Raw genomic sequence first — 55158 nt, 5'->3', positions numbered from 1 at the left:
GCAGAGTTGCCGGCGCACGGTAAGGATCGTCCACTTCCATATGCGGATCACCTGCAATGCATCTACCGGCGAGGTGCCGGCGCCCCCTGTATCCCGGGAACCCGGGACGGCGCGACTATCGCAGAGCGCCGGGGGTTTTTCCAGATCCCCCCGCGGCCCTGAGAACGGGGGCGGGCGGGGGCAAGGGCGCGCGTCGTGCGCGCCCGGTGCGGTCAGCGGACCTCGGAGATCTCCACCCCGTCCAACCCCTGCGACAGCGTGCGCGCATCGCCGCCCTGCGACAGCTTGATGCGCAGGCGCACTTCGTTCTGCGAATCGGCGTAGCGCAGTGCGTCTTCGTAGCTGATCTCACCGGCCTGGTACAGCTCGAACAGGCTCTGGTCGAAGGTGCGCATACCCAGCTGCACCGACTCCTTCATCACTTCCTTGAGCTTGTGGATCTCGCCATCGCGGATGTAGTCCTGCACCAGCGGCGTGCCCAGCATGATCTCCATCGCCACCTTGCGCGACTTGCCATCCGGCGAGGGAATCAGCTGCTGCGCCACCACGCCCTTGAGGTTCAGCGACAGGTCCATCAGCAACTGGTTGCGCCGGTCTTCGGGGAAGAAGTTGATGATGCGGTCCATCGCCTGGTTGGCGTTGTTGGCGTGCAGCGTGCACAGCACCAGGTGACCGGTTTCGGCGAAGGCGATGGCGTGGTCCATGCCCTCGCGGGTACGCACCTCGCCGATCATGATCACGTCCGGTGCCTGGCGCAGGGTGTTCTTCAGCGCCGCTTCCCAGCTGTCGGTATCGATGCCCACTTCGCGCTGGGTGATGATGCAGCCCTCGTGCTTGTGCACGAATTCGATCGGGTCTTCGATGGTGATGATGTGCCCGGTCGAGTTGTGGTTGCGGTAGCCGATCATCGCCGCCAGCGAGGTCGACTTACCGGTACCGGTAGCGCCCACGAACAGGATGATGCCGCGCTTGGTCATCGCCAGCGTCTTGATGATCGGCGGCAGGCTCAGCTCTTCCACGGTGGGAATGCGCGTCTCGATGCGACGCAGCACCATGCCCACCTGGTTGCGCTGGTAGAAGCAGCTCACGCGGAACCGGCCCACGCCGGACAGGCCGATGGCGAAGTTGCACTCGTGGGTCTTTTCGAACTCTTCGCGCTGCGCCGGCGTCATCACGTTGAGCACCAGGTCGCGGCTCTGCTGTGGCGTGAGCGGGGTCTGGGTGATCGGCGAGATCTTGCCGTTGACCTTGATCGCCGGCGGCATGCCCGCGGTGATGAACAGGTCCGACGCCTTCTGGTGCGCCATCAGCTTGAGGAACGAGGTGAAGTCGATGGTCGTGGTGGTGGGGTTCATTGCGGTGTGCTCCGAAGATTGCCGGGAGCCGGCCAGCGGCCGGCGATGCAGGACGCCGGGCAGCGCCCGGCTCTACCATCATTCGAAGATCCGCTTGTCCTTGGCGTACTCGCGCGCCTGGTTGCGGGTGATCAGGCTGCGCTTGACCAGGTCCTGCAGGTGCTGGTCCAGGGTCATCATGCCCATCTGCTGGCCGGTCTGGATGGCCGAGTACATCTGCGCCACCTTGTCCTCGCGGATCAGGTTGCGGATGGCCGGGGTGCCCACCATGATTTCCCATGCAGCGGTACGCCCGCCACCGACCTTCTTCAACAGGGCCTGGGAGATCACCGCACGCAGCGACTCGGACAGCATCGAGCGCACCATCGGCTTCTCGCCGGCGGGGAACACGTCGATGATGCGGTCGATGGTCTTGGCCGCCGAACTGGTATGCAGCGTGCCGAACACCAGGTGGCCGGTTTCCGCGGCGGTCAGCGCCAGGCGGATGGTTTCCAGGTCGCGCAATTCGCCGACCAGGATGATGTCCGGGTCTTCACGCAGGGCCGAGCGCAGCGCTTCGTTGAAGCCGTGCGTATCACGGTGCACTTCGCGCTGGTTGATCAGGCACTTCTGCGAGGTGTGCACGAATTCGATCGGATCCTCGACGGTGAGGATGTGGCCGTATTCGTTCTTGTTGATGTGGTCGATCATCGCCGCCAGCGTGGTCGACTTGCCCGAACCGGTCGGGCCGGTGACCAGGATCAGGCCCTGCGGCTGGTCGATCAGCTCGCGGAAGATCGGCGGCACGGCCAGGTCTTCCAGCGTCAACACTTCCGAAGGAATGGTACGGAACACCGCACCGGCGCCACGGTTCTGGTTGAACGCATTGACGCGGAAGCGCGCCAGCGACGGAATCTCGAACGAAAAGTCGACCTCGAGGAATTCCTCGTAATCGCGGCGCTGCTTGTCCGACATGATGTCGTACACAAGCGCATGCACCTGCTTGTGGTCCAAGGCCGGAATGTTGATGCGACGGACATCGCCGTCCACGCGGATCATCGGCGGCAAGCCGGCCGACAGATGAAGATCCGACGCTTTGTTCTTTACGGAAAACGCCAACAGTTCGGCGATATCCATGCGCTGCTACTCCCCATGACTGCTGCGACTGGAAGGTTCTTTCCCCGGGCGGCAGTATAGCGTTCCTGATCTACCGGAAAACGCCCGTGTCCGCGCTGCCCCTGTCCACGATATTGCTGAACCTGCACAACGCGGCTGCCGCCGCCGGGCGGCCAGACCCGGTGCTGTTGGCGGTCTCCAAGACCCAGCCGGCCGAGGCGGTGGCGGCACTGGCCGCCCAGGGCCAACGTGCGTTCGGCGAAAACTACGTGCAGGAGGCCGTGGCCAAGATCGACGCACTGGCGGCGCTGGGACTGGAATGGCACCTGATCGGCCACCTGCAGTCCAACAAGGCCGAGCTGGCCGCACAGCACTTCGACTGGGTGCAGAGCGTGGACCGGCCCAAGCTGGTGGCGGCATTGGCCGCGCACCGGCCGGCGGCACTGGCCCCGTTGAACGTGCTCATCCAGGTCAACATCGACGACGAGGACAGCAAGCATGGCTGCGCCCCTGACGACGTGCCTGCGCTGGCCGCTGCCATCGAGGCCGCGCCACGCCTGCAGCTGCGCGGGCTGATGGCCATTCCCGCCCCGTGGCCCCAGGCCGAGCGCCGCCAGCAGGCGTTCGCGCGCATGCGCGCCCTGTTGGACACACTGGCCGCGATGCATCCGCAGGTGGACACACTGTCGATGGGCATGAGCAGCGACTACGCCGAGGCCATCGCCCAGGGCGCCACCCTGGTGCGGATCGGCACCGCCCTGTTCGGCGCGCGCCCGCGCCCGGCCTGACTCCCTTTCATACGCACTACCCGGAGATTGCATGAGCGCCATCACACTTACCTTCATCGGCGGCGGCAACATGGCCCGCAGCCTGATCGCCGGGCTGGTCCGCCAGGGCGTTGCGCCCGCGCATATCCACGTGGCCGAGCCGGTCACCGCGCTGCGCGAACAGCTGACCGCCGACTTCGGCGTGAAGACCTACGCCAGCGCCACCGAAGCGGCCGCCCAGGGCGAGGTGTGGGTGCTGGCGGTGAAACCGCAGGTGCTGCGCGATGTATGCGCGTCGCTCGTGCCGCTGGCCGCTGCCAGGCAGCCGCTGGTGGTGTCCATCGCCGCCGGCATCACCAGCGCGCAGCTGGAACGCTGGCTGGGCGGCAGCGCGGCGGTGGTGCGGGCGATGCCCAACACCCCTGCCCTGCTCGGCGCGGGGGTGACCGGGCTGTATGCCACCGCCACGGTGAGCGATGCCCAGCGGACCCAGGCCGATACCGTGCTGGCCAGCGCCGGGCGCACCGTGTGGATCGACGACGAAGCCCGCATGGATGCGGTGACCGCGGTGTCCGGCAGTGGCCCGGCGTATGTATTCCTGCTGGCCGAAGCGATGGAAGCCGCCGCGGTGGCCCAGGGCCTGCCGGCCGCGGCGGCACGCACGCTGGTGGTGCAGACCCTGCTGGGCGCCAGCCGCATGCTCGACGAATCCGGCGACGCCCCGGCCGAACTGCGCCGCCGGGTGACCTCGCCCAACGGCACCACCCAGGCGGCGATCGAATCCTTCCAGGCCGACGGTTTCGAGACCATCGTCGCGCGCGCGATCGACGCAGCGACCCGGCGCGGCCAGGCGCTGTCGGCCGCGAACGACTGAGACACCGACGGCCGACTGATCACGATGCCCCGCCCCTCTCCGGGACGGTAGAGCCACCCCATGGGTGGCTGACGGAAACCCCGGTCGCACGGTAGAGCCACCCCACGGGTGGCTGAAGAAAACCCCGATCGCAAGGTAGAGCCACCCCATGGGTGGCTGAAGAAAACCCCGATCGCAAGGTAGAGCCACCCCATGGGTGGCTGACGGAAACCGTGATCGCACGACAGCCACCCATGGGGTGGCTCTACCGGTCCAGCTCGACAGCCACCCCGTGGGTGGCTCTACCGGGTCATCCGGTCCAGCAGGAAATCCACGAAGCTGGACAACTTCGGCCGCGGGCGGCGATCCGGCAGGTACACCAGGTGCAGCGGGCGCGGTTCGGGCAGGTAGTCGGCCAGCACCGGTTGCAGGTGTCCGCTGGCGATGTCGTCGGCCAGCAGCACCGCCGGCTGCAGGATCAGCCCGGCCCCGGCCAAGGAGGCACGGCGCAGGCCATCACCGTCGTTGCACAGCAGCCGCGAATGCTCCGACCAGTCCTGCTCGGGATGCCCGCGCAGGCGCCAGCCATGGCCCCCGCGCCAGGCCACGTGGGTCAGGCAGTCGTGATCGCGCAGCTCGCCGGGATGCTGCGGAATGCCCTTGCGTTGCAGGTAGGCCGGCGCGGCGCAGATCTGCATCGCGTACGGCGGCAGCGGCCGCGCCACCCATTCGGCCGAGCCGATCCGCCCCATCCGCACCACCGCGTCGAACTGCTCCTCGATCAGGTCCACCCGGCGGTTGCTCAGGTCCAGCTCCACCGTTACCTGCGGGTAGGCGGCCAGGTACTGCGCCACCAGCGGGGCCAGCACGCAGCTGCCCCAGGTGACCGGCGCGCTGATCCGCAGCAGCCCTTGGGGCTGGGCCTGCAGGCCGGCCACGCTGGCGTTCGCCTGCTGCACCTGTTCCAGCACACTGCGGCAGCCAGCCAGGTAGTTGCGCCCGGCATCGGTGAGGCTCTGCCGGCGCGTGTTCCGCTGCAGCAGGCGCACGCCCAGGTGCGTTTCCAGCTGCTGGATGTACTTGCCCACCATCACCGACGACACCGCCATGTGCTCGGCGGCGGCATTGAAGCTGCCGTGTTCGACCACGGCCACGAAGGCCTGCATGCAGCGCAAGGTATCCATTGGTAACCACTGGTTTGCAATCTGCAAAGCATACGCCGGTTACCGAACTGCCGCCGCGGGCGCAGACTGGCTGCACGTCCTTTCTGGAGCCCCCCGCATGAAGATTCTTCTCGTCGGTGCCAGCGGCACCCTTGGCCAGGCCGTCGCCGCGACCCTGGGCACCCATCACCAGCTGATCCGCGCCGGCCGCCACGGCGGTGACGTGCAGGTGGACCTCACCGACGATGCCAGCGTGCAGGCCCTGTTCGCCCAGGTCGGCACGGTGGACGCGGTGGTGGCCACCACCGGCAAGCTGCATTTCGGCCCGCTGGGATCCATGACCCCGGCGCAGTTCAACGTGGGTTTGCAGGACAAGCTGCTGGGCCAGGTACGGCTGGCGCTGGCGGCCCAGCACCACCTCACGGCTGGCGGCTCGATCACCCTCACCAGCGGCATCGTCAGCGCCCAGCCGATCCGCGACGGTGCCAATGCCACGGCGGTGAACGCCGCGCTGGAGGGCTTCGCGCGCGGCGCCGCCTGCGAACTGCTACCGCGCGGGCTGCGCATCAACGTGGTCAGCCCGAACGTGCTGGTCGAATCCCTGGCCGACTACGGCGCCTACTTCCCCGGCTTTGAAGCGGTCACCGCCCAGCGCGCGTCGCTGGCCTACCAGCGCAGCGTGGAAGGCGTGCAGAGCGGGCAGGTGTTCAACGTATGGTGAGGTGTGGCCGTGGGCGGATGAAGCGTATCGACCAACGGTCGATACCTACCGGCGTCAACGACCGAACGTTGATGAAACGGCAACGACCGAACGAAACGGTAGCTACCGACCGTTGGTCGGCAGAACGGTAGTGCCGGCCGCTGGCCGGCTCCCCGCGGTGCCAGCCGGTTGGCGTATCGACCAACGGTAGATACGCCAACCGGTTCGTGGTGACGTCACCCGACCACCAGACACCCCGCACGCCCTGTAAGCCCCCTCACCCCCACCGCTGCGGTCCATCGCCCTGGTCGCCCAGCGCATCGCCCGGGTTGGCCAGCCTGCAGCGCTTCAACGACAGGCAGCCGCAGCCGATGCAGTCGGTCAGCTGGTTGCGCAGCAACAACAACTGCTCGATGCGCTGGTCCAGCTCGCTGCGCCACAACGCCGACATCCGCGCCCACTCGGCCTTGGTCGGCGTCTTGTTCTCCGGCAACGCCGCAAAGGCGGTCGCCACCGCTTCCAGCGGCATGCCCACGCGCTGGGCCACGCGGATCACCGCGAGCCGGCGCAGCACATCGCGCGCGAACCGGCGCTGGTTGCCGGCGGTGCGCAGACTGCGGATCAGCCCCTTGCGTTCATAGAAGTGCAGCGCCGACACCGCCACCCCGCTGCGTTTGGCCACTTCACCCACACTCAGTTCCTGCGCGATCACTGCTTGACCTCAACCATGGTTCAGGTGGCATCCTGCGTGACGCGGGGATGCACTGCAAGCACACCCTGCCCGTCCGCTGCCTGGTATCCCGCATGTCTTCCGATGTAACCGCCGCCGCCGCGGCCCCTGCCGACGTGCCAACGCCGTCGATCCTGTCGCCCCGCTACCGCGCCACCACCATCGGCATGGTCGCGCTGGTCTCGTTGTATGGCTTCGAAGCGCTGGCCGTGGCCGCCGCCATGCCCACGGTGGCCCACGAACTGGACGGCCTGCGCCTGTACGCGCTGGCCTTCGGCGGGACCCTGGCCACCAGCGTGATCGGCATGACCCTGGCGGGGCGCTGGAGCGATCGGCTGGGGCCGGCGCGGCCGCTGTGGCTGGGCCTGGGCTGCTTCATCGCCGGGCTGCTGCTGGCCGGTTTCGCCCACACCATGCCGCAGCTGGTGCTGGGCCGGCTGCTGCAGGGGCTGGGGGCCGGTGCGGTCTCGGTGTCGCTGTATGTGATGGTCGGGCGCACCTTTCCCGAGGCGATGCGGCCGCGGGTTTTTGCCGCGTTCTCGGCCGGCTGGGTGGTGCCGTCGCTGATCGGGCCTGGCATCAGCGGGCTGATCGTGCAGCACCTGGGCTGGCGCTGGGTGTTCCTGATCGTGCCACTACTGGCGGTGCCGGCGGCCCTGCTGCTGCGCCCCGCCCTGCGCGACGTGGGCGCGCCGCCGCCGTCGGCACGCAACGATGACCGCGTCATCCGCTGGGCGATCGGGGCCGCCGCCGGGGCGTTGCTGTTGTACATCGGCGGCCAGCAACAGGGCTGGACCGCGCTGGCGCTGCTGGTACCGGCACTGGCGCTGTTGGCGCTGTGCAGCTGGAAGCTGCTGCCCACCGGCACGCTGCGGTTGCGCCGGGGGCTGCCCAGCGTGATTGCGCTGCGTGGCATCGCTGCGTCGGCCTTCTTCGGCTGCGAAGCCTTCCTGCCGCTGCTGCTGCAGCGCGAACGCGGGCTGAGCCCGCTGCTGGCCGGGGTGGCGCTGAGCCTGGGCGCGCTGGGCTGGTTCAGCGGCTCGTGGCTGCAGGGCCACCAGCAGCGCGGCTGGACGCGCCAGCAGTTGCTGGTCATCGGCGCGCTGCTGATGTGCGTGGGCATCGTGGCCACGTCGCTGGCGATCCAACCGGCCACGCCGTTGTGGTTCGCGTTGGCCGGTTGGACGCTGACCGGCTTTGGCATGGGCCTGATCTACCCGGCGCTGTCGGTGCTGACCCTGTCGCTGTCGCCGCCCGCGCAGCAGGGCGCCAACACCTCGGCGCTGCAGCTGAGCGAAGCGCTGGGCGTGGCCACCACGCTGGCGATCTCCGGTTCGTTGTTCGCGCTGTTCCTGCAGGGCAACGTGATGCTGGGCTACCTGCTCACCTACGCCATCATGCTGGTGCTGGCCGTGGCCAGCGTGGTCGTCGCCCGGCGGATCTGAAAACGGCATGCGCGTAGCGCCGGGCTCTGCCCGGCTGCCTTTTCCCTGATCGTAGCGCCGGGCTCAGCCCGGCTGTCTATCCCCGCGAAGGGCAGCGGGGCAGAGCCCCGCTCTACGAGCGACCGCACATTGCCGGTCGGCCCGGTTCGACGATGAATGCACATTGCCGATCGATCCGTTCACCGGTGGAAGCACATCCACGCCCGCGCCCGTTTCCCGCCGGGCGCGTTTCAGCAGGCCGGTCCCCGCTTCACGGGTGCGTGTCGCCCACTTCCTTCAGGTCTTCGCGCAGGATGCGGCGGATTTCCAGCACGGCCTGCGGGGTTTCCTGCACGCTGTGCCCGGAGATGATCACCTTCTCCGACACCGCCCCGTCCAGGTGCGCGCTCCAGTACGGCACCAGGCCATCGTCGGACTGCTGCAGCGGCACGTCGGGTTTGCGCTGGGCAATGATCGAGTGGTACTTCAGCCCCGGCATGATCGGCAACGCGCCGGCCGCCTTCACGAACGGATCGCTGGCCTTGAGGTTGTCGATGCTGTTGGGAATCTGCAGTTTGGTTGGCTGCGCTGACTGGCTTTCCGACTGCTGCAGGGTCTGGAACACGTCATCGAACTTGCCCAGGATCGTGATCGGCAGGCGCACCAGGCGCCCGATCAGCCGCCCCAGCCGGTTGCCGGCGATGTCGGTGCCCTTGTGCGGGGCGGCGATGAAGATCGCGCGTTCCACATTCGCCTCGGCGTTGAAATGCAGCAGCGGTCCCAGCTTGGCCTGCACCCGTTTCAGGCGCTCGCCCTTGAGGTCGTAGTTGGCCAGCAGGTCGTTCCACAGCACGTCACCGGAGGACGTCACCAGCAGCCGGGCCAGCACGCCGCCCATGCTGTGGCCGATGAACACCATGTCCTTCGACGCCGGGCTGCTGCCGGTCGGGTCGAAGTGCTTGAGCGTGTTGTCGAACGCCGCGTCGATCTCGAACCGGTTCAACGCAATCGGCGCGTTGGTCGGGTAATACACCTGCCACACCTGGAAGTGCCTGCGCAGCTCGGGGTCGCCCATGATCTCGTTGGCCACGTTCACCCACGCCTCCGGGCTGCTGCCCAGGCCGTGCAGCATGAAGATGATGCGGCGGTTGGGGTCCCACGGCTGCATCAGGTACATGTGCGGTTCGCCGATGCCCTCGCTCAGCCCGAACAGCGTGCGCAGCGACTGCGTGGCAAACCCCGACTGCGCCAGCCACATGCCGTAGGCGGCGGTGAAGTTGCCGGCCAGCGGCACCTTCTCGCCGTGCAGGTCCACGCTTTCGGTGGACTCGGGCGAATACACATCGAACAGCACCTGGGTGGTGTCGAGCACCTGCTGCAGGCTGTCGCCCTTGAAGCGCAGCAGCGCGGTGGCGTTGATCGCCGACATCTCGCTGTACTGCGGAATCTCCGCCTTGGTGCCGTCGGCGGCGGCAATCAGCTTGGGCGGGTCCATCACCACCACCAGTTCGGCGCCGAAGCCATCACGCCGGTAGGTGCTGCGCAGGCCGGCAAAGCTCACCGACGAAGCCGACACCATGCGGGTGGGAATGCTGGGCATGCGCAGTTCATCGAAGTCCGACGTCAGCGTCCAGCGCTCGCCCGCCACCGGTGCGTTGTAGTCCTCACCCTCCAGCGCACTCTCGCGGGCGCGTTTGAACACCACCGCCGCAGTCTGCTCTGCGGCGTAGTTGTAGTAGTCGCGCACCTGGGTCTGGCGGTCTTCGAAGGCACGGTCCGACGGCGTGCGCCCGCTGAAGAACAGGTAGGCATAGGCGTAACGCGCCGCTTCCAGCCATGCATCCAGCGCCGCATCGCTCATCGGATGCTTGTCGCGATCCTTCGGCTTGGGGCTCAGCCCCAGCGCGGTTTTCACCCACAGCTCCGACAGCGCCGACAGACGCTGTTCTTCCGGCAGTACCGCGGTGTCTACCAGGGTCTTCTGGCAGGTGACCACGTCCTTGGCGCACAGGTCCTCGTCCAGCCCGACCACGCTCAGGGTTTCCTGCGACGCCGCGCTGAGCTTGCCCGAGGTGAGCACGTCGCCGCGCTTGTTGGCCAGGTAGTCGGTGGGTGCGACCTGCTTCATGGTGACCATGGCGCAGCCGCTGGACAGCAACAGCGACAGCACCACCGCCAGCAGCGGCAGCAGGCGGCGGGAGAACGCGTGGGGCGAGGTCATGGTGCGGTTCCTTGGTGCATGCCCGGCACGCCCTGGCGGATCAACTGCGAGAACGCCGGGTCGTTGCCGGCGGCGCGGGCGCGGTCGGTGATGCGGCCCCGCGCCTTCAGCGTGGCAAAGTCCACGCCGGGGGTGAGCACGCCCAGGTCGCGGGCGTATTCGGCGAAATAGCCCGACACCAGCAGCCGGTAGTCCAGCGGCAGGCCGGGGGCGATCTGCTTGGCCAGCTCGTAGACAATGGTGGTGCAGTTGCTGGTCAGGGTGTTGTAGAACGCCGGGGCCGCGTCCAGCTTGCGCGCCTCGCCCAGGTAGGACACGAACAGGCCCTTGAGCTGCTCACGGGTCATGCCCTGCAGGCGGTACAGGTACACGTCTTCGCCCCGCACGTTGCTGCGCACGCGGATGATGTCGGTCTCTTCGGCCGCCACCAGGGTCATTTCGAATTTGCGGAAGAACCCGCCCAGCGCCGAGAACGACTCGCCGCGCTCCTTGCGGATCTCCAGCGAGAACACCAGTTGGCGACCGTCGGCGAAGCCGAAGGAGATCAGCGTGTGGGCGATCATCGGCCCCATCCAGTACGACATCACCAGGTCGGCCGAGCGCAGCTGGTCCAGGTCATAGCTGCGGCGCACCCAGTGCACGTCGTGGTCGTCCTCGCTGCGCCAGGTGAAGGCGCGTACGTTGTCGAGCACCACGTGGGTGCCGTCAAATTCGACCACCTTCAGCCGTTGCGCCACGTCGTCGGCCCACACCCGGTCCTGGCGCGGGGTAAGCAGCAGCCACCAGACGCCGCACAGCACCAGCGCGCCCACGTACACCGCACCCGGCCAGCGCCCTGCCCGCGCACGCGCCACGCCCACCGCCGTGGTCAGCGCAAAGCCCGCCCACGCCGCGATGGCAACCCAGCGCAGCCAGCCCGGTCCGGGCAGCTGGTAGGCCAACAGGCCGGTCACCCACAGCGCTGCGACCAGCATCAACAGCGCCAGCCCCCATCGTCCTGCCTTCTTCACGCGTCGGTCCATCGTTGGTTCGGGGGCGCTAGTTAGCCACAACCGCGGTGTGGGTTACATGTCCGCGTGTTCAGCTTGGGCCGGCGGCATACTGGCGGCGTCCCCATTGCGCACAGGAGGCGCTTGCGATGCCCGGTATTCATTCCATCGGCGGGGTGCCGATCCAGCGCCACCACCTGGCCCGTTGCCACTGCGGCGCGGTGGTCCTGCGCCTGCACCTGCCCGACGGCGTGCTGTCGCCGCGGCGGTGCGACTGCTCGCTGTGCCGGCGCAAGGGCGCCATCGTCGGGTCGGTGAAGCTGGCCGACCTGGAGGTCATCGAAGGCGAGCACGCGCTGCGGCTGTACCAGTTCAACACGCACGTGGCCAAGCACTGGTTCTGCGGCACCTGCGGCATCTATACCCATCACCAGCGGCGCTCATCGCCGGACGAGTACGGCTACAACCTGGGCTGCCTGGACGGGATCAATCCGTATGCGCTGGGCGAGGTGCCGGTGAGCGACGGGGTCAACCACCCCGCCGACCGGCCGCCGGCTCAGTGACTGCGTCGCCGCGCCGGGGTGCCCACTTTCTGCCAGGGCGCCATGCTCGTGCGGCCAACGCGTGCAGGCCGCTTCAGCAGCAGTCTGCGCTGGGCGGCATCGGGCAACGGAGGGGGCGTAGCGGCTTCGGGAGCCGGGCGTGCGGGCCAGAGTCGGTCAAGCAACCACATGGCGTTTCTCCGTGGGGGACGGGGACGTGTCACGTTACCGGCGCCCCGGCATAGGCCAGGTGAGGCCGGTACGACAGCCATGTGACGGCCGTGCCGGTCACGCCGTCGGCGCGTGTTCGCACAGGTCACCGACTGGACCATGGCGCTGAACATCACCAACCTCACCGACAAGAAATACTTCGCGCCGTGCCGCAACTTCGGTGACTGCTTCACCGGCAACCCGCGCACGGTCACCGGCACGATCAGCTACCGGTTCTGATCGCCGCCGGTGCAGGCGATCGCCCCAGCAGCGCATGCACCAGCAGCGCGCTGCCGGCGGTGAGCACGGCCAGCCCGCGCAGCAGCGCCACCAGCGCCTCGCTGCTGGCCTGCTGCAGCGCCTGCGGCGGCAGGCCCGGCAGCAGTGCGGTGGCCTGCGCCAGCGACCCGGTGGCCAGGTAGGCGCCGGCCCGCGCCAGCGTGGCGGCCGGCAATCCGCTGTCCACCGCCAACCGCTGCGCCACCAGCATCGCCAGCAACGCAGTAACCGCAGCCAGCGCGATGCCCTCGCCGGCCACCCGCACCGTGCCGAAGATCCCCGCGGCCATGCCCGCGCGCTGCACCGGTACCACGCTCACCGACAAACCATCCATCAGCCCCCACGGCAGCGCGGTGCCCGCGCCGATCAGCAGCAGCGCCGGCCACCACTGCGCGGGCGGTGCGTGCAGCACCTGGCGTGACAGCGCATACAACCCCGCCGCACACACCAGCAGCCCCAGCACGCACAACCGCGCCGCGCCCACCTGTCGCGACCAGCCGGCTGCCAGCATCGGCAGCACCAGCATCGGCGCCGACAACGCCAGCATCTGCAGGCCCACCCGGCTCGGCGACTGCCCCTGCACCCCGAGCAGGTGCAACGGCAGGACCACCAACAACACTACATAACCCAGGCAGGTGGCCACCGGCAGCAGCTGCACGCCCAGGAAGCGGCGCTGCGCGAACAGCGACAGATCCAGCAGCGGCGGCCGCGCACGTGCTTCCACCCGTACGAACAGCACCAGCAACAGCAGCGTGGCCAGCGCCGCGCCGATCACCTGTGGCGACCCCACCCCGTGCTCGGCCAGCACCAGCAGCATCACCGTCAGCGCGGCCAGCATCAGGCTGAAGCAGAGCATGCCGGCCACGTCCAGGCGCACCGGCGGGCCGCGGCTCTCGTCCAGGTGGCGCAAGGCCAGCGCCCAGCCGGCCAGCGCCAGCACCCCACCACTGGCAAACACCGCGCGCCAGCCCAGCGTCTGCAGCAGCAGGCCGGCCAGCAGCGGCCCCAGCGCCAGCCCCACCCCGAACATCGTGCCCATCAGCGCGAACACCCGCGTACGCGCATGGCCCTCAAAACGCTGCGCCAACGCCGCACTGCCCGACGCCAACGCGGCGGCGGCCGCCACGCCCTGGACGCCACGCGCCAGGTCCAGCGCGCGCAGGTCCGCGGCCACGCACACCGCCAACGTCGCCAGTGCGAAGCCCGCGCTGCCGCACAGGAACAGCCGGCGGCGACCCAACCGATCCGCCAGCCCCCCGGCGGCCAGCAGCAAGCTGCCGAAGCTGAGCATGAAGGCGTTGGTGACCCATGCCAGCGCGCTCGGCGCGCCCTGGAACCGGCCGGCCAGCGCCGGCACCGCCACCGCACCGGCCGAGAACGACAGCGGCAGCGCGAGCGCCACCAGACACACCGCCAGCACGCCCCAGCGCGGATCGCGGCGCAGGTCATCACGGGACAACAAATACATGGTGGTTCCAGACAACAAGGGGAAATTGACGATACAGCGGCGTCTATCCGGCAAAAACGCCCGCGATGGCATTTGATTACGGACGTTTGTTCCGCAATCATCGCCCCCATGGATTCGCTTACCGCCCTGCTCGCCTTCGTCCGCACCGCCGAAACCGCCAGCTTCGTCGGCGCTGCCCGCAGCCTGGGCCTGTCGCCCTCCACGGTGGGCAAGCGCATTGCGCGTCTGGAGCAGCAGTTGGGCGTGCGCCTGTTCCAGCGCACCACGCGGCGGGTGCACCTCACCGAAGAAGGCGAGCTGCTGCTGCAGCGCTGCCGACGCGCGCTGGAGGAACTGTCCGATGTGCAGGCCGACCTGGCCCAGCGCCAGCAGTCGCCCCGCGGCCTGCTGCGGGTGGGCATGCCCACCATCGGCTACCGTTTCCTGCTGCCGCTGTTGCCGCTGTTCCGGCAACGCTACCCGGACGTGCAGCTGGAGCTGGACTTCAATGACCGCCTGGTCGATGTGGTCAGCGAAGGGCTGGACGTGGTGATCCGCAGCGGTGAACTGGCCGACTCCAGCCTGATGGCGCGCCGCCTGGGACCGTTCCACTTCGTGCTGTGCGCCGCGCCGGCGCACCTGCACGCGCACGGGGAACCGGCCACGCTGGCGCAGCTGGCAACGCATCCAGCGGTGCGCTTCCGCTACCCCACCACGGGCAAGCTGCAGCCGTGGTTGCTGCCCGGGCACGAGGGCGATGCCGGCGCCGCGCTGGCCACGGTGATGACCTGCAACAACATGGAAGCCCTGCTGGCCGCCGCCATGGGTGGGCTGGGCGTGGCGTGGATGCCCGACTTCCTGGCCGCCGACGCGCTGGCCGACGGCCGGCTGCAGGCGCTGCTGCCCGACCAGCCGCGGCAGCCCGGCCAGTTTTCACTGCTGTGGCCGGGCACGCGGCAGCCCAGCGCGCGCCTGCGGGTGTTCATCGACTTCATGGCCGAGCACCTGTTCAACGCGGCGCCGTCGCCGCCTGCGCCGCGCCCGCGGCGCTGACCGCGCCGGCCGCATCCCGTACCATCGCCCGCATCCCTGCCAGCCCTGCGCCAGCCGAATGCAACGATCCACCCTCAAAGCCTGGTTCCTCGTGCACAAGTGGACCAGCCTGGTCTGTACCGTGTTCCTGCTGCTGTTGTGCCTGACCGGCCTGCCGCTGGTGTTCGGCGAAGAGATCGCCCACCTGGCCGAACCGCACGTGGACGCACCGGCCACCGATGCCGCCCCGCGCGATCTGGACGCACAGGTGCTCACCGCGTTGGCGCAGTATCCGGGCAACGTGCCGCTGTTCGTCGGCTGGGACCCGGACGCGCCCACCGTGTACGTCAACACCGGTAAACGCGCCGACACCCCGCCGCCGCAGATGCAGACCGCGCTGCTGCATGCGATCAGCGGCGAGGTGCTGCCCGCCGCGCAGTTCAACGAAGGCGTGATGTACTTCCTGTATCGCCTGCACACCGACCTGTTCCTGGGCCTGCCCGGCATGCTGTTCATGGGCGCGATGGGCCTGCTGTTCGCCGTGGCGATCATCTCGGGCCTGGTGCTGTATGGCCCGTTCATGCGCAAGCAGCCGTTCGGTACCCTGCGCACCGGTCGCAGCCGCCGCTTGGCCTGGCTGGACCTGCACAACGTGCTCGGCATCGTCACTCTGGGCTGGGCGTTGGTAGTGGGCATCACCGGGGCGATCAACACCATCGCCAAGCCGCTCGAACAAGCCTGGCAAGGCGAACAGCTCGGCGAATTCGCCGCGCGCTACGCCGGCCAGCCGCGCCCCACCACGCTGGCCCCGCTGCAGGCCGCGGTGGACACCGCGCGCGCGGCCGAACCGGGCATGCGCCCGGCCTTCGTCAGCTTCCCCGGCACCGGCTACAGCGGCAACCACCACTATGGCGTGTTCATGCAGGGCAACAGCGCACTCACCGAGCGCCTGTACCGCCCGGTGCTGATCGACGCGCAGACCGGCGCGCTCACCGCGCAGCCGCAGCTGCCGCTCTACATGAGCGTGCTGCTGCTCAGCCAGCCGCTGCACTTCGGTGACTACGGCAAGCTGCCGTTGAAAATCCTTTGGGCGCTGCTGGATCTGCTCACGATCGGCGTACTCATCAGCGGCCTGTACCTGTGGTTCAAGCGCGGCAACACCGACGCGCGCGTGAGTGAGATCGAACGCGCCGCACGCACCGGAGCAGCCGAATGAGCCGACCCTCCTCCGCCCCGCGCAGCCCGTTCGTTGCCCCGGCCTGGATCGCCCTGGCCAGCCTGCTCGGGCTGGTGAGCGCCCTGCTCGGCGATGGCATCTTCGATGCGGTGTCGTGGGTGGTCTTTGCCGGGCTGGTGGCGCTGGCCGTGCGCGCGTGGGTCAAACGCACCCGTTAAACTGTCCGGCCTGCACACCGAAAGGCCACCATGACCATCACCTACCGCAGCGTGCTCAACCACTTGGCCGGCGGCGAACTGGTGGAAGCCATCGAATCGGACGTGAAGCGCTGCGCGCTGCGGGCGCGCCTTGCCCCGGACAAGGCCGCCCGCGATCCGGCCGAGATCGGCGCGGAGGTCATTGCCACCCTGATGCTGCGCTGGCAGTGCATCTTGGAGAGTGACGACAGCATCACCACTCCGCTGTACCGCCACACGACCGCACTGGCGCTGGCCACCGCACTGCACCAGCAGGGCTTTCACGCACCTGCGCTGACCGCCCGTGCTCTCACCGCGATCACCGCGCTCAACGACGCCGTGGCCCTGAGCGATCACTTTTACCGCAAGAGTGGCGAGATCCGCGCGCTGCTGCAAAGCGCACCGCTGATGCCCGCACGCCGTCCCCCTCACAAGAAATCGCTCACGCTGTGGCGCGCCGGCGACGTGGCCTCGGTGCAGGTGGACGACCACTTCCACGCCATGTACGTGCTGCAGGTCGCCCACGGCGCACCAATCGTCGAGTTCTACGACTACGTGGACCGTCAGCCGCCCACGATGGACACCCTGCGCGCGCTGCGTGCGCGTGGCACGCCGGCGTCGGACGAAGGCAGCTATCTGGATCGGCACGCCCTGTTCGGGCTGGTCCACCAGCCCGATCCTGCCCACCAGTTCGTGCTGCTCGCCAGCGCGGTGGACGGCCCGGACAACCAGCACCTGCAGCGATGCGACGGCCTGTACGTCGTCAGTGATGTGTTCCGCCTCACCCAGGGTCTGCGCGCCCGGCATCCTGCACAGCGGTGACCGTCGGCACGACCGCGACGTGAGCGCCGCGCAATGTCGGCGCCTGCGCGCCGCTGCGGGCGGCCGTCAGCGCGGTTCCGCCACCGTCGGCGCAATCGCCGGCCACTGCCCGGCAATGTCCTCGATGCTGCCGGCACGCACCGCACGCAAATCGCGCGGATACGCCACGCCGTCGGCCTCGGTGCTGCGCGTGGCGTGGAACTGGCCGTTGCTGGCCCGCAGGATCCAGCCGCCGTCCACGCATGCACGGGACACCAGGAACGCCACGCCCGGGGCCACCGCGTCCGGGTGCAGCTCGTCCGGCTCGCCTTCCACGCCCCACATGCGGGTCTTGGCCACCGGCGACACCGCGTTGACCACGATGCCGTGCGCTGCGCCCTCGGCGGCCAGCACGTTGACGATGCCCACCGCCGCCAGCTTGGCCGCCGCATAGGCCGCCAGCCCCTTCTGCACATACTGCGGGTACAACGCACGGTCGGACGTGGTGAGCACGATGCGACCATGGCGATTGGCCTGCATCGACGGCCACGCGGCCTCCGCCAGCCACAGCGGCGTCTTGGCAGCGAGGGTCATCATGCGGTCGAAGTGCTCGTCATCCAGCGCCTCGATCGGCTGGTATTCCACCCAACCGGCGTTGTGGATGATGAAATCCAGGCGACCGTGGTGCTGCAGGATCGCGGCGACCAAGGCCTGGCAGTGGGCGCGCGTGTCGATGCTGCCGTGTGCCGCATGCACGCCCAGCCCGCCCTCGCGCAGCAGCGCGACCGTGCGGGCAATCCGCTGCGGATCCTGGCCGGTGCCATCCAGCCCTGCCCCCACGTCGTGCATTACCACCTGTGCGCCGCGCTGGGCCAGCAGGCGGCTATAGGCCAGACCCAGCCCGCTGGCCGCGCCGGTCACCAGGCCCACCTGGCCGTCGAAGGAAACGGGATTCGATGTTGTCATCCGCACAGCATCGGGCAGCGACGGGGTGCGCCGCCAATACCTGTTGCGTGCCGTGGCGATACGCTGCAGGTATCGTCAGCGCCCGCGTGTGCCCGGTCCGGGCGGCCTGCGCTGAAGACGGTACGTCGTGTAGGCAATGGCCAGCCATAGCAGCAGGTAGAGCAGCAGCAGGCCGGTGCCCACCGACAGCACGTCGTTGGCCTCGGTCCGGGCCACCAGCCACCAGGTATCCACGCCCGCGGTGCCAAGGCCAATGAGCAATACACCCACGCCCACGAACGTGCCCAGCCACCGCACCCAGGCATGCCGGCGGACCAGCAGCAAGGGCAGCAGCATCACCAGGGTGGCCGCGAGCAGCAGCAGCGTCATGCCAGTGAGCAGGCCGGTGAAATCCGACGCCAGCGCCGGCAGTGGCAGACAGGCCAGAAGGCCCACATACAACCGCGCCAGGCGCCTGCCCAGGCACGGACCCGCGAGGTACGCGCTCACCGTGCTGCCGCCTGTGTCCGCGCGAGCACGCTCACAAGGGAAGCCGGTTGGCCACGAAGTTGACCACATTGCCCATCGCCTCCGGATCCACGTTGCTCAACCCCACCAGTACATAGCCCTGCTCGGGAAGCACATAGAACACCGCGTTTGCGCCGGGCGCCCCGCCTTCGTGCCCATACATACGCTCCCTGCCCTGGCCACGCACCATGAAGCCATAGCCATACCACGCCATGGTGTTCTGCGGCGCGGTGGCTGCGGCCAATGCACGCGGAGCCAGCAGCTTTCCCGTGCGCAGTGCCTCGCCGAACTTCAGCAGGTCGCCCACCGTGCTGTAGCCCCCGCCCGCCGAGGTGCCGCGCCAGGGCAGCGACGCCGTTTCCAGCGTCCATTTTCCATCCACCCGGGTATACGCGTTCGCCCTTGCCGGGACCGGGGTCGACTCCGGCAGTGATCCGGTCGCGGTCATGCCCGCAACCCGGTAGACGTGGGTATCCACATAGTCGTAGTAAGACTGGCCCGACACCGCCTCGATCACCGAGCCCAGCATAATGTAGGCGTAGTTCGAGTACTGGTCCTTGCTGCCCGGCGGGAAGGCCAGCGGCTCGTCGGCGAACACCGCCCAATAGTCCTGCAGGGTGCGCAGCGCAGCGGCATTGCTGCTGGCGTTCTCGCCGAAAATGTCGCCAAGCCCACTGGTGTGGTTCAGCAGCTGGCGCAGCGTGACTGCGTCGGCCACCGCACGGTTCGGGTAGGTGGGCAGGTGTTTGCCCAAGGAATCCTCGAGGGTCAACTTGCCCGCCTGCTCCAGCTGCAGGATCGCCACGGCAGTGAACATCTTGTTCAACGAGGCCAGGCGGAACCGCGTGTCGGGGGAGACGGCCAGCGCACGCTGGCGGTCGGCCAGGCCACCGTGCCACTGCATGCGCACCTCGCCGTTCCTGGCGACCAGGAAGGCACCGGCCACCTCGTCCGACGCCTGCAATGCGTCGAGCCGGGTCGTCGCCTCGGCCAGGAGGGCGGCTTCGGGCACACGCTTGGGCGCGAACCGGGGCGGCGTTTCGGCGCCTTCGAACTGGAGCGTGGTCGCGCCTGATGTTGGGTCGACGGTCGCGGTGACGAGCATCGCGCGGTCATTCACCGTTGGCAGCACCAGTACCTGCGCCGTGTCTGGCTTGCCCGGCCTGGCTTCGAGGATCTGCAGGGCGCCGGTGTCCTTGCGGAAATCCAGATCGGCCTGGCCTTTGGAGCGCATGCCGTACGTCTCGCGCACCGCGCGCAGGGCATCGCCATCGGCGTTGTTGAAGGCGGCCAGCCACGCCGTGAGGGCCTGTTGGGCCGTGTCCTGTTTCGCCACCGGTGGCTTGGCATGGGACGCCAGTGAGACCAGCAGCAGGGCTGCAATTCCGACAATCATCAACCGCCGCATGCATTCCACCTCGTCCGTTTGGAGAATGTCCAACGCGCCGGGGCAGGTGCGTGGCCGGGACACTATCGGATAGATGGCGGCCGGTTTCAACGGCGTCGCGGGGCATGGCAGCACGGCCTCTGCATGCACGTCCCTACCGCCGATTCTGATTCGAACGCGCATGAAGCGGCTGATCGCGACACGTGCTGACAGTGACGGATGGTTATGTAGCCGTGCCGCCAACTCACTTCCCCGTCGCCAAGCGTGCAGTGCGGCACAGCCGCCGCCGACGGAGCGTCACGCTTCGCGCACGCCGTGCAGTTTCCCTACATCGAAGCGCCTTGAGCAGGCGTAACACCGGGATACCGGATGCAGCCACGCATCCAACTTCCAGGAGCAGTACATGAGGCTCACTCCGTTGGCCTTGGCCGTCGCGCTGTTCGCATTGCCTGCCTTTGCGCAGGATGAAGAAGGCTGCCCCACCGATGAAGAAATGGTCGCCAGCATGACGCTGGACGAACTGCGGCAGTACGAGCACAGCCTGCAGAATCCGGAGATGTCCTTCGAGGAGGCGTGCAAGGATGCGACCGACAAGGATGAGGAAGAAGCCACTGGCTCGCGGATGCACTACTGCGTGAAGCGGACAGCGGTGTACAGCTCAGCGAATCCGGAAACGGGAACCACCGAGTCGGCCAACGTCACGTTGTATGACTATGTTTCCGTGCAGCAGAAAGGAACCCGATGGAATCATCGACTTCGCGTCGTGTTCGAGGCTGTCGAAGGAAACGCGATGGCGGGCCTGATCGTCGCGCCGGAGATCTTCTGCGGAAGCTGCACCGAAAAACAGCAGTTTGAGCCCCAGACACTTGCGGGACCCGATACGTACGACTTCGCGGCGTCAATGGGATTGGACACGGATGATGGAAAAGTAGGAGAGGAGACCCAGCTGGTACTGTCACGCTTCAACACGGATCAATCCCTCCTACAGGCGAGTGCACCCCAACTGCGGTGCGACAAGCTATCGAAGAAGAAAACTTCCGGCTGCAGATTTTCAGGCTATCCGGCGGTGTTCGACGTCAGCTTGAGCGACTCGGAAACAGACGAATCGGCAGCACACATCAAGGTCGCCCAAGAGATCCTGCCGGGAATGATTGGACGTTGGAATGAAGATCCCGCATTTCGCGGGAAAGCGCTGACACGGCTCATAAACGACAACGTAAACACAAAAAATCGCGCAGAGTCGAAGAGGCTATGTGCAGCGCGATTCCCAGACCAAGTGGGTACAGGCCTCAACTGCGATGAGTACCCTTTCGCGGCGACGAACCAAGGCGCGTCCTTGGTCCCGGAAACCTCGATGTCAGTCAAGTTCATTTTAGGCGCGGACAACCAAAAGGTGGGCGGTCGGCTTGGGACCTTCTTGTGCAACAACGCCCGGGTTTTGGACGGCGAGGAATTCTGGGTGAAGGTTGTTGACTGAACTGAGGAGGCAGATATGTGGACCAAGCTACTTAACGACATGAATGTAGAAGGCCTGAAGAACATCCAACTCGCAAGAAATGAGCCGATCGAAGACCTCGGCCTGACCTCGTTCATCCAGAAGTTCCCAAACTCACCGCTGGCGCAACTGGCATCACGTGTAGGAAAGGAAGATATCCGTTGGCTTGGGCAGAAGGGGGCCTCGCCGGAACAGATTCGAACTGCAGAGGCTCGTCTTGGTGTCAGATTCCCCGACAGCTATCGCCAGTTCCTCCTTGCTTCCAATGGCTTCCTGATTCCAGGCTCGTTCTGCTGCGTACTGCTACCGGTTGATCTGGTCAGGCGATTCGGCGATGACAACCCTGACATTGTGGAGCTTTGGAATGCGCTGCTGAAAGAGGACCCCAACCTTGCCGACGAGGACGACTTTGCTTGCCGCATCGGCGACACGATCCAGATCTCAGAGGGCCCGCTCGACTACGACCTGTTCGCACTCCTGGACACGGCATCGACCAGCCCGGAGGGCGAGGCATGGACGATCATGCACAACCGTCAGGGCTACAACGAGTACGAGACGTTCGCAAAGCTGGCGGAAGAAATCGGAAAGCCCCGTCAGCACCACGTCGCTTAGCAGACCACTTCCCTTGCCCATCTGCCTTAAGGACAGCATCCACCTGGGTGGACAGCGGTGATCGATACCGATCCACCGCTCTGCCCTCGTGTGAGTGTCCAGTCTCATTCTTCAGCACCTCAACTTGGTGAAATCACCCCGCTACGACTACCCAGATGGACGCCATGGAGGAAGAAGACTGGCACCGCCTCCTCACCGATCTCAATCAAGCATATCTCGCCAGCATCCCGTACATCGTGGCAAACCCACCACCTGAGCTGGGGATGCAGCAGTTTGTCGATAGACACTCGAATAGCCCAATGGCACAGGTGGCGATTGCTGCGACAGCCGGGCACGCGACTTGGTTTGGCATGCCACCGGCAACGCAGGAGCAGATCACGTCAGCCGAACAGCGGTTGGGCGTCACACTGCCCTCAACCTACACCGCATTCCTTCGCGTCTCGAACGGCTTTCTCATGCCAGGCCAATCAACAAGCTCAATCCTGCCTGTGGAACTGATTGCACACCTCGGCGACGACCATGCAGACGTAGCACGGTTCTACCGCGAGACACTGGACAGCTGGCCCGATGAAGTCGACGACTACGTCCAGAATCGCCTTGAGGGCACGATCCAGCTTTCGGGCCCACCCAATCACCGCCCCGAATTCGTCCTTCTTGACCTACAGGAAAAGACACCAAAGGGAGAAATGGAGGTGGTGAAACTCGCTCATGAGGGCGCGGAACATATCGATAGCTTCGAACAGTTCATGGAGCTCCAGCTCTTCTCAGTGAACTACGGCCTTCGCCTGTACCGGGAACCGTAGAGATGAGCACCATGTGGGCCTTGTCTTATCCGCTGCCATGGTGCAAACACCGGCAGCTTGGCACCCCTTGTCCCAACAGGATGGACCAGAATGTGGACTGACCTGCTACACGAACTCAACGAAGTCTCTCTCGTCGAACTCGGACACCTGCGTGGATACCCTTCACTGGAAGTAAGGCTGGGAGCGTTCACCCAGCGGCACCCGGACCACCCGATGGCCGCCTTGGCAAACGCCATCATTGCAGGCGAGGCGCGGTGGCTCGGCATGCCCCCGGCGACGGACCATCAGATCCAAGAGGCCGAGCAGCGCCTCGGCATTGAACTGCCTTCCAGTTACAAAGCGTTCCTAGGCGTGGCCAATGGCTTCTTCATGCCCGGTGCGATCGTAAACACCCTTCTTCCCGTCGAGCTCATCACCCACTTTGGGGAAGACCACTCAGATCAGGCCGCTCTTTGGCGTGAGGTACTCGATGACCAGACTGGCGAGATGGCGGACGATGTATGGAGTCGTCTCGAAGGCACCATCCAACTGTCTGGCCCGCCCCATCATCATCCCGAGTTCATCCTGCTCGATCCACACGTTAAAAGCGCCGAAGGCGAGTCAGAGATCGTGGAGCTCGGTCACGAAATGCCTGAGTACGCCAACAGCTTTCATGAGGTGATGGCGCAGGCCATCACAACAACGCGATATGTAATCACCCTTTATTCGAAGAACAGGTAGCGCGGACAAGGGACGTCGGATCGAAGTTCGACCCGTCGTCTACCGACGCGTTACCCGGCACTACAACCGCACCGGCTCCACCACCACCGCCGTGCCGTAACACAGCACCTCGGTAAGACCGGTCATCACATCGGTAGCGTCATAGCGCATCGCGATGATCGCGTTCGCCCCCAGCATCCGCGCGTGCTTGGCCATGTCGCGGTAGGTCTCTTCCCGGGCCTGTTCGCACAGTTCGGTGTAGATGGTGATGTTGCCACCGAAGATCGTCTGCAACCCACCCAGAAAATTGCCCACGATGGAGCGCGAGCGCACCGTGATGCCGCGTACCACGCCCAAGCTGCGCACAACCCGGAAGCCCGGCAGTTCCATTGCCGTGGTGACCATCGAATCGTCGAGCCGCAGTGCGGGCGGACTCCGAGGTCCGCTGTTGTAAGGATCAGCCATTGTTGTCTCCACTGAGAATATGGGTCAGAGGTACTGGGGTGTGGTCCGGCGTGGCGGGTTCTTCCAGAACAGCCATAGGAGGGCAAGCACGCACAGCCACAACAGCCCGCAGCCCAGGATGATGACCAGTCTGAAGCCGAACTCGTTGTGCCCCACGCTGGGCCAGAATCGCCACGTGTCCACGCAGGCGATGTACACGCCACCGAGCAGCACAGGCACGCCACACAGTATGCCGAGTGCGCGCGCCCAGCCGTGGCGGCGGAAGATGAGCAGCACGGCCAGCACCAGCGTTGCCACAAGCAGCAACGGCAATCCGACGAACACCGTCAGCATGCCCGGGAAGTCAGACGCCATCGCGGGCATGGGTGCCAGCGCAAGCCCCAGCCCCAGCCCCAGCGAACGCGCGGATGTGCCAGCGCCCCGTTGCCCCCCGATGTTCATCCTTGCCCCCAGGCATGTTCGCGTCGCGCCCATTTGAGCATGTCGCACGGCCACGGTGCAGCCCTGCCCTCATCGGATCGGGCGCGTGGTTACCAGTCCGTTGCCGGCCGCCCATTGGTGGATGTCGTCACGGCGGATGGCCGCCGCCATCAGTCCGGGGAAGGCATCGGGCGTGCACGCGAATGACGGCACCCCAAGCGCGGCCAGCTGGCCCGCCAGATGCTGGTCATAGGCAGGTGCCCCTTCGTCGCTGAGCGCAAGGAGCACGATGAACTGCACGCCCGCCTCCACCAGTTCCAGCGCGCGCGCCAACAGCTTCTTCTCCACGCCGCCCTCGTACAGGTCCGAGATGAGCACCAGGATGGCACTGTGTGGCTCACGGATCTGGGCCTGGCAGTAGGTGACCGCGCGGTGGATGTCGGTGCCACCGCCCAGCTGCACACCAAACAGCAGATCCACCGGGTCATCCAGCTTCTCGCTCATGTCCACCACTTCGGTGTCAAACACCACCAGCTTGGTCGACACCGCCGGCAGGGACGCCATCACTGCGCCGAAGATGCTGGAGTAGACCACCGATGCAGCCATTGAACCGCTCTGGTCGATGCACAGCAGCACCTCGCGCTGCGGTTTGCGTGCTTTGCGCCCGTAGCCGATCAGCGTCTCGGGCACCACCGTGCGCAGCGCCGGTTGCCAGTGGCGCAGGTTGGCGCGGATGGTTCGGTTCCAGTCGATCTCCGCATGGCGCGGGCGACGGTTGCGGCGCGCGCGATCCAGCGCCCCGCTCACCGCCGAGCGCATCGGCTCTTCCAGCCGGCGCAGCAGGTCGTTGACCACGCTGCGTACCACCAGACGCGCGGTCTCCTTGGTCTCGGCCGGGATGACCCCGGACAACGCCACCAGGTTGGCCACCATGTGCACGTCAGGCTGGATGTTCTCCAGCATTTCCTTTTCCAGCAGCATCTGGCGCAGCTCGAGCCGCTGCAGCGCGTCACGCTGCATGACCTGCACCACCGACGCCGGGAAGTAGCGGCGGATGTCACCCAGCCAGCGCGCCACGTTCGGGGCCGAACCGCCCCGCCCGCCGCGACGGGCCAGGCCGTTGGGACCGTGTGGCTCGTAAAGCGCGCCCAAGGCGGCATCCACGCCCTGCAGCCGTGCGCTCAGGGCGCCGCAGCTGGCGCTGCTTTCCTGGCCCAGGATCAGGCGCCAGCGCTCGGCACGCGTGGTCGGAACCGCCGGGGCGGCCGGATCGGTGAGCTCGCTCATGCATCCACTCCAAACAGTTCGCGCAGCATCGGCAACGCGCGCTCAGCGCGCGTGATGTTCCAGGTGGATGCGACGACCGCTGCCGGGGCGGCCCCCACGCCGCGCTTCACGCGCTCGCCAAGGTCGCGCCGCTCGGCCGCTTCGAACTCGGCGAACGTGCGCCGTACCAGCGGCAGCACCTGCACCAGGTGCTCATCGGTCAGCCCACAGACCCACGCGTCGATCAGGTGCCATACCGCATCATCGTGCAGCAGCACGGTCGCGTTGCGGTTGAGGAAGCCGTCCAGCCACTGGGCAGCCGGCAACGGCTCGGCACCTGCCGACAACGCCCGCTGCAGCTGCAGGTCCACCTGCGTGCCATCCAGGTAGCCCGCATCGAGCAGCAGTCGCGTACCCGCGCCAGCCACCAGCGCACTGGTGGTGGTCGACAACGCAACACTGGCCAGGCTGCGCCGCCAGGCCTGCTGGCCCGCCTCGTCGCCGCGCAGGGCGATCGCACGGTCGGCCGCCAACAGGGTCTCGCGCGCCTGCTCGGCGCGGCCGTCATCCAGATCACACAGGGCGATCGTCAGGCCGATGCAGGCCCGCTGCAGCATGCCGTCGAAGAGATGGGCCACCTGCTCGCCTTCGGTACGGCGCACGTTGCCATAGCGGTACACGTTGGCCAGGGACGGCAGGGCGTCCAGCAGCGTCAGCGGGTCGGCGTCGGTGGCCGCGCGTGCTTCCAGCTCGCTGGCGATGGCGCTGACCGCCTCGGGCAGGTTGGCCAGCAACACGCGGTCGACCAGCGCCGACAGCACCGAGAGCTGCGTGGCGTGGCGAGCCTCTTCCAGGGCACGTTGGCTGGCGGCAGCGGCCAGGGTCTGGCCGAGCCGGCTGGCATCGATCAGGTCGACCTGGAAGTGCGGTTGCCAGGCCAGCTGCCAGTACTCGTGGAACGTACCGCGTGCCGAATTACCCGCATGGGTCAACTGGCCCCACGGGATGTCCAGCAAGGCAAGGCGGTGCAGCAGATGGCTGCGCTGCAGGTCGGTGTCACCGCGCAGGTCCAGATCGAGGGTGCGGGCGAGCGCTTCGGGTTTGAGCCGCAGGCGCTTCTGCTGCGCTTCCAGGTCGCGCTGCAGCGGCACCACCGGCACGGCCGGCGGCACGCTGCCCAGTGCATCACCGAGCAACAGTCTGTCGCGGATCAGCTGCATGGGCGTGTCGTCGCCATTGCAGATGACGCTGCGGGTGGCATCGTTGATTTCTTCCAGGCCCGGCGCCGGCCGCTCGCGCATCGCCGCAAGCGTATCGGCCAACCGGGCCGCTTCGATCAGGTGTGCGGAAGAACAGTCGAGCCCGCTTTCACGCAGCAGGCCGGCCACGCGCGCGTACCAGCCGATGGCGCGCTGATGGCGCGCGCCGGCATTGCGCCAGAGGTGGTCATACCAGCCCGGCGCATCCACACCGGCGCCGTAGCCACTGCCGGCGCTGAGGTGACGGTAGGTCCACGGCACCCAGGTGGACTGGGTCTTGCGCTTGGGCATGCCCTTGAGGAGACGGTTGTCGGCGGTGACGCTGTGGGCCGCCAACGCGGCCGCGTCCAGTGCGGGCACGTGCCAGGCACCGCAGACCACGGCGATGCGCTGGTACTGCTTGCACGCTGCCCGGAGCCCGGCGCGCATGTGCGCCTCACGAATGGCGTCCTGCGCCGCCCGCGCGGAAGGCCGCGGCGGGGCGTGCGCGCGCACTTCGTGCATGGCCTCGGCGATCGCGGCAAACAGATCCTGACCATCGCCGCGCTCTTCGACCATGTGATTCCACCACGCCTCGCCGTCGCCATAGCCGGCCGCACGCGCCAGCCAGTCCAGCGGGTCGGACGGCAGCGGTGGATCCGCGTCGGTGGCCGGGGCCTCCCCAAGCGGCGCATCGGCCGATACTGCGGGCAGATCGTCTGGGCCGGTGACGGCGGTGGTGTCCTCGTCCGTCGCAGCATCCAGGTCGCCCTCGGCCTCGCCCTCCGCCATCGACGGGACCTGCCCGGCCTTGGCCTGCTGCTGCCACTCCAGCGACAGCGCCGGGGGAACGTCGATGAACTGCACCGGCACGCCCGCGTCACGCGCCCATTGCAGGGCCTGCCATTCCGGCGAGAACAGTGCATAGGGATGGAAGACCGCCAGCTGCGGGTCGTCCACGCTATAGGACAGCAGCGCCACCGGCGGCACCATGGCCGGGTCGCTCACATGCGTGAGCAGCGCTTCGGTACCGGCCGGACCTTCGATCAGCACACAGTCCGGCTGCAGCGCATGCAGGGCGGCCAGCAGGCTGCGTGCGCAGCCCGGGCCGTGGTGGCGGACGCCAAACAGGGAAACGCTCTGGCTCATTGGCGTGGCTTAGGCGTGGTCACGGAAGGCGCGGTACAGATCCTTCCACTCGCTGCGCTCCTTCACCACCGTTTCCAGATACTCGTTCCAGACCACCTGGTCCTGCACGGGGTCCTTGACGATGGCACCGATCATGCCGGCGGCCATGTCGGCCGGGCGCAGCACACCGTCGCCAAAATGGCCGGCCAGGGCCATGCCGTTATTGATCACCGAAATCACCTCGGCCGTGGACAGCGTGGCCGTGGGCGATTTCAGCTTGGCCTTGCCGTCTTCGGTCATGCCGTTGCGCAGCTCGCGGAAAATGCGGACCACCCGTGCCACCTCCTGCAGCGCAGGCGGCTCGGCAGGCAGGTCCAGCGCCACGCCCATTTCGCCCACGCGCTTGGTCACGATCGCAATCTCGTCCTGCTCGCTGGACGGCACCGGCAGGATCACCGTGTTGAAGCGACGCTTGAGCGCGCTGGACAGCTCATTGACGCCCTTGTCGCGGTTGTTGGCCGTGGCAATCACGCTGAACCCACGCGTGGCCTGCACTTCCGAGCCCAACTCCGGAATCGGCAGGGTCTTTTCGGACAACACGGTGATCAGCGCGTCCTGCACGTCGGCCGGAATGCGGGTGAGTTCCTCGATGCGGGCAATCTTGCCCAGGCGCATCGCGTTCATCAGCGGGCTGGGAACCAGGGCGGCCTGGCTGGGCCCATGTGCCAGCAGCTGCGCATAGTTCCAGCCATAGCGGATCTGTTCCTCGCTGGTACCGGCCGTGCCCTGCACCAACAGCGTGGAGTCACCGCTGATGGCCGCGGTCATGTGTTCGGATACCCACGACTTGGCCGTGCCCGGCACGCCAAACAGCAGCAGCGCACGGTCGGTGGCGATGGTAGCCACCGCGATTTCCATCAGGCGACGCTCACCGATGTACTTGGGGCTGACCACGAAGCCGTTGTCGAGCGTGCCACCGATCAGGTAGGTCACCACCGCCCAGGGCGAGAGCTGCCAGTTGGCAGGCCGTTGGCGCTGGTCGAGGCGGCGCAGCTGATCCAGTTCTTCGGCGTATTGGTGTTCGGCGTGTTGGCGCAGGACGGCAGTGCTCATCGTGGCTCCGGGTGAAGGTCAGAAGGAAGAATGCAGGGCGTGGCGCACTTCAACGATGCGCAGCAGGTCATGCGCGCAGGCGCGCATGCTGTCGGTGGCGTCATCGGGCTGTGCGGGCAACAGAACGTGGGACAACACGCTGGGGTGCAGCAGGCTGGCCAGTTCCAGCAGCTGCTGGCGCAGCAGGTAGTCGTGGCGCAGGCGATCACTGGCGAAGCACGCACACATGCCCGGCACCAGGCGCGCGGAATAGTGCGCGGTGAGCGTTTCGCCCGGTGCGCATGAGCCCAGCACATCGCTGAGCATGCCTTCGCCAGCCAAGGCATCCAATGTGTCCGGCCAGTACTTTTCGCGCTGCAGTACCGGCAGCATCGCCAGCAGGCGTGGGGTGTGGGCGTGCAGGCTGCGGTCGTCCAGCATCGCCGCCAGCCACGCCGGCTGCGTGGCGTCGACGCGTTCAAGCCAGCCGCGCTGCAGAGCGGCCTCCCAGTCGGTGCCCCGCGCAAAGGCCAGGAGCTGCACCGGGGTCATCGACGTGTGGCCGGTCCACCAGGCCAGCGGCAGCTGCCGCACTAGCTGGTACAGCCACCACGCGCGTTCGCCCAGGTCGTCGTACTGGGGGCGCTTGGTTTCGATACCGGCGTCGGCCCATTCCGGAGCAGCCGCCGTTGGTGCCTCGCATTCCCAGCTCGTCCTGCGAAGCAGACCACTGCGTTTGACCAGCAGCGGCTGCATCCATCCGGCAATGCGTCGCGCATGCGTCGAGGTCGGCAACTGCGCCAGCAACGGCCCCACCAGCGCGCGCACCTCGCGGCTGCGGTCCTTCAGCAGTGACTCCAGCAGCGGCGCATCTGCCGGTTCCAGCTGCGCGGTCAATGCGGCCACGAAATCGGCACGCTCGCGCGCCGACATCGCCTTCAGATGGCCCTGCAAATGCTCGCGGGCCAGCGCCGGATCGCTCTGGCGGGTGTGTGCAAACCAGGCCAGGCGCGTGTCATGCCGCGCGTCGTCCCACGCCAACACGGCTTCCTGCGCCGGCGTAGCGGCCTCGCTGACGGCATCGGCATGGGCGAACGCCCACGCCGGGTTGCAGGCTGCCAGCCACTGTCCTCGTACGCCGAGCACCGGCAGCAGGCGCATGCGCAGCGGCACGCTGCGTGCGCCGGCGTCCAGCGCCTGCGGCAGAACGGCGTGCGGCAGCGTGCGCTGGTGTGCTGCAAGACGCAGGCAGGCCTCGTGGCGCAGCCGAACATCGTGTCCCTGGGCAACCACGCTGCGCGCGAATACGGCGGCCAACAACGCGGTCCAGGGGTGCGCATCGGGTACGACCTGCGCATCGTCTGCCGCCGGCTCGCGGAGCAGCACGTCGTCCATGGCGCCCACCCGCACAGCCGCCAAGCCACAGGCGGCGATGGCACCGACCCCGCGGCTGTAGGTCAGCGCGGCATCATCGCCCGACCCGATCTGCTCCAGCAGTGTGCCAAGCGCGCCGTCCGCCTGGATCACCTGCGGGCGGTCGATGCCGAGCAGGGCCGGTTTCAACCACGCATCGCTCATGCCGCACTCCTCTGCCAGTACTGCCCGTGCGTGGTCCAGGCTGACAACGGGAGCAGCGCGCGGCCGTCCCATTCCCCCATCACGGATAACGGATGACCGCCGGCGAAGGCCATCAGGGCCCAGCCATCGTCGGTGTCCAGCTGCAATGGCAGGCTGCCTGCGTCGGTATGCAGGAACCACGTGTCGTCGGTCACCTGCACACGCCCCTGCAGACGTATTGGAACCTGCGCCAACCAGGGATTTGTCGCGAAGTATGCCGAGGCCTGGTCGATGCCGACGCTGCTATCGCACAGCGGTACAGCGGGCAGGTCTGCCAGCGTGGTCGCAGCCGGCGCCAGCGCCCGCAGCGGCACGGTGCCCGGGAAGAAATGCAGGGTGGCAGCCAGCACGTGGTTGGCGGGCCACGTGCGTTCCCAGCCGCGCCCGCCATGCGCGAATTCCTGCAACAGGGCCGTACGCCCGCTATCCAGCCCGTGCAGCCACACGCGACGCTCGGTCAGTCGCCCCGGCAGCTCCACGACACACTGGCCCAGCACGTGCCAGCGATCGTGCAGCGTTTCGCCGGTGGCCAACACCTCGTCCTTGTCCAGCGGCCAGCCAACTGCCGCGCGCAGGTCTGCTACCCGCGCCGGGGACAGCGCGCTACGCCGGTGCACGGCCTGGTTCAGCAGCTGCAACAGGCCCAGCCGTTCCCCCATGTCGGACAGGCCGGCCATGCCGACCTGTTCGGACTCCATCGCAAGCTGCAGCTGCCCGGCCAGCGCCGGGGCCTGCGCATCCACCATGCGCGCGGCCATGTTCATCGCATCCTCGCGCTGACTGGCCCCCAGGTTGGCCAGCCCATGGCGGAAGGTGTCGGCGATCCAGCGCTCCAGCTCGGCGCAGCCTTGGGTGATGCGCTTCCAGCGCGTAGCTTCGCGCTTGGCCGCCGCTGCGGCGGCCGCCTCGGGTGCAACCACGGGTGCGGCGGCAGCGCCCTCACCCGCCGGTACATGGCGCGCGGCGCGCTCGCGACGACCGCGCAGCCATTCGTCCACCCAACCGGGCCGGGATTGCGGCAGCGGCGAAAAGCGCGGGTTGCCCTGCGCGTACAACAGCAACAGGGCTAGGCCGTGCTTGCAGGGAAATTTGCGGCTGGGGCAGGAGCAACGGCTGACCAGCGCGGACAGATCCACCTGCGCCTGGTAAGGCTTTGCGCCGCTGCCCTGGCACTCGCCCCACACCGCTTCATCGTCGGCGCCCAGCAGGCCCCATTTGCCATCCGTTGCCAACCCGCCGGCCGCCTTGCTTGAAGACGCATCCGGCGCCAGCGCGAGCACCTGCTCGCGCGTGAGACGCGCATCCATATCCGTTCCCGGGCTTTCCCTGCGTAGGCCGCATCATAAAGGAGCATCGAGCACGCATGGGGTGATCCACGTCGCGTGCGCCGAAAGCCATGCAGGGCACCACGGTTGACCGGCGAGCGCTGTCGCATGCAGCACTGTCGATGACCTGGTTCGATGCCATCGGCGCTCCCCGAACGCGTCGCGTGCGCGCAGGGTTGCGCCCCGTCCTGCACTGCAGCCCTCAACGCCGCTCGGTTCGGACCACTTGATAGACGGCGATGTTGTGCGCAGCCAGAACGCGGACCACTTCCGGGATCAACTGCATCGGCAGGTCCACCTCGTAGCCATAAGGTCGGGGCCGTAGTTCCGCAGGCGCACCGTTGAAGCTCGCATGGGCCTGGCGGCGCTCGAACAGGAAGGCGGTGATCGCATCGCGCGCGATGTCCTGCCACTCGCCCACTTCGAAGTACACCCGGTACAGCGTGTCGCCGTAGTCGGCCGGTGTGCCGACGGCGGGATCGGTGCCACTGGGGTCCATGCCATGTTCCTCGGTAGGTGGGACAGCGGGCGGCGCTGCACCTGCACGATAGCGCGGGCGACGTCGGCTGGCCTGCAGGATCCGAGGCGCGTGCAACGCACAACAAAAAAGCCCCCGTTTCCGGAGGCTTTTTCGACTGAATCGTGGTGGGCGGTGCAGGGTTCGAACCTGCGACCCTTGCCGTGTGAAGGCAATGCTCTACCGCTGAGCTAACCGCCCGATGCTGCTGAGCCGCTCATTATAGGGCGGCAATTTTCGGCGTCAACGGTTTCGCCGAAATTTCTTCACATCGTGTGCGTGGGCTTGTCCGAGGTCAGGATGCCGGCCAGCAACGTCTCGATCTTGTTGCGCACGTTCTCTCCCTCGGCCCCTTCGGCCAGCTGCACGCCGATGCCGGCCGCGCGGTTGCCCTGGGCGCCGGCGGGGGTCACCCAGATGACCTTGCCGGCCACCGGCAGGCGCTCGCTGGAGTCCGGCAGGGTCAGCAGCAGGAACACCTCATCGCCCAGGAAGTAGCGCTTGGGGGTGGGGACGAAGACGCCGCCGTTCTTCACGAACGGCATGTACGCGCTGTACAGCGCGGCCTTGTCCTTGACCGCCAGCGACAGGATGCCCTGGCGGGCGTTGGTGGCACTCATGCTCTATTCCCCTTTGCTTGCCGCTCGTTGACCTTGTTCCAGGCCAACAACAATTCCACCACCGCAAGGTCGGCGCGCACGGTGGTGCGCAGCAGATCGCGGGTACGGTTGGCGGCGTCGAACCACGCCGCCAGCTTGTGCAATCGGTCCGGATCGGTCAAGCCGCCCGTGCTGGCCTGGGCCAGCGCCAGATCGGCGGCGTGACGCAGGCGCAGCGCCGCGTTGTCGTCGGCGGTCCAGCGCTGGGCCAGCTCCACCGCACCGGCGCGCCCGGCCACCAGCGCCTCCAGGTCGGTGGCCACCTGCCGGCGCAGCGCCAGGCCATCCTCGCGCAGCCAGTCGTCGGCCTGCCCGGGGTGGCCGCGCGCGGCGTCCAGGGCCTCTTCGGCGCTGCGCGGGGTGTGGCCCTGGGCGCGCAGCCAGGCCAGTGCTTCCTCACGCGGGGGCAGCTTGAACTCCAGTCGCTGGCAGCGGCTGCGCACGGTCGCCGGCAGGCGCGCCGGGTCGCTGCTGATGAGCCACAGGTAGCGGCCCGGCTGCGGCTCTTCCAGGGTCTTGAGCAGCGCGTTGCAGGCCGCGCGGTTGATCGCATCGGCCGGGTCGACGATCACCACCTGGGCGATGCCGTACTGCGGGGTCAGCGCCAGCTTCTGCGAGATCTCGCGGATCTGCTCGATCACGATCTCGGTGCGCAGCTTGTCGCCGGATTTGTTCGGCACGAACGAGATCAGCTGCAGGTCCGGGTGGGTGCCGGCGGCGATCAGCTGGGCGCTGCGCTGGGCAGCGGCCGGTTCACCGCTGCACAGGATGTGCTGGGCCATGCGCAGCGCCACGGCGCGCTTGCCCAGCCCGGCTGGGCCGCAGATCAGCAGGCCATGGCCCAGGCGCCCGGCGTCCAGCGCGGCCACGGTCTGGTCATAGGCGCGCTGCTGCCACGGGGAAAAGGTCTCACTCATGGGAAGGCTCCGGTGCCAGCCAGGCATCCACCGCCGCCACCACCGATGCGGCAACGCCGACCTGGTCCTGGCTGGCGTCGATCAGGCGGAAACGGGCGGGGTCGGCGCTGACGCGCTGGCGGAATACCGCGCGCACGCGCTGGAAGAAGTCGTCCTGCTCGCTCTCGATGCGGTCCGGCCACAGGTCGCGGCCATTGGCGCGGGCGCGGCCGACGGCCACATCCACGTCGAGCAGCAGGGTCAGCCCGGGCAGCAGGCCCACCGCGCGGCGCTCGAGGTCGGCGATCCACGCCGCGTCCAGGCCGCGGCCGCCGCCCTGGTAGGCGTAGCTGGAATCGGTGAAGCGGTCGCTGACGACGTAGCAGCCGCGGCGCAGCGCCGGCTCGATCACCTGGCGTACGTGCTGGGCCCGCGCGGCGAACACCAGCAGCAGCTCGGCCTCGGCCGACAACGGCTCGGCGGCGATCTCCGCATCAGGGGTGAGCACCAGCGCGCGGATGCGCTCGGCCAACGGCGTGCCGCCGGGCTCGCGGGTCAACAGCACCTCGTGGCCGCGTGCGTGCAGGGCCTCGCGGATGGCATTGATGGCGGTGGTCTTGCCCGCGCCTTCGCCGCCTTCCAGGCTGACAAAGCGCGGGTGGCGCAGCAGCGAGGCGGTCATTGCGGTGCGGCCTGGCTGCGCTGCTGGCGCAGCTGCTGCAGGTAGCGCGCCACGGCGGCGTTGTGGTCGGTGTAGTTGGCCGAGAACACATGCGCGCCGCTGCCATCGCCCACCGCCACGAAGTACAGCGCATCGCCGGCGGCCGGTTGCGCGGCGGCCTGCAGGGCGTCGCGACCCGGCATGGCGATCGGAGTCGGGGTCAGGCCAGCCCGGGTGTAGGTGTTGTAAGGCGTATCGGTGGTGAGGTCGCGCTTGCGGATGTTGCCGTCGTAGCTGCTGCCGATGCCGTAGATCACGGTCGGGTCGGTCTGCAGGCGCATGCCGATCTTCAGCCGGCGCATGAATACGCCGGCGATCTGCGGCCGCTCGCTGGGCAGCGCGGTTTCCTTCTCGATGATCGAGGCCAGGGTCAGCAGTTCGTACGGCGTGTTCAGCGGCAGATCGTCGGCACGGCTGTCCCACGCGGCGGCCAGTTCCTTTTCCATCGCCGCGTGCGCGCGCTTGAGCACGTCCACGTCGCTGTCGCCGCGCTGGTACACGTAGGTTTCGGGCAGGAAGCGGCCTTCGGGGTGTTCGCCGGGGAAGCCGATGGCCTTCATCAGGGCAGCGTCGTCGAGGCTGTCGGTGGTGTGCACCAGCGGGTCGGCGCGCTTGAGCGCGGCCCGGACCTGGCGGATGTTCCAGCCTTCCACGATGGTCACCCGGTGCTGCAGCACGCGGCCCTGGCGCATGCGCAGCAGCAGCTCGCGCGGGGTCAGGCTGGGGTCCAGCGCGTATTCACCCACCTTGAGCTTGCCGGCCGCATCCAGCTGGCGCGCCAGCAGTTGCCACTGGGTGTCGCTGCCTTCGTCCACGCCGGCCGCACGCAGCTTGCCCAGCACCGTGTTCAGGCCGTCGCCGGAGGCGATCACCATGCTGGGCTGGTCCGGGGTCAACGGCGCATCGGCGAAGCCGCGCTGGCTATGCCAGAACCACGCCCCTGCACCAGCCAGCAGCAATGCCCCCAACAGCAGCACCGCCAGCACGGCCAGACATCCCCGTTTCGCACCCGCCATGGTCACCTCGAATGGTTTTCGCCGCCGCGCAGCATACCGCGCGACCGCTGCACACGCCCAAACAGCTCAGTCATGCCGGCCCAGCGCACGCATCAGGCCACGCGCCTTGGCGCGGGTTTCGTCCAGTTCCTTGTCCGGGTCCGAATCGACCACGATGCCGGCACCGGTGCGGAAGGTGGCGCTGGCCGCGGCCACTTCGGCGGTGCGGATCAGGATGTTCAGGTCCAGGTCGCCATCGCGGTTGAGCCAGCCGAACGCGCCGGTGTAGGCGCCACGCGCGGTCTGCTCCAGCTCGGCGATGATCTGCATGCAGCGCACCTTCGGGCAACCGGTGATGGTGCCGCCCGGGAAGGTGGCGGCGATCACCTGGCCGGGGCTCACGCCCGCGCGCAGGCGGCCGCGCACGTTGCTCACGATGTGGTGCACGTGGGCGTAGCTTTCCACCGTCATCAGCTCGTCGACCTCGACGCTGCCGGGCGTGCAGATGCGGCCCAGGTCATTGCGCTCCAGGTCGATCAGCATCACGTGCTCGGCGCGCTCCTTGGGGTGGCCCACCAGCTCCTGGATGCGCGCGGCGTCATCGTCGCCGGCAAAGCGCGGGCGGGTACCGGCGATCGGCCGGGTCTGCACGTCATCGCCATGCACCGACACCAGCCGCTCCGGCGAGGAACTGACCACCGCCCTGCCCTGCGCCATGAACAGCCCGGCGAACGGGGCCGGGTTGGCCACCCGCAGCTGCGCATACAGCGCCTGCGGCGACAGCGTGCTGGCGAACTGCGCGTTCCAGCGCCGCGACAGGTTCACCTGGAACACATCGCCGGCACGCAGGTACTCGATGACCTTGCCCACGCCGTCGGTGAAGCGCGCAGGCGCATCCTCGCCCACCTCGGCCGGCGGCTGCCAGGCCGGCAGCGGCGGCAACGCACGTGCGGCGTCCAGGTCGGCCAGCAGGGTCTGCAGCAGTGCGGCGTGGTCGGTTTCGCACACGGCGTGGTACTGGCCCAGCACGCGGTCGTGGAGCACCGCTGCGGGGCAGCGCAGGGCCAGGGCGGCGGGCAGCCCGTCGGCGCGCGCGGGCAGCTGCAGCACCGTTTCGATCTGTCCGGCCAGTTCGTAATCCAGCATCAGCGCCCAGCCACCACGGAACGGCAGCTGGATCTCCTCGCGTGGCTGGCGCAGCGCCGCCCACTGCGCGTCCAGCACGCCCAGGAAGCTGCCCGGATGGGCAACGCCTTCGGCATCGCGCACGACGCCATCCGCGTGCAGCGCGAGCGCCTGCCCGTTGCCCATAAGCAGCAGATCCCAGCGGCCCTGCGCGGTGCCCGAGGCGGTGGACTCCATCAGCAGCGGATAGCGTGATGGCGCCACGCGCTGCAGCGCGAGCAGGTCGGTGGTGGCGGGCAGCGGATGGGTCAGCAGCATGGCGGGGAACCGGAAGGTGCGGGAGGGCCAGATACACCAAGGCCGCCAAGATGGCGGCCCGGGTGCGGGTGCGGCAGCGCGGCGATCAGACGCGCTTGAACACCAGCGTGCCGTTGGTGCCGCCGAAGCCGAAGCCGTTGGACATCACCACGTCCACCTTGGCCTGGCGTGCTTCATTGGGCACGTAATCCAGGTCGCAGCCTTCGCCCGGCTGGTGCAGGTTGATGGTCGGCGGAATCACGTTGTCGCGCAGGGCCAGCACCGAGAAGATCGCTTCAACACCGCCAGCGGCACCGAGCAGGTGGCCGGTCATCGACTTGGTCGAGCTGACCATCATCTTGTAGGCGTGGTCACCGAAGGCGGCCTTCATCGCCATGGTCTCGCCGAGGTCGCCCAGCGGCGTCGAGGTGCCATGCGCGTTGAGGTAGCCGATCTGCTCCGGGGTCACACCGGCGTCCTTCATGGCCATGACCATGCAGCGCGCGGCGCCTTCGCCGTTCTCGCTCGGCGCGGTCATGTGGTAGGCGTCGGAGCTGGCACCGAAACCGGCCAGTTCGCAGTAGATCTTCGCGCCACGGGCCTTGGCGTGTTCGTACTCTTCCAGGATCAGGATGCCGGCACCGTCGCCGAGCACGAAGCCGTCGCGGTCCTTGTCCCACGGCCGCGAGGCCGCTTCGGGATCATCGTTGCGGGTGCTCATGGCCTTCATCGCGCAGAAGCCGCCCAGGGCGGTCGGCGAGGAACCACGCTCGGCGCCACCGGCCACCATCACGTCCGCATCGCCGTACTGGATCATGCGCATGGCGGTGCCGATGGAATGGTTCGAGGTGGCGCAGGCCGACACCGCCGAGAACGACGGGCCCTTCAGGCCGCTGATGATGCTCAGCTGGCCGGGCAACATGTTGATGATGGTCTTGGGCACGTAGAAGGGCGAGATCTTCTTGCCCTCATGGAAATCGATGGTCTGCTCTTCGATGCCAAGCAGGCCGCCGATGCCGGCGCCGACGATCGCGCCGATGCGCTCGGCATTGGCGTCGGTGATCTCCAGGCCGGAATCGTGCAGGGCCATGAACGCTGCGCCCAAGCCGTAATGGATGAACGGGTCCATCTTCTTGGCATCCTTGCCGCTGACCCGGTACGTGCCGAACAGTGCGTTGTCGGCGGTGATGTCAAATCCCTTGACCTCACCTGCAATTTTGGTGGTGAACCGTTCCAGGTAGCTGTCGGCAACGTTGGTCAGCGCAGCGATGCCCGAACGGCCTTCGCTGATGCCCTTCCAACTGGTGTCCAGATCATTGCCAAGGGGCGAGACCATGCCCATGCCGGTGACGACGACGCGACGCTTCATTGCTGATTCTCCTGGCCCGTGGTTCACGGGTATGACGCGGTGTAACGCTCAAATGCACAGGGCCGCAAGTGCGGCCCCATGGGATTGCCGCGCGCGGCCGGGGCTGGTGCCACCGCCGCGCGCAAGCCGCCTGACATCAAGCCTTGACGTGGGCGTTGATGTAGTCGATTGCAGCCTGGACGGTGCTGATCTTCTCGGCTTCTTCGTCCGGGATTTCGCACTCGAACTCTTCTTCCAGCGCCATCACCAGTTCAACGGTGTCCAGCGAGTCAGCGCCCAGGTCATCGACGAACGATGCGCTGTTGGTGACTTCTTCTTCCTTGACGCCAAGCTGTTCGACGACGATTTTCTTGACGCGTTCTTCGATGGTGCTCATTGGATATCGCTCCAGATGGAGTAGTGGTTCAAAAATGACGCCATCCGATGTCGGATGACCGTGGGATAGTGTAGTGGAAACCGGCGATGCCTTGCATTGCCGCAAAACATCTTTCAGATCAACCACTTGCGGCGCGATCCGTGCGCCACATGCTTACGGCATGTACATGCCGCCGTTCACATGGAGGGTTTCGCCGGTGATGTAGCTGGCCGAGGGACCGGCCAGGAACGCCACCGCGTTGGCGATGTCGGACGGTTCACCCAGGCGTTCCAGGGCGATCGTCTTGACCAGGCCGGTGCGCTGCTCTTCCGGCAGGGCCTTGGTCATGTCGGTGTCGATGAAGCCGGGGGCGACCACATTGACGGTAATGCCGCGCGAGCCGATTTCCTTGGCCAGCGACTTGGAGAAGGCAATGATGCCGGCCTTGGCGGCGGCATAGTTGGCCTGGCCGGCATTGCCGGTCACGCCGATCACCGAGGCGATGTTGATGATGCGCCCCTTGCGGGCTTTCATCATGCCGCGGATGACCGCCTTGGAGGTGCGGAACACGCTGGTCAGGTTGGTGTCGAGGATGGCCTGCCAGTCCTCGTCCTTCATGCGCAGGAGCAGGTTGTCGCGGGTGATGCCGGCGTTGTTGACCAGGATGCTGATGGCGCCAAATTCCTTGGCGATACCGTCCAGCACGGCGTCCAGCGCGGCGGCGTCGGTGACGTTCAGCGCGCGGCCGTGGCCACCCACGGCGGCCAGGCGCTCGCCGATCGCGGCGGCACCGGCGTCGGTGGTGGCGGTGCCGATGACGGTCGCGCCCTGCGCGGCCAATGCGTCGGCAATGGCGGCGCCGATGCCACGGCTGGCGCCGGTCACCAGTGCGATTTCACCCTGAAGGGGCTTGCTCATCTGTAGTTCCTCGAACGGGACCGGTCCACGCGCCAGGCCGGGGCCGGGCGACGCAAAGCCAGTCAAAGGATCAGGCGGCCCAGGTTTCGCGGGCTGCCTCGAAATCGGCGGGCGTGGACAGTGTGCGCGCGTCCAGCGATTTGTCGATGCGCTTGATCAATCCGGTCAGGACCTTGCCCGGGCCGCACTCGGCGACGCGGGTGACGCCACGGGCGGCCAGGGCCTGCACGCAGCCGGTCCACTGGACGGGCAGGTAAAGCTGCTGGACCAGGGCCTGGGCGATGGCTTCAACGCCGTCGTGGATGCGGGCGTCGACGTTCTGCACGACCGGCAGCGCGGGCGCGCGCCAGTCCAGGCCGGCCATGGTTTCGGCCAGGCGGTTGGCGGCTTCGCGCATGAGCGGGGTGTGCGAGGGGACGCTGACGGCGAGCTTGACGGCCTTGCGGACGCCCTTTTCGGCAAGCAGGGCCAGGGCGCGGTCGACGGCGGCAGCGTCGCCACCGATGACGATCTGGCCGGGCGAGTTGTAGTTGGCGGGCACGACGATCTGGCTGCCGGCCGCCTGTTCGCAGACCTCCAGGACCAGGGCGTCTTCGGCGCCGAGGACGGCGGCCATGGCACCCACGCCGGCGGGGGCGGCTTCCTGCATGAGCTGGCCACGCAGGCGCACCAGGTGGGCACCATCGCGCAGGGTCAGGGCGCCCGCGGCAACGAGGGCGGTGTACTCGCCCAGGCTGTGGCCGGCCAGCACGGCGGGCTTGGCCCCACCGACGGCATTCCAGACGCGCCAGACGCCGATGCTGGCGGCCAGCAGGGCGGGCTGGGTAAATTCGGTGCGGTTGAGCATTTCCTCGGGGCCGCCCTGCGACAGCGCCCACAGGTCGACGCCGGCGCCATCGGAGGCCTCGGTGAAGGCCTCGCGGACCTGCGGGTGCAGCTCAGCCAGTTCGGCGAGCATGCCCAGCGACTGCGAGCCCTGGCCGGGGAACACGAATGCGAGATTGGAATCGGTCACGCGGTCATCCGCCTGCAAAAATCGAACGGCGAATGATAAGGGGGAATACCGCCCTCCGTCTGTACTGACGCGTATGTGGCTTGGCCGCTTTGAGCGCAAGCATGGAGCCAGAGCGGTCAGTCACTGTCGGGAAGTGGGCTGGGGTGGGTGAGGTTGCGGGGCACGCTGCAAGTACGTCCTTGTAAGCTCCGCCACCGCATCCATGCGGTGGAGGGCCCCGCAACCTCACCCACCCCAGCCTCTCCAGACATGGCTGGTGCGCAACGTAGATCAAGAGCAGCGCAGCGGCCTGCTTTGGGTTTGAGAGGTGCCGAGCTTCGCTCGGCACTACCCCTCCCCCCCTCTCACGGGCGGGGATGCTCTGCTGAGGCTCAGCAACGCTGAGACGAAGTGACGTTGATTGCCCATGCCCGCCCGGAATCTGTCGGGGGTCGGCGTGGGTGGGTTGGCGGGACCGTTGGGCGCCATGGATGGCGCCCACGAGCCTCCAGGGATGGATTCACGGCGTGTCCCGCCAACCCACCCACGCCGACCCGGCACGCAGCAAGCGAGCAACAACGCTCTGGCTCTTAAGCTCTTAAAAGCTCTGGCTTCAAAAAAAGCCCCACCCGATCAAACCAACAACTGCAGGATGTCGAGGTCGCCGTCGGAGAAGAAGTCGTAGCAGATCACCGCCAGCATCAGCACCCCCAGCGTCGTGGCCCCGTGCACGATCAGGATCGCGTGAGCCAGCGCGCGCGCCGAACGGCCCATCTTCAGACTCGCCCGGGCCAGCCCCTGCAGCCGCCCCGACACCGCGTGCGCATGCGCGATCACCGGCGCTTCCACCCCGTCCATCGCCTGCGCCATCAGCGCCTGCAACTGCTGCGGACGGTCCTCGTAATACTTCGCCACACCGTAGCCGAACATCAGCCAATCGCGTGCCTGCGCCTGCGCCAGGTCCATCACCTCCAGCGGGTCTTCCTCGAAATCGATGAAGCCGACCTTCGCCCCGTCCCATGTCAGGTTGCGCGGCAACGGCTGGCCGAAGTAGGCGCCCTTCGCATGCGCCGCCGCAATGGCCTGCATGGCCGCCGCCACCAGCACATCGCGCCCGCCCGCATCGGCCTGGCGCAGGCAGGTGTTGAACGAACTGCCGTTGTCTTCCAGCACCAGCGCCGCATGGCCACTGCCGATCACGTGCGGCACGTTCACGCCCTGCGCGGCCAGCTCGCCCAGGCGGCGGGCCTCGGTTTCCTTCGCGGCATCGCCACCCCGGTGCGGCGGCGGGCGCAGCGCATCCAGCTGGAAACGGTGTGCAACAAAATTGAGCAGGCCCAAAGCTACCGCGCGGCTTCCTTCGCCGTACTGCTTCAGCCAGGCACGTTGCCCTTCAATGACGATGGGCTCAACCATGACAGGTCTCCTGAAATGCATACGGCCCCAAATGGGGCCGTAATGAAAACGTCACGTTGTCGTAACGAGCACTATCAATAGCGCAGCAGAGCCGAACCCCAGGTGAAGCCGCCACCGAAGGCTTCCAGCAACAGCAGCTGGCCACGCTCGACGCGGCCCGAACGGATCGCCACGTCCAGCGCCATCGGCACCGAGGCGGACGACGTGTTGCCGTGCCTGTCCACCGTCACCACCACCTGCTCCATCGACATGTCCAGGCGCTTGGCCGTGGCTTCGATGATGCGCAGGTTGGCCTGGTGCGGGATCAGCCAGTCCAGATCGGCCTTGGTCAGCGCGTTCGCTTCCAGGGTTTCGTCAACGACCGAGTCCAGCGCCTTCACGGCGTACTTGAACACGTCGTTGCCCTTCATCAGGATCGCGCCGCGGGCGTTCTCGCCCTCGCCGAAACCGGCCGACACGCCCACCGGGTTCCACAGCAGCTCTTTCTTGCTGCCATCCGAATGCAGGTGGGTGCTCAGGATGCCGGTGTCTTCGTCGGCCTTCAGCACGACCGCGCCCGCGCCGTCGCCGAACAGCACGCAGGTGGTGCGCTCGGTCCAGTCGACGATCCGGGTCAGGGTTTCCGCACCGATGACCAGCACATGACGTGCATCACCGGAACGAATGAATTTGTCCGCCACGCTCAACGCGAACACGAAGCCCGAACAGGCGGCGTTGACGTCGAAGGCAGGGCACCCGCTCGCACCGAGCTTGGCCTGGATCAGGCACGCGGTGGAGGGAAAGATCAGATCGGGCGTGGTCGTACCCACCACGATCATGTCCAGCTGCGAAGCGTCGATACCGGCCGCTTCCAGCGCACGCACCGCGGCGTGATAGCCGAGGTCGCTGGTGGTTTCGTTTTCCGCTGCAATGTGCCGCTCACGGATACCCGTTCGCGACTGGATCCACTCATCGGTGGTGTCGACCATTTTCTCCAGATCCTGGTTGGTCAACACTTTTTCGGGCAAATAGCTACCAGTGCCCGCGATCCTCGAGTAGATCCGCTTGCTCATTGCATGTCCTGTAGCACGGCCATCAACACCGACAGCCGGGAAGAATGGAGTAAAGGCCGCTGCCCGACCGGGCAGCGGCCTTCACGGATCAATCTTCTTCGACGGCCGAATTCGACTTGGTCGCAATCACCTTCTTGCCACGGTAGAAACCGTCAGCGGTGATGTGGTGACGCAGATGCACTTCACCGGTGGTCGGATCGGTGGACAGCTGCTTGGCGCTCAGGGCGTCATGCGCACGGCGCATACCGCGGCGGGACGGGGTGACACGGGATTTCTGCACAGCCATGGGATTGCTCCAAACTCGGTTCGTTTTGCTTCGTCGTTTCGTCGCGCAGGACGCCAGCGCCCAGCACAGTCTTCGCTTTCGCCGCAGCCGCCGACGACAATCCGGCTGCTATTGTTTTTTCAGTGCCGCCAACGCCGCGAACGGATTGGCCTTGCTGATTTCTTCTTCGGTCGGTGCCCAGTCGCGGTCCACTGCCTGCCCATCGGGAGACAACGGCACAACGGGCACGGCCAGGACCAGTTCGTCCTCGACCAGTTCCAGCGGTCGCAGCATGCCGTCTTCGGGCACCAGCCACGGTTCGTACCCTTCCGGCAACGAGGATTCTTCCTCTTCGCTGCGGATCAGGCCGAGCCGCTGCACCATCGAGACCGGCAGCAGGAAGCGCTGCAGGCTGCGCTGACAGATCAGCGGCAACGCGGTTTCAATGGTCAGTTCAACATAGGATACCCGCAGGATGTCGTCGTGCGCGAATTCCAGTGCATAGGTGCACTGACCTTCGGTATCGGCAACAAGCCCTTGCAGGCGGGTCAATTCAGCTAGATTCACCTGGCCGTCGAAGCACCTGCGTGCTGCAACCATCCGCCAAGCATCCAGCAATTCGGGCACGTTCGCGGACATAAGCCGCTGAATGTTAAGGACCGTCTGCCCGGCTGTCAAATCCCTCGTGCACCGGCTTGCCCCGCCCGGCCACCGCGGCCAGACTGCCGAGCCCACCAACCGGTATTTTCGCATGCTTCCGCCCGTGCTTGCCTCCACGTCCCGCTACCGCCTGGAACTGCTGCAACGGCTGGGCCTGGCCCCCGACTGCGCACGCCCGGACGTGGATGAGACCCCGCAGCGGGGTGAAGCGCCGCGTGCAGTGGCGGTGCGTCTGGCACGGGCCAAGGCCGCCGAGGTGGCCGCCCGCTACCCCGGGCGCTGGGTGATCGGGTCGGACCAGGTCGCCGAGCTGAACGGTTCCCCGCTGGGCAAACCGGGCACGGTAGCCGCGGCGCAGGCACAGCTGGCGGCGATGTCCGGCCAGGTGGTGGCGTTCCATACGGCGGTCAGCCTGCACTGCGACGACCGGGAGCTGGCAGCCTGCGACCTGACCCGGGTGCACTTCCGCGCCCTGGATGCGGCCACGATCGCCCGCTACGTGGCTGCCGAACAGCCGCTGGACTGCGCTGGCAGCTTCAAATGCGAGGGATTGGGCATCGCCCTGTTCGAGGCCATCGAGAACCGCGACCCCACCGCGCTGATCGGGCTGCCCCTGATCGCCACCAGCCAGCTGCTGCGCCAGGCCGGCTACACCCTGCCCTGATCCCTGCCGCCGCGCACGCTCAGCGCGCGGGCACCTGCAGTGCCTGCTCCTGCCACGGCTCCACGCTGCCGTCGCGCCCGTGCAGGCGCAGGCCCAGCCAATGCCTGCCCGGCGCCAGCGCGCGCGTATCGATACGCGCGGTGAAGCCGACGTTGGGGTGCTGCGGGTCGTTGGAGTTGGTCCAGAAGCTGGTGATGTCATAGGTGCGGCCGTACTCGGCCTCGGCCACCGCCTTGCCATCCAGCAGCACCTCCACCCGCGACAGCCCCACCCCGTCCTTGAAGGCCCAGCCGCGCACTTCCACCACGCCGGTCACGGTTGCGTCCGCCTGCGGCGTGTCGATCCAGGCCATCGCCGGGGTCACGCACGGGCCGGATGCGCGCTCGGCCGGCAGCTTGAACAGCAGGAAGCGCTGGTACCCGTGATCGTTGCTGACCACCCGCGGCGGTGGCAGCGGGCCCACCTGCTCGCACACCGCGTGGTAGCGCTGCAGCAGGTCGCGGTAACGCTGGTCGCTGGGCGACAGCACCAGCAGCATCGGCGCCTTGCGCTGGCCATCGTGCAACAGCCCCCACAGCCCCAGCTGCGCACTGCGACCGTGCTTGTCGTTGAGCGGGTGGCGCAGCACTTCGATGGACGGATCACGCAGCTGGAAGCCCAGCTCGGCGCCTACCTTGAAGTTGCCGGCCAGCACCCGGGTACCTTCGGGCATGCCAGCGAGTTCGTCGCGCACCGCGGCGGCCAGCGGTTCCCAGCCGGCGAAATTGCGCGGGTAGTATTTGTCGCCGGCCAGCTGCTCGCGCAGGCTCGGCGTGGACGCCATCAGGTAGTAGCCGAAGGCCAGTGCCAGGCCGGCACCGGCCAGCCACCAGCCGGTGCGCCGCAGCCAGCGCGGCCAGCCGTTGAGCACCACCGGCACCGCCACCAGCAGCGCCAGATACCCCGGCAGCGGCCAGTGGAAGCTGATGCGCTCCACATCGGTGAAGAAGCCCAGCCCGAAGATCGCCACGGTCGACACCGCGCCCACCAGACCGAAGTAGCGCCACTGCGCACGCGCACCGCCACCGCTGCGGGTGCCGGCCAGCGCCACCTTCCACATCGCCATGCACAGGATCGGGGTGACCAGCATCGGCTGGATCACCAGGAACCACAGACCACTCCATTCGAACGCCCACGGGTGGCGTTCGACCACCTGGAATTTCAGGCCGGCATCCTGGTTGTCGGCGTTCCACGACAGCAGCGGCAACCACGCCAGCACCCCCACCGCCAGCGCCACCCACACGCGCGGATCGCGCAGCATGCGGCGCCCCTGCGGCAACAGCAGCAGGGCGATGAAGCCAACCACGATCACGCCGATGAAACGGTAATGGCTGAGCGCGCCGATCATCAGGCCCAGTGCCAGCTTCATGGCCGACGCAGCGTCGACGTTGCGCAGCAGGCGCGCGCCGGCATCCAGGCACAGCACCGCGGCCAGGGCCATCGGCACGTCCGGCACCGCCAGGATGCCCAGCGTGCCCGACAACGGCATCAGCAAGGTCAGGCTGCCGGCCTGCCAGCCCGCCACTGCACCGAACCAGCGCGTGGCAATGCGCGAGACCAACCACGGCAGCGCTGCGCCGATGGCCAGGAACGGCAGGCGCTGGGCCAGCACGTGCGCGCCGCCCAGTTCCACCCCGAGCCGCGACAGCCAGGCCGTCAGCCCCGGCAGGTCGGAATAGGCCGCGGCCAGGTGCTGGCCTTCCTGCCAGTAGAACGCTTCGTCCACGAACAACGGCAGACGCGCGGCGATCACCAGCTTTACTGCGGTGACCAGCGTCCACAACAGCAGAAAAATTGTGCGTGCGCGTTGTTCGCCCTGCATTGCTCTATAGAATCGAAGGAATCATCGACACGAGACGGACATGGAAAATTCGCCCCAGGTGCCAGCCATGCTAACCGATGTAGTGCGACAGGCCCTCCGCAGCGCCCAGGACCAGGTCAACGGGCTGGTGCTGGGCAAGGCACATGAAGTGCGGCTGGCGTTCGTCGCCCTGCTGTCGGGCGGTCACCTGTTGATTGAAGATCTGCCGGGCCTGGGCAAGACCACGCTGGCCCATGCGATGGCCTCCAGCCTCGGGCTGGGCTTCCAGCGCGTGCAGTTCACCTCGGACCTGCTGCCCGCAGATGTGCTCGGCGTCTCGGTTTACGATGCCGCCAGCCGGCAGTTCCAGTTCCATCCCGGCCCGGTGTTCACCCACGTGCTGCTGGCCGACGAGATCAATCGCGCACCGCCGCGCACGCAGAGCGCGCTGCTCGAAGCGATGGCCGAACAGCAGGTCACCCTGGACGGTGTCACCCACCCGCTGCCCGATCCCTTCTTCGTGATCGCAACGCAGAACCCGGTGGACCTGTCGGGTACGTTCCCGCTGCCCGACTCGCAGCTGGACCGCTTCCTGCTGCGGCTGGCACTGGGCTACCCCAATGCCGAATCCGAACGCGAGCTGCTGCGCGGTACCGACCGCCGCCACCTGATCGCACAGGCGCAGCCACGCCTGGACGAGGCACAGGTGCGCACGCTGCGCGACGCGGCCCGCCAGGTGCATGCCAGCGACGCACTCATCCACTACGTGCAGGCCCTGCTTACCCGCAGCCGCCAGCACGCCGGCGTGCGCGTGGGGCTGTCGCCCCGCGCCGGGCTGGCCCTGCTGCACGCGGCCAAGGCGCATGCGCTGCTGCTCGGTCGCACGCACGTGGTGCCCGAAGACGTGCAGACCCTGTTCGTGGCCGTCGCCGGCCATCGTCTGGTGCCCGAAGCAGAAGCCAGCACCGGCCCGGCACTGGCCCGCGCGATCCTCCAGACCGTCGCGGTGGATTGAGATGCGCCGCGGCTGGGGAGACCGCTGGCAGAAGCTGCAGTTGCTGGCGCGGCCACGGCAGCCCGAAGCGTTGCCGCGCCGGCTGGACCGGCGCCGCATCTACGTGCTGCCCACCCGCTTCGGCATGTTCGTGACCACCCTGCTGGTGGCGATGTTGCTGGGCGCGCTGAACTACAACAACAACCCGGCATTGCTGCTGGCATTGCTGTTGGCCACCGTGGCGATTGCCAGCACCATCAGCGCGCACCTGCAGTTGTCCGGGCTGCAGATCGATGCGGTGTCGGCCGAACCGGTGCATGCCGGCCAGCCGATGCGGTTGCGGATCAGCCTGTCACGGCCCGACGCACGCGCACGACGCGGGCTGGAACTGGCCCTTGATCAGGCGGTGGCCTTCGGCCATCTGCTGGACACCGACCAGATCGAAGTGGACCTGATGCTGCCTACCGTGCGACGCGGCTGGCTCGACCTCACGCGCATCCGCATTTCCACCACCCAGCCGCTCGGCCTGGTGCGCGCCTGGTCGTGGGTGTGGCCCGACGCGCCGCTGCTGGTCTACGCCGCCCCCGAACTCCAGGCGCCCGCGCTGCCGGAAAGTGGCGGCGACCCGCTGCATACCCGCGTGCATGCCAGCGGCGATGAGCTGCATCAACTGCGCCCCTACCGCGCGGGCGACCCGCCGCGCAGCATCGCCTGGAAGCACTCGGCCCGGCGTGACACCCTGCTGGTGCGCGAGTATGAAAAACCGGTGGGCGTGGACGTGCTGCTGGACTGGCGGCAGCTGGCCGCGCTGCCGGTCGAAGCACGCATCGCGCGGCTGGCGCGCTGGGTGGACCTCGCCGAGCGCGATGGCCGCCGCTACACCCTGCAGTTGCCCGGGCAGCCGGTACTGGGGCCTGGCAATGGCAGCGCCCACCACCACCTGTGCCAACGCGCACTGGCGCTGATGCCGCATGGCTGAGCCCACTTCCCCCACCCTGAGCCCCAGCGCGCGGCGCTGGACCCTGGCCAGCGCCGCGCTGGGCCTGGTGCCGCTGCTGCTGCAGTTGCCTGACCTGCTCGCCGCCATCATCGCGCTGGTCGCGCTGGTGACCGCCCTGGCGGCCCGCCAACGCGTGCTGCCTGCCGTGCTGCGCCTGGCCCTGGTGCTGTGCATGCTGGCCGCCATTTACTGGCAGATGGGCGCACGCCCCGGCCGCGATACCGGCTGCGCATTGCTGGCGGCCATGCTGGCACTGAAATCCAGCGAACTGCGCAGCCTGCGCGATGCCCGCAGCCTGCTCGGGTTTGCCCTGTTCGCCCCGTTCGCCGCCTTCCTGCTCGACCAGGGGCCGCTGACCATGGCGCTGGCCGTACTGGCCGCGCTGACCGCCCTGCTCGCCCTGCAGCGGCTGGCCCATGCCGAAGGGCAGGCGCCCAGCCCGCGCCTGGGCGGCCAACTGCGCGGCGTTGGCCGCCTGGTTGCACTGGGTCTGCCATTGGCGTTGGCCGGGTTCTGGCTGTTCCCGCGCCTGAGCGAGCCGCTGTGGGGCATTCCCGACCGCGCGGTGGGCAAGCCGGGCCTGTCCGACCGCATGGAACCGGGGCAGTGGCTGGACCTGATGGCCGACGATGCGCCCGCCCTGCGCGTGACGTTCTTCGGCGCGGTGCCGGCGCCCGAGCAGCGCTACTGGCGCGGCCCGGTGATGAGCCGCTTCGATGGCCGCAGCTGGACCCGGGATCAGGACGCCCGGCAGCGCCCACCCGCCGCGGTCACCTCGGGCACGCTGCGCTGGGATTACCAGATCGACTACGAGCCCACCGACCGCCGCCAGCTGGTGGCATTGGACCTGCCGCTGCAGGCACCGCCCGGCAGCGCGCTGGATGCCGACCACAGCCTGCGCAGCCGCAGCAACCTGAGCACCCTGACCCGCTGGCGCCTGCAGTCCGCCCCGCCCAGCCGTTACCGCGACGCACTGCGGCCGTACGAGCGCCAGCAGGCACTGCAGCTGCCGGACGGCTTCAACCCGCGCACGGCCGCCCTGGCCCGGCAGTGGCGCGCCGAGGCCGGCAGCAACGATGCGGCCATCGTGGCGCGCGCGCTGGACTGGATCCGCGCCCGCTTCGCCTACAGCCTCACCACGCCGCTGCCCGGTCGCGATGGCGTGGACGAGTTCCTGTTCGACCAGCAGGTCGGCTTCTGCCAGCACTTCAGTTCGGCGTTCGTGGTGCTGATGCGCAACGCCGGCATTCCCGCACGCGTGGTGACCGGCTTTGCCGGCGGCGTGCGCAACCCCTACGGCAACTACTGGGTGGTGCGGCGCATGGATGCCCATGCCTGGGCCGAGGTGTGGTTGCCCGAGCGCGGCTGGGTACGCGTGGACCCGACCGCCGCGGTCGCCCCCGAGCGCATCTACGACACCCTGGAAGACCGTCTGCAGGGCGGCGGCGAAGCCACCCTGCAGAGCCGCTGGCTGCAGTTGGGCCAGGCCACCGACTGGCTGCGCCGGGGCTGGAACGACCTGGTGCTGTCCTTCGATGCCGATCGCCAGCAGCGCATGCTGCGCCCGCTGGGCATCGACAAGCTGGAACCGGCACAGCTGATTGCCGTTTTCACGGTCTTCGCGCTGGCCACGCTAGGCTGGATGGCGTGGCTGCTGGGCCGTGGCGAACGCGAGCGCGATCCATTGCTGCGCGCCTGGCACCGGCTGGGGCGGCGCTACGCCCGGCTTGGCCTGGCCCGTGACAGTGCCGAGCCAGCGGACCGCTGGGCCCAGCGCGTCCACCAGCAGCGGCCCGACCCGGCGCTGTTGTCGCTCAGCAGCCGTTTCGTTCTCGCGCGCTACGCTGGCGCGGACGTCGACCTCACTTCATTATTGCGCGACCTGCGCAGGCATCGCCCGTCCTCCGGAGCATCCCCATGAAGATCCAGATTCTGCTTCCCCTCGCTGCTTCGCTGGCGCTGGCCGCCTGCGCCACCGCGCCCAAACCGCTGCAAGGCCAGTTCAGCATGGTCAGCCCGCGCGATGCGGTGCCCACCCAGCAGGTGGGTACCCCGGTGCGCTGGGGTGGCCGCATCATCGAAACCAATCCGGTGCAGGGCCAGACCTGTTTCCAGATGATCTCGCGCCCGCTCAACGGCAGTGGTCGCCCAAGCACCACCTCGGCTGATGCCAGCGACGGCCGCTTCGTCGCCTGCCGCGCCGGCTTCTACGACCCGGCCGTGTTCGAGCCGGGCCGTGATGTGACCTTCATCGGCAAGATCGCCGGTTACGAGAACACCCGCATCGGCGAGTACGACTACCGCCTGCCCAAGCTGGATGCCGATGTCATCTACCTGTGGCCGGAACAGCGCCAGGTGGACGTGGTGCCGGCCTACCCGTACGGGCCGTGGGGTCCGGGCTGGGGCCCGGGCTGGGGCTACCGCGGTTGGGGCTGGTGGTAAGCGGGTAGATACCGACCGCAAAGGTAGCTGCCGACCGTTGGTCGGTACGCCTTGCAAAAAAAGCCGCCCAAGGGCGGCTTTTTTTTGTTCCACCGCGGGCCGATGCAGCGCGGTGTGGCATCGACCATCGCGTGCAGCCACCCATGGGGTGGCTCTACCCCGGGAGGCCGTCGGCGTGGGGTGCCTCAGCCGTTCGGCGTGCCGAAGTGGCCCAGCGGCGCGCCGGCCAGCAGGTGCAGGTGGATGTGGAACACGGTCTGCCCGGCGTCCTCGCGGCAGTTCATGACGATGCGGTAGCCGTTCTGGGCGAAGCCTTCGCGACGGGCGTACTCGGCGGCCGCCAGCGCCAGCTTGCCGATCAGGTGCGCCTGCGCGGGCTGCACGTCGTCCAGGGTCGGGATCGCCTCGTTCTTGGGAATGAAAAGCACGTGCACCGGCGCCTGCGGGGCGATGTCCTTGAAGCCGAGCACGTCGTCGTCCTCATAGACGATGGTGGCCGGGATTTCACGGCGGATGATCTTGCCGAACAGGGTGTCTTGGCTCATGGGGCACCTCTCTGGAACACGGGCTAGGAGAGTAGCGCGGATGCGCTGCCGGTTTCGATGGTGGCCGCGCGGTGAGCGATGTGCGGTCAGCCGACCAACGGTCGGCTCTACGGTGTCGGGGCGGCGCGATTGTTACTCCTGGATTTCGGTGCGCGTGCCGAAGGCGTGCGACAGCGTGCCGCGGTCCACGTATTCCAGTTCGCCGCCCAACGGCAGGCCCTGCGCCAACCGGCTGGGGCGCACCTTGTGTGCGCGTGCCAGCTGCGCCAGGTAATGCGCGGTGGCTTCGCCCTCCACCGTGGCGCTGGTGGCGATGATCAGTTCCTGCACCTCACCCTGTTTCAGGCGGGCCTCCAGCTGGTCCAGGCCGAGTTCGCGCGGGCCCACGCCGTCCAGCGGCGACAACCTCCCCTGCAGCACGAAGTACACGCCGCGGAACCCCGTCGCATGCTCGATCGCCAGCCGGTCGGCGGGCGATTCCACCGCGCACAGCTGCTGCCGCTCACGGCTGCCGTTGGCGCACACCGCGCAGGTCTCGGTCTCGCTGAAATCGCGGCACTGCACGCAATGGCCGATACGTTCGATGGCCTTGGCCAGCACCTCGGCCAGCTTCTGCCCGCCCACGCGCTCGCGCTCGAGCACGTGGTAGGCCATGCGCTGGGCGGTCTTCTGGCCAACGCCCGGCAACACACGGAAGGCCTCGATCAATTGTTCGAGCAGGGGCAGGCTCATGGCGATGGGCTCATCTCAGAAACGAACGCGCGAAGCCCGAAGGCTTCGCGTCGCGGTCACCCCACCGGTACCGGGCACGGGCCCGGCACCTGCGGTGGGTCAGAACGGCAGCTTCATGCCCGGCGGCAGCTGCATGCCGGCCGTGGCCGAGCCCATGCGGTTCTTCGATTCGGCGTCGATCTTGTTGGACGCATCGTTGAAGGCCGCCGCGACCAGGTCTTCGGTCATTTCCGCATCGCCCAGGATCGACGGATCGATACGCACCTTGCGGCACTCCTTGGTGCCGGTCAGGGTCACGCTGACCATGCCACCGCCGGCGCTGCCGGTGACTTCCAGCTTGGCGAGGTCTTCCTGGGCCTTCTGCAGGTTTTCCTGCATCTTCTGGGCCTGCTGCATCAATTGGGCGATGTTGCCGCGCATGTCGTGTTACTCATCAAAAGGACGGATGGAATCGGTCACGACCCGCGCGCCGTGCTGCTGGATAAGCACCTGCACCTGCGGGTCGGCCATGAAAGCGGCTTCGGCCGCCTGTTGCCGCTCGCCACGCTGGCGGTCGGAACGCTGGTGCAGCGTTTCGGCCTCGGCGTCGCCATGTTCGATCACGATCCGCGGGGTCTGCCCCAGCGGGCCGGACAGCGCATCGGTCAGCGCTGCCAGCGAACGGTCCGAACACAAGTACTCAAATCCGGGCGATACCGCCAGTTTCAAGATGCCGTGCTGAAAACTGATGAACGCCGCGTGGGCCGCCAGCTGCCGCGAGGGGCCGTTGAGCTGGCTCTGGGCGACCAGTTCCAGCCAGGCTTCGGGCGAGGCCAGGGCGATTGGCGCGGCAGCCCCTGCCTCGGCGGCCGGCGCCGAGGGCGCAATGGCGATGCCCTGCGGGCGCGCCACGGCAGCCGGGGCCACCACGGGGGCCGGGGCTGGCGCAGCAGGACGCGCCGGCGGCGCCTCCCACGGGGCCACCATGGCCGCGTCGGGGCTGGCCAGTTCGGCGGCCAGCGCCTCGTCACGCTCCTCGGCACCGGCCTGGTGCCACGGCGGCAGGTCGTCTTCGGGCGCCGGCTCTGCCGCCGGCGGCGGGGTCGGCCGGGCGGGTTCCGGCGCGGCGGCCGGGGCAGCCACAGGGGCCGCCACCGCAACTACCGGGGCCACCGGGGTGACGCTGGCTGCGGCCGGTACCACCCGGGCGACCGGCGCGGCGGCCACGGCGGCAGGCGCTGCCGCCATGCCGCTGCCCTGGGCGGGGCTGCCAGCGCCGTTGTTCACCTCGGTGCCGGTGCCCGGATCGCGCGGCACCGGCGGTACCGCGGCAGCCGGGCGGAACGCCAGCATGCGCAGCACGGCCATTTCGAAGCCCGCACGCGGGCTCGGGGCCAGGTACAGGTCGCGTCGACCACCCAGCGCCATCTGGTACCAGAGCTGCACCACTTCCGGGCGCAACCGCTGGGCGAACGCCGCCGCATCGATACCCTCGCCGTCGGACTGCGCGCCCGGCACCAGCTGCTGCACCTGGATGCGGTGCAGGGCCTCGGCCAGCGCCTCGAGCACGCCACTCCAGTCCGGCGAGAACTCGGCCAGCGCGGCAACCACCTGCAGCAGGCGCACGCCGTCGCCATCGGCCAGCGCGTCCAGCATGGCGGCCACCTGGGTGCGGTCGACCGTGCCCAGCATGGTGCGCACCACGTCTTCACGCAGCGCCCCGCCCGCGTAGGCAATGGCCTGATCAAGCAGCGACAGACCATCACGCAGGCTGCCGTCGGCGGCCTTGGCCAGCTGCACGATCGCGGTCGGGTCGGACTCGATCTCCTCGGCCGCCAGGATCCTGGTCATCTGGCCCTGGATCTGGTCTTCGTCCAGCCGCTTCAGGTTGAACTGCAGGCAGCGCGACAGCACCGTCACCGGCAGCTTCTGCGGGTCGGTGGTGGCCAGCAGGAACTTCACGTGCTCCGGCGGCTCTTCCAGCGTCTTCAGCAGCGCATTGAACGCCGCCTTGGAGAGCATGTGCACTTCGTCGATCAGGTAGACCTTGTACTTGCCACGCGAGGGCATGTACTGGGCGTTCTCGATCACCTCGCGGACATCATCCACGCCGGTGTTGGACGCGGCATCGATCTCGAGCAGGTCGATGTAGCGCCCGGCGTCGATATCCAGGCAGGCCGGGCACTGGCCGCACGGGTCGGCGCTGGTGCCCTGCTCGCAGTTCAGCGATTTGGCGAAGATACGCGCGATGGTGGTCTTGCCCACCCCGCGGGTACCGGTAAACAGGAACGCATGGTGCACCCGGCCGCTGTCCAGCGCATTGCTGAGCGCACGGACCACGTGTTCCTGGCCCACCAGCTCGGCAAAACGCTTCGGACGCCACTTGCGGGCAAGGACGAGATAGGACATCAGGCCACCGTCTTCATCGGGACGTCCATTGTGCCACGCCTGTCCAGTCCTCCCGCCCCGGCGGCGTACCGCTTGTGCGAATGCAATTCCCCCGCTAGAATCTGCGCCCCTGCAGCGGGTTATCGCAGCAGGTCCGGAGAGGTGTCCGAGCGGTTGAAGGAGCACGCCTGGAAAGTGTGTAAGCGTCTAAACCGCGCTTCGGGGGTTCGAATCCCCCTCTCTCCGCCACACACATGAAAAGGCCGCCCTACGGGGCGGCCTTTTTGTTTGCGC

At 67.8% G+C, this 55158-nt stretch carries 56 protein-coding genes and 2 tRNA genes (1 of these 58 only partly in view); 20 read left to right on the top strand and 38 right to left on the bottom strand.

The window, feature by feature from the left end; all coding sequences use genetic code 11:
• The 3 genes from AC6CHL_RS20370 to AC6CHL_RS20360 all read right to left on the bottom strand — a co-directional run.
• Positions 1-34, bottom strand: partial view of a hypothetical protein gene (locus tag AC6CHL_RS20370; protein ID WP_498296001.1) — the start only. It extends 545 nt beyond the left edge of the window; only the first 34 of its 579 coding nucleotides appear in the window; the start codon lies at positions 32-34; its stop codon lies beyond the left edge, outside the window.
• A 178-nt stretch (positions 35-212) separates the two neighbouring features.
• Complete coding sequence (locus tag AC6CHL_RS20365; RefSeq protein WP_498295999.1) at positions 213-1355, bottom strand: PilT/PilU family type 4a pilus ATPase; 1143 nt, start codon at positions 1353-1355, stop codon at positions 213-215.
• Positions 1356-1433: 78 nt separating this feature from the next.
• On the bottom strand, positions 1434-2471 hold the full coding sequence (locus tag AC6CHL_RS20360) for a type IV pilus twitching motility protein PilT (RefSeq protein ID WP_038690018.1): 1038 nt from the start codon (positions 2469-2471) through the stop codon (positions 1434-1436).
• An 86-nt stretch (positions 2472-2557) separates the two neighbouring features.
• On the opposite strand from AC6CHL_RS20360, the gene AC6CHL_RS20355 reads away from it, so the two are divergent.
• Together AC6CHL_RS20355 and proC are read left to right on the top strand one after the other, a co-directional pair.
• The gene (locus AC6CHL_RS20355; protein ID WP_498295997.1) at positions 2558-3238 is read left to right on the top strand and encodes a YggS family pyridoxal phosphate-dependent enzyme; all 681 of its coding nucleotides are present in this window, start codon (positions 2558-2560) and stop codon (positions 3236-3238) included.
• Positions 3239-3269: 31 nt separating this feature from the next.
• Entirely contained in the window at positions 3270-4091 is an 822-nt protein-coding gene (gene proC / locus AC6CHL_RS20350; RefSeq protein ID WP_498295996.1) for a pyrroline-5-carboxylate reductase, read from the top strand.
• A 281-nt stretch (positions 4092-4372) separates the two neighbouring features.
• Here the strand turns inward: proC and AC6CHL_RS20345 are convergent, their stop codons facing one another.
• Positions 4373-5254: a LysR family transcriptional regulator gene (locus AC6CHL_RS20345; protein ID WP_498295994.1), complete on the bottom strand. Its 882-nt coding sequence runs from the start codon at positions 5252-5254 to the stop codon at positions 4373-4375.
• A gap of 97 nt (positions 5255-5351) precedes the next feature.
• Here AC6CHL_RS20345 and AC6CHL_RS20340 point away from each other — a divergent pair, with 97 nt between their 5' ends.
• The gene (locus AC6CHL_RS20340; RefSeq protein WP_313246457.1) at positions 5352-5954 is read left to right on the top strand and encodes a short chain dehydrogenase; all 603 of its coding nucleotides are present in this window, start codon (positions 5352-5354) and stop codon (positions 5952-5954) included.
• Positions 5955-6210: 256 nt separating this feature from the next.
• On the opposite strand, the gene soxR is transcribed toward AC6CHL_RS20340, so the two are convergent.
• Positions 6211-6645 (bottom strand): redox-sensitive transcriptional activator SoxR, encoded by a 435-nt coding sequence (soxR, locus tag AC6CHL_RS20335; RefSeq protein ID WP_181393942.1) that lies wholly within the window; start codon positions 6643-6645, stop codon positions 6211-6213.
• A gap of 92 nt (positions 6646-6737) precedes the next feature.
• On the opposite strand from soxR, the gene AC6CHL_RS20330 reads away from it, so the two are divergent.
• Positions 6738-8108 (top strand): MFS transporter, encoded by a 1371-nt coding sequence (locus tag AC6CHL_RS20330; protein ID WP_498295992.1) that lies wholly within the window; start codon positions 6738-6740, stop codon positions 8106-8108.
• A gap of 250 nt (positions 8109-8358) precedes the next feature.
• On the opposite strand, the gene AC6CHL_RS20325 is transcribed toward AC6CHL_RS20330, so the two are convergent.
• Both AC6CHL_RS20325 and AC6CHL_RS20320 read right to left on the bottom strand, forming a co-directional pair.
• Entirely contained in the window at positions 8359-10308 is a 1950-nt protein-coding gene (locus tag AC6CHL_RS20325; RefSeq protein WP_463600485.1) for an esterase/lipase family protein, read from the bottom strand.
• A complete protein-coding gene (locus tag AC6CHL_RS20320; RefSeq protein ID WP_038690028.1) occupies positions 10305-11282 on the bottom strand; it encodes an Lnb N-terminal periplasmic domain-containing protein in 978 nt (325 codons plus the stop codon). The genes AC6CHL_RS20325 and AC6CHL_RS20320 overlap by 4 nt, the downstream gene beginning before the upstream one ends.
• 164 nt (positions 11283-11446) lie before the next feature.
• Between AC6CHL_RS20320 and AC6CHL_RS20315 the strand changes: the two genes are divergently transcribed.
• Together AC6CHL_RS20315 and AC6CHL_RS20310 are read left to right on the top strand one after the other, a co-directional pair.
• Entirely contained in the window at positions 11447-11860 is a 414-nt protein-coding gene (locus AC6CHL_RS20315; protein WP_137188768.1) for a GFA family protein, read from the top strand.
• Between the two features lie 282 nt (positions 11861-12142).
• Positions 12143-12289: a TonB-dependent receptor gene (locus tag AC6CHL_RS20310; RefSeq protein ID WP_244880133.1), complete on the top strand. Its 147-nt coding sequence runs from the start codon at positions 12143-12145 to the stop codon at positions 12287-12289.
• Here the strand turns inward: AC6CHL_RS20310 and AC6CHL_RS20305 are convergent.
• Positions 12273-13796 carry an MFS transporter gene (locus AC6CHL_RS20305; RefSeq protein WP_498295990.1) on the bottom strand — a complete coding sequence of 508 codons (1524 nt, stop codon included), beginning with the start codon at positions 13794-13796 and terminating at the stop codon, positions 12273-12275. The two genes, AC6CHL_RS20310 and AC6CHL_RS20305, sit on opposite strands and share 17 nt — an antisense overlap.
• Before the next feature lie 108 nt (positions 13797-13904).
• Here AC6CHL_RS20305 and AC6CHL_RS20300 point away from each other — a divergent pair, with 108 nt between their 5' ends.
• Genes AC6CHL_RS20300 through AC6CHL_RS20285 form a run of 4 tightly spaced genes read left to right on the top strand, consistent with a single transcriptional unit; the run spans position 13905 to position 17042 of the window.
• Positions 13905-14828: a LysR family transcriptional regulator gene (locus tag AC6CHL_RS20300; protein WP_498295988.1), complete on the top strand. Its 924-nt coding sequence runs from the start codon at positions 13905-13907 to the stop codon at positions 14826-14828.
• 58 nt (positions 14829-14886) lie between these two features.
• Positions 14887-16023, top strand: a complete 1137-nt coding sequence (locus AC6CHL_RS20295) for a PepSY-associated TM helix domain-containing protein (protein ID WP_498295987.1) — start codon at positions 14887-14889, stop codon at positions 16021-16023.
• On the top strand, positions 16020-16202 hold the full coding sequence (locus AC6CHL_RS20290) for a hypothetical protein (protein WP_498295985.1): 183 nt from the start codon (positions 16020-16022) through the stop codon (positions 16200-16202). The genes AC6CHL_RS20295 and AC6CHL_RS20290 overlap by 4 nt, the downstream gene beginning before the upstream one ends.
• Positions 16203-16232: 30 nt before the next feature.
• On the top strand, positions 16233-17042 hold the full coding sequence (locus tag AC6CHL_RS20285; RefSeq protein ID WP_498295983.1) for a hypothetical protein: 810 nt from the start codon (positions 16233-16235) through the stop codon (positions 17040-17042).
• 66 nt (positions 17043-17108) lie between these two features.
• On the opposite strand, the gene AC6CHL_RS20280 is transcribed toward AC6CHL_RS20285, so the two are convergent.
• The 3 genes from AC6CHL_RS20280 to AC6CHL_RS20270 form a co-directional block, all read right to left on the bottom strand.
• Positions 17109-17987: an SDR family NAD(P)-dependent oxidoreductase gene (locus AC6CHL_RS20280; RefSeq protein ID WP_038690043.1), complete on the bottom strand. Its 879-nt coding sequence runs from the start codon at positions 17985-17987 to the stop codon at positions 17109-17111.
• Positions 17988-18062: 75 nt separating this feature from the next.
• The gene (locus AC6CHL_RS20275) at positions 18063-18476 is read right to left on the bottom strand and encodes a hypothetical protein (protein ID WP_498295981.1); all 414 of its coding nucleotides are present in this window, start codon (positions 18474-18476) and stop codon (positions 18063-18065) included.
• 31 nt (positions 18477-18507) lie between these two features.
• Entirely contained in the window at positions 18508-20124 is a 1617-nt protein-coding gene (locus AC6CHL_RS20270; protein ID WP_498295979.1) for a serine hydrolase domain-containing protein, read from the bottom strand.
• Positions 20125-20284: 160 nt separating this feature from the next.
• On the opposite strand from AC6CHL_RS20270, the gene AC6CHL_RS20265 reads away from it, so the two are divergent.
• From AC6CHL_RS20265 to AC6CHL_RS20250, 4 genes are all read left to right on the top strand, one after another.
• A complete protein-coding gene (locus AC6CHL_RS20265) occupies positions 20285-21358 on the top strand; it encodes a NucA/NucB deoxyribonuclease domain-containing protein (RefSeq protein ID WP_498295978.1) in 1074 nt (357 codons plus the stop codon).
• Positions 21359-21373: 15 nt separating this feature from the next.
• Positions 21374-21988, top strand: coding sequence for an SMI1/KNR4 family protein (locus AC6CHL_RS20260; protein WP_498295977.1), 615 nt, complete (start codon positions 21374-21376; stop codon positions 21986-21988).
• A 164-nt stretch (positions 21989-22152) separates the two neighbouring features.
• Positions 22153-22791: an SMI1/KNR4 family protein gene (locus tag AC6CHL_RS20255; protein ID WP_498295975.1), complete on the top strand. Its 639-nt coding sequence runs from the start codon at positions 22153-22155 to the stop codon at positions 22789-22791.
• A gap of 90 nt (positions 22792-22881) precedes the next feature.
• Entirely contained in the window at positions 22882-23511 is a 630-nt protein-coding gene (locus tag AC6CHL_RS20250) for an SMI1/KNR4 family protein (RefSeq protein WP_498295973.1), read from the top strand.
• A 60-nt stretch (positions 23512-23571) separates the two neighbouring features.
• On the opposite strand, the gene AC6CHL_RS20245 is transcribed toward AC6CHL_RS20250, so the two are convergent.
• The 22 genes from AC6CHL_RS20245 to AC6CHL_RS20140 form a co-directional block, all read right to left on the bottom strand.
• Positions 23572-23955: a YbjQ family protein gene (locus AC6CHL_RS20245; protein WP_038690053.1), complete on the bottom strand. Its 384-nt coding sequence runs from the start codon at positions 23953-23955 to the stop codon at positions 23572-23574.
• Between the two features lie 24 nt (positions 23956-23979).
• Positions 23980-24396 carry a hypothetical protein gene (locus tag AC6CHL_RS20240; RefSeq protein ID WP_498295971.1) on the bottom strand — a complete coding sequence of 139 codons (417 nt, stop codon included), beginning with the start codon at positions 24394-24396 and terminating at the stop codon, positions 23980-23982.
• A gap of 69 nt (positions 24397-24465) precedes the next feature.
• Positions 24466-25662: a VWA domain-containing protein gene (locus tag AC6CHL_RS20235; RefSeq protein WP_498295970.1), complete on the bottom strand. Its 1197-nt coding sequence runs from the start codon at positions 25660-25662 to the stop codon at positions 24466-24468.
• Positions 25659-28028, bottom strand: coding sequence for a DUF5682 family protein (locus tag AC6CHL_RS20230; RefSeq protein ID WP_498295968.1), 2370 nt, complete (start codon positions 28026-28028; stop codon positions 25659-25661). Before AC6CHL_RS20230 ends, AC6CHL_RS20235 begins: the two co-directional genes overlap by 4 nt.
• Positions 28029-28037: 9 nt before the next feature.
• Positions 28038-29120, bottom strand: a complete 1083-nt coding sequence (locus AC6CHL_RS20225; protein ID WP_447592228.1) for an ATP-binding protein — start codon at positions 29118-29120, stop codon at positions 28038-28040.
• Positions 29121-29138: 18 nt separating this feature from the next.
• The gene (locus AC6CHL_RS20220; protein ID WP_498295966.1) at positions 29139-30677 is read right to left on the bottom strand and encodes a DUF5691 domain-containing protein; all 1539 of its coding nucleotides are present in this window, start codon (positions 30675-30677) and stop codon (positions 29139-29141) included.
• Entirely contained in the window at positions 30674-32023 is a 1350-nt protein-coding gene (locus AC6CHL_RS20215) for an SWIM zinc finger family protein (RefSeq protein ID WP_498295964.1), read from the bottom strand. The genes AC6CHL_RS20220 and AC6CHL_RS20215 overlap by 4 nt, the downstream gene beginning before the upstream one ends.
• A 220-nt stretch (positions 32024-32243) precedes the next feature.
• Positions 32244-32540 (bottom strand): hypothetical protein, encoded by a 297-nt coding sequence (locus tag AC6CHL_RS20210; RefSeq protein ID WP_498295962.1) that lies wholly within the window; start codon positions 32538-32540, stop codon positions 32244-32246.
• A 144-nt stretch (positions 32541-32684) separates the two neighbouring features.
• Positions 32685-32759 (bottom strand) — tRNA-Val (locus tag AC6CHL_RS20205).
• 65 nt (positions 32760-32824) lie between these two features.
• The gene (locus AC6CHL_RS20200; protein WP_038690068.1) at positions 32825-33178 is read right to left on the bottom strand and encodes a PilZ domain-containing protein; all 354 of its coding nucleotides are present in this window, start codon (positions 33176-33178) and stop codon (positions 32825-32827) included.
• The gene (locus AC6CHL_RS20195; protein ID WP_498295961.1) at positions 33175-34134 is read right to left on the bottom strand and encodes a DNA polymerase III subunit delta'; all 960 of its coding nucleotides are present in this window, start codon (positions 34132-34134) and stop codon (positions 33175-33177) included. Before AC6CHL_RS20195 ends, AC6CHL_RS20200 begins: the two co-directional genes overlap by 4 nt.
• Positions 34127-34795, bottom strand: coding sequence for a dTMP kinase (gene tmk, locus AC6CHL_RS20190; protein ID WP_038690072.1), 669 nt, complete (start codon positions 34793-34795; stop codon positions 34127-34129). Before tmk ends, AC6CHL_RS20195 begins: the two co-directional genes overlap by 8 nt.
• On the bottom strand, positions 34792-35850 hold the full coding sequence (gene mltG, locus AC6CHL_RS20185; protein ID WP_498295959.1) for an endolytic transglycosylase MltG: 1059 nt from the start codon (positions 35848-35850) through the stop codon (positions 34792-34794). Before mltG ends, tmk begins: the two co-directional genes overlap by 4 nt.
• A gap of 66 nt (positions 35851-35916) precedes the next feature.
• Positions 35917-37272: an aminodeoxychorismate synthase component I gene (locus AC6CHL_RS20180; RefSeq protein ID WP_498295958.1), complete on the bottom strand. Its 1356-nt coding sequence runs from the start codon at positions 37270-37272 to the stop codon at positions 35917-35919.
• An 85-nt stretch (positions 37273-37357) separates the two neighbouring features.
• A complete protein-coding gene (fabF, locus tag AC6CHL_RS20175; protein WP_038690078.1) occupies positions 37358-38620 on the bottom strand; it encodes a beta-ketoacyl-ACP synthase II in 1263 nt (420 codons plus the stop codon).
• Between the two features lie 136 nt (positions 38621-38756).
• Positions 38757-38996, bottom strand: a complete 240-nt coding sequence (gene acpP / locus AC6CHL_RS20170; RefSeq protein WP_017357544.1) for an acyl carrier protein — start codon at positions 38994-38996, stop codon at positions 38757-38759.
• Between the two features lie 153 nt (positions 38997-39149).
• Complete coding sequence (fabG, locus tag AC6CHL_RS20165) at positions 39150-39893, bottom strand: 3-oxoacyl-ACP reductase FabG (protein WP_038690081.1); 744 nt, start codon at positions 39891-39893, stop codon at positions 39150-39152.
• Positions 39894-39963: 70 nt separating this feature from the next.
• Entirely contained in the window at positions 39964-40908 is a 945-nt protein-coding gene (gene fabD / locus AC6CHL_RS20160) for an ACP S-malonyltransferase (protein ID WP_137188751.1), read from the bottom strand.
• 612 nt (positions 40909-41520) lie between these two features.
• Entirely contained in the window at positions 41521-42303 is a 783-nt protein-coding gene (locus tag AC6CHL_RS20155; protein WP_038690086.1) for a BUD32 family EKC/KEOPS complex subunit, read from the bottom strand.
• Positions 42304-42377: 74 nt separating this feature from the next.
• Entirely contained in the window at positions 42378-43355 is a 978-nt protein-coding gene (locus AC6CHL_RS20150; RefSeq protein ID WP_038690087.1) for a beta-ketoacyl-ACP synthase III, read from the bottom strand.
• Between the two features lie 88 nt (positions 43356-43443).
• Positions 43444-43641 carry a 50S ribosomal protein L32 gene (rpmF, locus tag AC6CHL_RS20145; protein WP_038690090.1) on the bottom strand — a complete coding sequence of 66 codons (198 nt, stop codon included), beginning with the start codon at positions 43639-43641 and terminating at the stop codon, positions 43444-43446.
• A 108-nt stretch (positions 43642-43749) separates the two neighbouring features.
• Entirely contained in the window at positions 43750-44259 is a 510-nt protein-coding gene (locus AC6CHL_RS20140; protein WP_038690091.1) for a YceD family protein, read from the bottom strand.
• 112 nt (positions 44260-44371) lie between these two features.
• On the opposite strand from AC6CHL_RS20140, the gene AC6CHL_RS20135 reads away from it, so the two are divergent.
• Positions 44372-44944: a Maf family protein gene (locus AC6CHL_RS20135; protein ID WP_038690093.1), complete on the top strand. Its 573-nt coding sequence runs from the start codon at positions 44372-44374 to the stop codon at positions 44942-44944.
• 19 nt (positions 44945-44963) lie between these two features.
• Here the strand turns inward: AC6CHL_RS20135 and AC6CHL_RS20130 are convergent, their stop codons facing one another.
• Positions 44964-46805 carry a glycosyltransferase family 39 protein gene (locus AC6CHL_RS20130; RefSeq protein WP_498295955.1) on the bottom strand — a complete coding sequence of 614 codons (1842 nt, stop codon included), beginning with the start codon at positions 46803-46805 and terminating at the stop codon, positions 44964-44966.
• 67 nt (positions 46806-46872) lie between these two features.
• On the opposite strand from AC6CHL_RS20130, the gene AC6CHL_RS20125 reads away from it, so the two are divergent.
• From AC6CHL_RS20125 to AC6CHL_RS20110, 4 genes are read left to right on the top strand one after another with little or no spacing between them, the layout of a single operon-like run.
• Complete coding sequence (locus AC6CHL_RS20125) at positions 46873-47799, top strand: AAA family ATPase (RefSeq protein WP_425598281.1); 927 nt, start codon at positions 46873-46875, stop codon at positions 47797-47799.
• A 1-nt stretch (position 47800) separates the two neighbouring features.
• Positions 47801-48757, top strand: coding sequence for a DUF58 domain-containing protein (locus AC6CHL_RS20120; protein ID WP_038690099.1), 957 nt, complete (start codon positions 47801-47803; stop codon positions 48755-48757).
• On the top strand, positions 48750-50699 hold the full coding sequence (locus AC6CHL_RS20115; protein WP_498295953.1) for a transglutaminase TgpA family protein: 1950 nt from the start codon (positions 48750-48752) through the stop codon (positions 50697-50699). The genes AC6CHL_RS20120 and AC6CHL_RS20115 overlap by 8 nt, the downstream gene beginning before the upstream one ends.
• Positions 50696-51220 (top strand): Slp family lipoprotein, encoded by a 525-nt coding sequence (locus AC6CHL_RS20110; RefSeq protein ID WP_038690103.1) that lies wholly within the window; start codon positions 50696-50698, stop codon positions 51218-51220. Before AC6CHL_RS20115 ends, AC6CHL_RS20110 begins: the two co-directional genes overlap by 4 nt.
• Before the next feature lie 185 nt (positions 51221-51405).
• On the opposite strand, the gene AC6CHL_RS20105 is transcribed toward AC6CHL_RS20110, so the two are convergent.
• The 4 genes from AC6CHL_RS20105 to dnaX all read right to left on the bottom strand — a co-directional run bounded on the left by AC6CHL_RS20105 (position 51406) and on the right by dnaX (position 54885).
• Positions 51406-51765, bottom strand: coding sequence for a histidine triad nucleotide-binding protein (locus tag AC6CHL_RS20105; RefSeq protein ID WP_141057369.1), 360 nt, complete (start codon positions 51763-51765; stop codon positions 51406-51408).
• A 132-nt stretch (positions 51766-51897) separates the two neighbouring features.
• Positions 51898-52497 (bottom strand): recombination mediator RecR, encoded by a 600-nt coding sequence (gene recR / locus AC6CHL_RS20100; RefSeq protein ID WP_038690108.1) that lies wholly within the window; start codon positions 52495-52497, stop codon positions 51898-51900.
• Positions 52498-52596: 99 nt separating this feature from the next.
• The gene (locus AC6CHL_RS20095; RefSeq protein WP_038690110.1) at positions 52597-52917 is read right to left on the bottom strand and encodes a YbaB/EbfC family nucleoid-associated protein; all 321 of its coding nucleotides are present in this window, start codon (positions 52915-52917) and stop codon (positions 52597-52599) included.
• 6 nt (positions 52918-52923) lie between these two features.
• A complete protein-coding gene (gene dnaX, locus AC6CHL_RS20090; protein WP_498295951.1) occupies positions 52924-54885 on the bottom strand; it encodes a DNA polymerase III subunit gamma/tau in 1962 nt (653 codons plus the stop codon).
• Positions 54886-55020: 135 nt separating this feature from the next.
• Here dnaX and AC6CHL_RS20085 point away from each other — a divergent pair.
• Positions 55021-55113 (top strand) — tRNA-Ser (locus AC6CHL_RS20085).
• The last annotated feature ends 45 nt before the right edge of the window (positions 55114-55158 follow it).

The organism is Stenotrophomonas sp. GQ19 (assembly GCF_059758695.1).
Note: the sequence above shows the minus strand (reverse complement) of the source record. Positions and strands in the feature narration are given on the sequence as shown.

Excerpts from the sequence above, each read along its gene's own strand:
- AC6CHL_RS20365 (WP_498295999.1), bottom strand. The coding sequence starts at position 1,355 with ATGAACCCCACCACCACGACCATCGACTTCACCTCGTTCCTCAAGCTG.
- AC6CHL_RS20360 (WP_038690018.1), bottom strand. The coding sequence starts at position 2,471 with ATGGATATCGCCGAACTGTTGGCGTTTTCCGTAAAGAACAAAGCGTCG.
- proC (WP_498295996.1), top strand. The coding sequence starts at position 3,270 with ATGAGCGCCATCACACTTACCTTCATCGGCGGCGGCAACATGGCCCGC.
- AC6CHL_RS20345 (WP_498295994.1), bottom strand. The coding sequence starts at position 5,254 with ATGGATACCTTGCGCTGCATGCAGGCCTTCGTGGCCGTGGTCGAACAC.
- AC6CHL_RS20340 (WP_313246457.1), top strand. The coding sequence starts at position 5,352 with ATGAAGATTCTTCTCGTCGGTGCCAGCGGCACCCTTGGCCAGGCCGTC.
- AC6CHL_RS20330 (WP_498295992.1), top strand. The coding sequence starts at position 6,738 with ATGTCTTCCGATGTAACCGCCGCCGCCGCGGCCCCTGCCGACGTGCCA.
- AC6CHL_RS20325 (WP_463600485.1), bottom strand. The coding sequence starts at position 10,308 with ATGACCTCGCCCCACGCGTTCTCCCGCCGCCTGCTGCCGCTGCTGGCG.
- AC6CHL_RS20320 (WP_038690028.1), bottom strand. The coding sequence starts at position 11,282 with ATGCTGGTCGCAGCGCTGTGGGTGACCGGCCTGTTGGCCTACCAGCTG.
- AC6CHL_RS20315 (WP_137188768.1), top strand. The coding sequence starts at position 11,447 with ATGCCCGGTATTCATTCCATCGGCGGGGTGCCGATCCAGCGCCACCAC.
- AC6CHL_RS20305 (WP_498295990.1), bottom strand. The coding sequence starts at position 13,796 with ATGTATTTGTTGTCCCGTGATGACCTGCGCCGCGATCCGCGCTGGGGC.
- AC6CHL_RS20300 (WP_498295988.1), top strand. The coding sequence starts at position 13,905 with ATGGATTCGCTTACCGCCCTGCTCGCCTTCGTCCGCACCGCCGAAACC.
- AC6CHL_RS20295 (WP_498295987.1), top strand. The coding sequence starts at position 14,887 with ATGCAACGATCCACCCTCAAAGCCTGGTTCCTCGTGCACAAGTGGACC.
- AC6CHL_RS20290 (WP_498295985.1), top strand. The coding sequence starts at position 16,020 with ATGAGCCGACCCTCCTCCGCCCCGCGCAGCCCGTTCGTTGCCCCGGCC.
- AC6CHL_RS20285 (WP_498295983.1), top strand. The coding sequence starts at position 16,233 with ATGACCATCACCTACCGCAGCGTGCTCAACCACTTGGCCGGCGGCGAA.
- AC6CHL_RS20280 (WP_038690043.1), bottom strand. The coding sequence starts at position 17,987 with ATGACAACATCGAATCCCGTTTCCTTCGACGGCCAGGTGGGCCTGGTG.
- AC6CHL_RS20265 (WP_498295978.1), top strand. The coding sequence starts at position 20,285 with ATGAGGCTCACTCCGTTGGCCTTGGCCGTCGCGCTGTTCGCATTGCCT.
- AC6CHL_RS20260 (WP_498295977.1), top strand. The coding sequence starts at position 21,374 with ATGTGGACCAAGCTACTTAACGACATGAATGTAGAAGGCCTGAAGAAC.
- AC6CHL_RS20255 (WP_498295975.1), top strand. The coding sequence starts at position 22,153 with ATGGAGGAAGAAGACTGGCACCGCCTCCTCACCGATCTCAATCAAGCA.
- AC6CHL_RS20250 (WP_498295973.1), top strand. The coding sequence starts at position 22,882 with ATGTGGACTGACCTGCTACACGAACTCAACGAAGTCTCTCTCGTCGAA.
- AC6CHL_RS20245 (WP_038690053.1), bottom strand. The coding sequence starts at position 23,955 with ATGGCTGATCCTTACAACAGCGGACCTCGGAGTCCGCCCGCACTGCGG.
- AC6CHL_RS20240 (WP_498295971.1), bottom strand. The coding sequence starts at position 24,396 with ATGAACATCGGGGGGCAACGGGGCGCTGGCACATCCGCGCGTTCGCTG.
- AC6CHL_RS20235 (WP_498295970.1), bottom strand. The coding sequence starts at position 25,662 with ATGAGCGAGCTCACCGATCCGGCCGCCCCGGCGGTTCCGACCACGCGT.
- AC6CHL_RS20230 (WP_498295968.1), bottom strand. The coding sequence starts at position 28,028 with ATGAGCCAGAGCGTTTCCCTGTTTGGCGTCCGCCACCACGGCCCGGGC.
- AC6CHL_RS20225 (WP_447592228.1), bottom strand. The coding sequence starts at position 29,120 with ATGAGCACTGCCGTCCTGCGCCAACACGCCGAACACCAATACGCCGAA.
- AC6CHL_RS20220 (WP_498295966.1), bottom strand. The coding sequence starts at position 30,677 with ATGAGCGATGCGTGGTTGAAACCGGCCCTGCTCGGCATCGACCGCCCG.
- AC6CHL_RS20215 (WP_498295964.1), bottom strand. The coding sequence starts at position 32,023 with ATGGATGCGCGTCTCACGCGCGAGCAGGTGCTCGCGCTGGCGCCGGAT.
- AC6CHL_RS20210 (WP_498295962.1), bottom strand. The coding sequence starts at position 32,540 with ATGGACCCCAGTGGCACCGATCCCGCCGTCGGCACACCGGCCGACTAC.
- AC6CHL_RS20200 (WP_038690068.1), bottom strand. The coding sequence starts at position 33,178 with ATGAGTGCCACCAACGCCCGCCAGGGCATCCTGTCGCTGGCGGTCAAG.
- AC6CHL_RS20195 (WP_498295961.1), bottom strand. The coding sequence starts at position 34,134 with ATGAGTGAGACCTTTTCCCCGTGGCAGCAGCGCGCCTATGACCAGACC.
- tmk (WP_038690072.1), bottom strand. The coding sequence starts at position 34,795 with ATGACCGCCTCGCTGCTGCGCCACCCGCGCTTTGTCAGCCTGGAAGGC.
- mltG (WP_498295959.1), bottom strand. The coding sequence starts at position 35,850 with ATGGCGGGTGCGAAACGGGGATGTCTGGCCGTGCTGGCGGTGCTGCTG.
- AC6CHL_RS20180 (WP_498295958.1), bottom strand. The coding sequence starts at position 37,272 with ATGCTGCTGACCCATCCGCTGCCCGCCACCACCGACCTGCTCGCGCTG.
- fabF (WP_038690078.1), bottom strand. The coding sequence starts at position 38,620 with ATGAAGCGTCGCGTCGTCGTCACCGGCATGGGCATGGTCTCGCCCCTT.
- acpP (WP_017357544.1), bottom strand. The coding sequence starts at position 38,996 with ATGAGCACCATCGAAGAACGCGTCAAGAAAATCGTCGTCGAACAGCTT.
- fabG (WP_038690081.1), bottom strand. The coding sequence starts at position 39,893 with ATGAGCAAGCCCCTTCAGGGTGAAATCGCACTGGTGACCGGCGCCAGC.
- AC6CHL_RS20155 (WP_038690086.1), bottom strand. The coding sequence starts at position 42,303 with ATGGTTGAGCCCATCGTCATTGAAGGGCAACGTGCCTGGCTGAAGCAG.
- AC6CHL_RS20150 (WP_038690087.1), bottom strand. The coding sequence starts at position 43,355 with ATGAGCAAGCGGATCTACTCGAGGATCGCGGGCACTGGTAGCTATTTG.
- rpmF (WP_038690090.1), bottom strand. The coding sequence starts at position 43,641 with ATGGCTGTGCAGAAATCCCGTGTCACCCCGTCCCGCCGCGGTATGCGC.
- AC6CHL_RS20140 (WP_038690091.1), bottom strand. The coding sequence starts at position 44,259 with ATGTCCGCGAACGTGCCCGAATTGCTGGATGCTTGGCGGATGGTTGCA.
- AC6CHL_RS20135 (WP_038690093.1), top strand. The coding sequence starts at position 44,372 with ATGCTTCCGCCCGTGCTTGCCTCCACGTCCCGCTACCGCCTGGAACTG.
- AC6CHL_RS20130 (WP_498295955.1), bottom strand. The coding sequence starts at position 46,805 with ATGCAGGGCGAACAACGCGCACGCACAATTTTTCTGCTGTTGTGGACG.
- AC6CHL_RS20125 (WP_425598281.1), top strand. The coding sequence starts at position 46,873 with ATGCTAACCGATGTAGTGCGACAGGCCCTCCGCAGCGCCCAGGACCAG.
- AC6CHL_RS20120 (WP_038690099.1), top strand. The coding sequence starts at position 47,801 with ATGCGCCGCGGCTGGGGAGACCGCTGGCAGAAGCTGCAGTTGCTGGCG.
- AC6CHL_RS20115 (WP_498295953.1), top strand. The coding sequence starts at position 48,750 with ATGGCTGAGCCCACTTCCCCCACCCTGAGCCCCAGCGCGCGGCGCTGG.
- AC6CHL_RS20110 (WP_038690103.1), top strand. The coding sequence starts at position 50,696 with ATGAAGATCCAGATTCTGCTTCCCCTCGCTGCTTCGCTGGCGCTGGCC.
- AC6CHL_RS20105 (WP_141057369.1), bottom strand. The coding sequence starts at position 51,765 with ATGAGCCAAGACACCCTGTTCGGCAAGATCATCCGCCGTGAAATCCCG.
- recR (WP_038690108.1), bottom strand. The coding sequence starts at position 52,497 with ATGAGCCTGCCCCTGCTCGAACAATTGATCGAGGCCTTCCGTGTGTTG.
- AC6CHL_RS20095 (WP_038690110.1), bottom strand. The coding sequence starts at position 52,917 with ATGCGCGGCAACATCGCCCAATTGATGCAGCAGGCCCAGAAGATGCAG.
- dnaX (WP_498295951.1), bottom strand. The coding sequence starts at position 54,885 with ATGTCCTATCTCGTCCTTGCCCGCAAGTGGCGTCCGAAGCGTTTTGCC.